The organism is Acinetobacter sp. WC-141 (assembly GCF_000313935.1).
In the GTDB taxonomy this organism is placed as follows: Bacteria; Pseudomonadota; Gammaproteobacteria; order Pseudomonadales; family Moraxellaceae; genus Acinetobacter.
The window spans coordinates 1-57671 of record NZ_AMSS01000016.1 but is presented as its reverse complement, the minus strand read 5'-3'; the positions used below and the strand labels follow the sequence as shown (position 1 = coordinate 57671).

The window sequence follows — 57671 nt, the reverse complement described above, 5'->3', positions numbered from 1 at the left end:
TGGGTGGTTATGCACATCCGTATCCATAATGACCTAGAGGAATATTTATTTTTTGAGCATCCTGCTCTTTTTCTATACTGAATATTTGGATCCAAAAAATCAACTAAAATTATAAACGGATTATTAAAAACCCTATAAATACATAAATTATATAAGTATAAAATTATTAAAAACATAAAATTAGAATGCTTTAATATTTTTATGGATCCACAATAAAAAATCTATTATGATCGATTCCAGAGCATTTTTTAGCCAAGAAAGCTCAGTTTATTTCTAGGAAATGCAAGATGCATTTATAAAACTTCAAAGGATTGTTGTTATGAAATTCAAAAAAGTAAGCCAGCTTACATTGGGACTTTTTTTTGCCAGTCAATTGCTTTACACAACGCAAGCAGCACCTCCAAAAAACCAACAACCACCTAATATCATGATTATTCTGGCCGATGATCTTGGATTTTCAGACATTAGCGCTTATGGCGGCGAAATTAAAACCCCTCATATTGACAGCTTGTTAAAACAAGGAAAAATGCTTTTTAATTTTCATGCTTCATCCATGTGTTCACCGACTCGTGCACAGCTTATGACAGGTGCAGATAACCACTTGGTCGGTTTAGGGGCTATGTATGAAACTTCAAAACGGCAAGAACAATTGGTTGGCGCCGATAGTCCGCGTGCACTACTCAAAATTGATGGCTATTCAGGTCATTTAACGCAAAATGCTTACACACTCGCAGAGATTTTAAAGACTAAAGATTATTACACCTTCATGGTCGGTAAATGGCACTTAGGCTATGCTCCCGAACAAAACCCTAAAGCCCGTGGTTTCGATCAATCTTTTGCTCTACTCGATGGCTTCGATCTACACTTTAAAGACCAGCCTAAAAACTATCCGCGCAACACCCAATACACGGAAAATGGTCAAAAGACCACTTTGCCTGATAATTACTACTCAACCGACTTTTTTACACAAAAAGCCTTTGAGTACTTAGACAAAAATAAAGCGCAAAAACCATTTTTTGCCTACCTCGCCTATACTGCTCCCCACTGGCCGCTACAAGCACCTGCTCATTATAGAGACTTATACAAAGGTAAATACGATCAAGGCTACGATGCAATTCGTAAACAACGCTTTGAAAGACAAAAGCAATTAGGATTAATTCCTGCAAATGCAGAATACCCAGTCGAGCGTGGTAACCAAGCTTTAGGCACCAAAAGCTGGAATGAACTCACCCCACAAGAGCGCAAATATGAAGCGCGTAAAATGGAAGTTTATGCGGGCATGGTTACCCAGTTAGACGACCGCGTGGGTGATGTCATTCAATATCTTAAAAAGCATCATTTATATGACAACACTTTGATAGTGTTTATGTCAGATAACGGCGCTGAAGGTGGCGATCATAATTTCCCAATGGGTGATGCCGACAATCGCTATGAAAATATAGGTAAAGCCAGCTCATATGTTTACATGGGACCACGCTGGGCCGAAGTGAGCAGCACACCATTTACCCACTGGAAGTCAGCTGCTTCAGAAGGCGGTGTGCGAGTTCCGTTTATTGTTAAGTCACCTGTTCAGATTTCTAAACAACGTGGAATTAATAATAACTTTGCGACAGTCAGAGATATATTCCCCACTGTGATGGAGCTAGCTGGCATTCAAAATAATCAGGTTTATCCAACTTCAAGCACCAAAATTAAACCATCTGGTTTTAGTCTGATCCCTGCTTTTAAGGATAATACTGCCCGTATTCGCCCTGTTAATTATTATGACTTTAAAGAGTTACATGGCAGCCGCTACGCCAAAACTGACGAATGGAAACTTGTTGAAAACTCACCTTCTAAATTTAAAAGCCATGGCTGGGAACTCTACAATTTAAAAACAGATTTTAATGAGCAACATAATTTTTACGCAGAACATCCTGAGATCGTCAAAGTCTTAAATGATAAATATTTAAGATATGCCGATGAAAATGGTGTCGTGGATTTTGAGCAATACAACAAAAAGTAGAGAAAACCAGATGAAACAGATCATGATGCTTTCATCGTTCCTCTTACTTTGTGCATGCCAAAAAACCACGCCTCAACTAAAACAGGCCACCTTACCCGATTTAGGCAGTAAAGCTAAATGTACTTCTTATTCGGGCCTTCCTTCGGGTTGGCCTAAAAATAAAGAAGCGGGCATGGTCAAACTTCCTCAAGGAAAAATTGTTTTAGGTACCACACAAGGTTATGAAGATGAACGTCCATTAAACTTACAGGCAACTTCAGTTCCCGCTTTTTTAATTGACGCAACTGAGGTCACCAATGCTCAATTTCAAGAGTTTGTTAAACAAACGGGTTATGTCACCGATGCAGAAAAGCAAGGTGGCGCGGCTATGTTTGTACAGCCAAATCATCCAGTTGAAGAGCTACAATGGTGGAAATTTGAAAAAGGCGCCAATTGGAAACACCCATGGGGTCCAAACAACCCTAAACAACCCGCGCCTCATGAGCCTGTTCGCATGGTGACATGGAATGATGCCTACGCTTATGCAAACTGGCTGGGTCATGACTTACCGACCGAACTTGAGTGGGAATATGCAGCCAAAGGTTTTCAGCAAAACTCCGATATTGGCCCTACTCACGAAGGCCATATTGTAGCCAACTTCTGGCAAGGTGAATTTCCTTATAAGAACATAAAGGAAGATGGTTTTAAGGATGTTGCCCCTGTTGGTTGTTTTAGTAAAAACCCCTTTGGGCTATATGACTTGATTGGCAATGTATGGGAATGGACGCAAACACCCTATACAGGACCACGAGATCACCATATGGGAGATCCATCGAAATATCGGCAAAGTCACGAACAGATTTTGCAATACACGATTAAAGGTGGGTCTTATTTATGCGCAACCAACTATTGCGCGCGTTATCGTGCTGCCGCGAGGCATCCACAAGAACTCGACCTTGCCACCAGCCATGCCGGATTTAGAACAGTAAAACGCTTTTAAACGGATTTAAAAATGAAGCATATTTTTATTTATGGGATTTTCTTCTCAGGGACAACCCTTGCCTGCTGTTTAGCTCACAGTGCAGTAGATGTTAATTTTCAAAATACACTCACACTAAAAACATTTAACTTCGACAGACAATATGAAAATGATACGAGTCCCGATACCCATAGCTTGAGTCAAGGCTTGATCTATCGTGGTGACTGGACAACCAAACTTAATGATGTTCAGCTACACCTCAATCCAAGCATTCAATATGCATATCGCCTAAGTAACGATCAACACACCAATGATATGGTCATACCCTTTGACCCTGACACAAAAAAACAAGCGCAAGACCAAGTTAAATATGGCTTAGGTGCTGGAATTGAATATCAAAACTTTCGGATAAATATAGGGGAAATTATTCCCGACTCACCACTTACCCCACAAGTCGATACACATCAATTACGAGTGAACTATAAAGGCTTGGAACTAAAATATAAGACGCCACAACAAAATTTCGAGCTGGGTTTGATTAACCGTTATTCGCCAAAAAATGAGGAGGACTATCACAAACTTGCCATCTCAAAACATGAATCTGATGGGCTTTACTTTTTCCAGTGGGATGGAAAAGCGCCTCAATATAATTGGAAATTTTACAATGGTTACTTAACCGACCTCATCAATCAAAGTTACTTTGCTTTTGATTATCAATGGACAAAGCAGCACACCACAAAATTACGTGTGTTTCGCCATGATGATGTCGGCAAATCAAAACTTGGAGAATATGACAATACATCCGTAGGCGCTATGCATTTCATTAAACATGGCAACTTTACAACCGGAATTGGCTATCAAGAAAATTTTGGCAAAGATGGCATCCCAAAACTCGACAATATGCCCATCCCGCATATGGTGAACTGGACCTTAGGCGCGTTTACCAAAGCAGATGAAAAATCTTATCATTTCGTTGCTTCATATGACTTTAAAGATTACATCAAGGGTCTAAAAATCACCTATAAATATATTTATGGCGATTCATTTCAGACCATGAATCAAAATGATTTTGAGCAAGAAAGTGACGTGTTGATTCAATACGACCTAAATGCCTGGGTTAAAAATCTTAAGTTTCTTTTCTTAAATATTAACTACGACACCAAACATGGCAAAAGTCTGGATGAACAACGCTTGATGCTTCACTACACGGTTAATTTCTAAATCTTTACACTCCCATAATGGCTTAACCATAGCCATTATGGATCCAAATTAAGATGAATAAAAATTTAGCCTCTAAAATTTAAAGTAAATACAAAAGTCTTTAATAGCAATTAAAAATATACAAAATAATCGATTCCAAAGAACAATATTTTTAAAAAAATATACTGCTTATCAATTGACCAATATTTTTATTTATTATAAATTGGATCCAATAAGTGATAAGGAGTCGTCACAATGTTTATTAAAAATGCTTGGTATGTTGCCTGCCGCCCAGAAGAAATCCAAGACAAACCATTAGGTCGTACGATCTGCGGTGAAAAAATTGTTTTTTACCGTGGCAAAGAAAACCAAGTTGCAGCCGTTGAAGATTTTTGTCCCCATCGTGGTGCCCCACTTTCACTTGGCTATGTCGAAGATGGAAATCTTGTATGTGGTTATCATGGCCTAGTGATGGGTTGTGACGGAAAAACTGTTTCAATGCCAGCTCAGCGTGTAAACGGTTTCCCTTGCAACAAAGCATATGCAGTTGTTGAAAAGTTCGGTTTTATTTGGATATGGCCAGGTGAAAAAGCTTTAGCAGATGAAGCAAAACTTCCAACTTTAGAGTGGGCAGATCATCCTGAATGGAGCTATGGCGGAGGTCTATTTCACATTCACTGTGATTATCGCCTGATGGTCGATAACCTTATGGATTTAACCCACGAGACCTATGTTCACTCAAGCAGTATTGGACAAAAAGAGATTGATGAATCATTGCCAGTGACGAAAGTAGATGGTGACCACGTCATTACTGAGCGTTACATGGAAAATGTGATCGCACCTCCATTTTGGCAAATGGCCCTGCGCGGTAATCATTTGGCAGATGATGTACCAGTTGACCGTTGGCAACGTTGTCATTTTTTTGCCCCAAGCAATGTGCATATTGAAGTCGGTGTAGCACATGCTGGACACGGCGGTTATAACGCGCCAAATGACAAAAAAGTTTCTTCAATTGTTGTAGACTTTATTACACCGGAAACTGAAACCTCACATTGGTATTTCTGGGGAATGGCACGTAATTTCCAACCGGACAATGCTGAACTCACTGACCAAATTCGTGAAGGCCAAGGCAAAATCTTTACTGAAGATTTAGAAATGCTTGAGCAACAGCAGCAAAACATTTTGAATAATCCACATCGCAAGTTACTGATGCTCAACATCGATGCAGGCGGTGTACAGTCACGCAAGGTAATTGACCGACTACTTGCCGAAGAAAATAAAACGCCTCCTGAAACATCCGCACAGAAGTTTCCAAACATTCGGATTATTTAAAGGAGCATGAACATGGACGTTATTATTCAAAAAATTCACCAGCTCACCCCGACCATTCGTGCCTTTGAACTGATTGCAGCAAATGGTACAGAGCTACCGAATTTTGAAGCAGGTGCCCATATTGATGTGCATCTTAAAAACGGTCTAACCCGTCAATATTCAATTTCAAACTGTTGTAGTGAAAAACATCGTTATGTAATTGGAGTTTTACATGATGCCAATTCACGTGGTGGGTCACGTTGTATTCACACTGAATATCGTGAGGGCGACCATTTAAAAATTGGTGAACCACGTAATTTATTTGAGATTCACCCTCAAACTAAACAAGCTGTTTTATTTGCCGGTGGTATTGGCATTACCCCCATTTTGTCGATGGCATATCGGCTTAAGGCGTCCAATATTCCTTTTGAATTACATTACTTTGTTCGTAGCCATGAAATGATTGCCTTCTATGGCAATTTAACCGAGCACTTTGGTGACCAAGTCCATTTTCACATTCAAGATCAACCACACACCGAATGTAATATGGCAGAGGTTTTAAGCCAAGCGTCACCTGATAAACACCTCTATGTGTGTGGGCCTACAGGATTTATGCAATTTGTCATGCGCTCAGCCGAGCAAGCGAATTGGCATAGCGAGCAACTACATCAAGAGCATTTCGTTGCGCAAAAGGCAGAAGCTTCTAGCAATGAAGCGTTTACTATTGAAGTTAAAGGTACGGGGCGACGAATTGAAGTATTACCAGATCAAACTGCAACTGAAGCATTAATTGCAAATGGCTTTGATATTCCTGTTTCATGTGAGCAAGGTATTTGCGGCACGTGTATTACCCGCGTTGTTGAAGGCACCCCAGATCATCGCGATATGTTTATGACTGAAGATGAACATGCGCTGAACGATCAGTTTACGCCCTGCTGTTCTCGTGCAAAAACCAAAAATCTTGTGATTGAGCTTTAATAGTTAAGTTCCTTTATTCAAAAATAAAGGAACTTATTCCATTTAAGCGTTTAAAACACTTTTTAGGGTTTCACCTAAAATTACAACACTACTGTGCTCACGCATTAAGGTTTCAGCTCGCCCTGCCTGTCGATGTACCAACGCATCAAAAATTGAACAATGCTGTAAATGTGCATAGTGCAAACGGCGATATTCCGACAAAGCTTGCTTCTCATCATAGGTAATGGCTTGGGCTGAAGCCATCGGCAATTGATTGTTTTTTGCTAAAGCTTGTATGAGCGCAACATTTTGCGCGCCCTCAATAATCGTGTCATGAAAAATGACGTTAAAATGGTGATAACGTTCCAGTTCAACATCACCAAACTCGTCTTTTTCATTAAAGAGTTTTTCAGTTTCTTGAATGCAATGTTGGAGGGTCTTTTTCTGCTCTTCGCTTAAACCTTGTTCTGCCAAAGTTTTCGCAGCCAATCCTTCAAGCACACCTCGCACTTCAAGCGCATCATGAACCAGTTGTTCTGAAATTTCACGAACAGTATATCCGCGAGTTGGGTTTTTAAGGAGAAGACCTTCTTGTTCAAGCAACCGAAATGCAATACGAACAGGCTGTCTAGAAACTCCAAGTAACTCGGCAGTGGGAATCTCGGCAATTCTCGCACCGCCCTCAAATTCCCCTGAAATAATCATTTTTCTTAATTTAAGTAAAACTTGTTGTCCTGAAGACATTTGCTGCCACACATCACCAAAAACGTCACTTCGATGCTAGCAAGTTCATTTGCAAAATGAAATAAATTTTCTGTGTGAATCAGTGCTTAAGCATTTCTATAGACTTTAAACGATTAGATTGCAAACTACATTCGATCAAAGGCCTTTAAGATTATTCACCATAATATCGAGATTATTACGAATTAAATAAGCCAAATTGATATCAATGCCTTCAAGCATTTTCTCTTCAACTTTGGATACAACTTCATTGCATTTATTGAGTTTTTCAACACCACTTTCGGTGAGTGTAATTAAAATACGGCGGCCATGGGTTGGGTCAGGTTTCTTTTCAATCCAGCCATTAACCAGTAAATCTTGCAAAATTTTATTGGCAGATTGTGGCTTTATGAAAGAGCGTTCAGCAAGCTTGGCATTAGATACGTTACTTTTTGAAGCTAAAACAGAAAGTGCCGTAAATTGCGGCAAGGTAATTTCAAGCTCTTTTAAATGTTCTGTTAAATGTTTACTAATAATTCGGTCAACACGAGCAATCATGTAACTTAACTTAGGCTCATCTTCTATTTTTTTCTGAACTAAATTTGAACGTACCATAACCTTTCATTCATCATAAGAAAATCTGTAGTGAAAGTATGAGGCTTACCCCCATACTTTCGTTAAAACTTAGCGAGCACCTGAGCTTTGTACTAAATGTACAGGCTGTTTAGGTTTTTTGACAAGAAGTAATGCAGAGATCGCTGCAATTAAGATCACTGGAATGCTTGAACCAATCACAATGGTCGAGCTTTGTCCAAGTGAAAGTAAAAAACCAGCCATTAAAGGTCCTGCAAAAGAACCTATACGCCCAATTGCAACCGCCGCACCTACTCCGGTTCCACGCATTTCAGTCGGATAATACATTGCGGCTAAACCGTACAATGCCGATTGTCCACCCACAATGAATAAACCACAGCCGACTGCCGAAAGTGCCAGTAAAGCTACAGTTGGAGAAATTGCCAAGCAGCAAAGTGAGAATAAAATACCTAGATAAATCAGCTTAATCACAAAACTCATGCGTATTTTATCAAGTAATACCCCCATTAAGATTGAACCTAAAATTCCACCAACGTTGTAGCCCATCTGCACATAGTTTGCCTGAAGTTTCGATAAGCCTTGCGCCCCCATAAGTAGCGGCAACCAGTTCAACAAGAAATACAGCACCACTAAGGTACAGAAAAAACTCACCCAAAGCTGAATGGTCGACATGCGGCGCTCTTTGGCAAATAGAACTTCAAAGAATGGTGTGGTTTTTTGTGCCTGAACTTTACGTTGCAGATAATCATTTGACTCAGGTAAAAAGCGCATGATGAGTGGAATTAATAAAATAGGCGCAATACCACCAATATAGAAAATATGACGCCACTCTGCATCGCCTGCCAACGACATGGCAACCACAGAAGTCAGCAAGCCACCGAAAGGAATGCCGCTATACATGACACTTACCGCTTTACCCTTGTGCTGGTCAGGTACAGCTTCAGAGGCAAGAGTAATCATCATCGGGAGTGCCCCGCCCATTCCCAAACCCGTACAAAAACGAATGAGCAATAGCAAACTAAAGTTGGCAGCATAGGCCGTTAGCAAAGACATAATTCCAAAAAGCAGAATACTAAAAATCAGAATTTTCTTACGCCCAATAATATCTGCAAATCTGCCACCTAATATTGCACCCGGTAGTGTTCCTAAAATTGCAGCACTAAATGCCCATGCCATCTGGCCATTGTCCAACATAAACTCAGCCCGCATTCGTGGAGCGGCTACCCCCATTGATTGAAGATCAAAACCTTCAAAAATTGCGATTGCAAAACAAAGTAGTAACGTAATCTTTGCCCTTGCAGACTGTCCTAATATCTTTTCCATTGTGTTGTCCTTTATTGACTAGTCGTTCCATTTAGCCCTTTGTGTATTGTTGTTTAAACACACCAAAAATATCAGTTAAACTTACTAAAAAATCAACATATTTTTATGTTAAATTGTTTATTAAATTAATTTTTATTTAAATTACATATATTTATAAAATAATTATTAAATTTTAGAAAAAAGACTTGAATGTAAGTTTAACTGATATTAAATTAAATCCCAGAACATCACAAAATCATTCAAGGAGTATGAAGATGACTTATGAAAATCGCTGGGAAACCGTAGATGTTAAAGTTGAAGATGGAATTGCCTGGGTTACACTAAACCGCCCAGAAAAGAAAAATGCCATGAGCCCTACACTCAATCGTGAAATGATTGATGTACTTGAAGCCATAGAACTTGATCAAGATGCACGTGTTTTAGTACTAACTGGTGCGGGTGACTCTTGGACAGCTGGCATGGACTTGAAAGAATATTTCCGCGAAGTCGACACTCAACCTGAAATTTATCAAGAACGTATTCGCCGTGACTCATGTCGTTGGCAGTGGCAACTTCTTCGTATGTATTCAAAACCAACCATTGCAATGGTTAACGGCTGGTGTTTCGGAGGCGGTTTCTCACCATTAGTGGCGTGTGATCTTGCGATTGCAGCAGATGAAGCAACTTTCGGTTTATCTGAAATTAACTGGGGTATCCCACCTGGTAACCTTGTAAGTAAAGCAATGGCCGATACTGTGGGCCACCGTGCAGCTTTGTACTACATCATGACGGGTAAAACCTTTAGTGGTAAAGAAGCCGAAACTATGGGACTGGTAAATAAAAGCGTACCACTTGAACAGCTAAAAGCAGAAGTGACTGAGCTTGCAAATTGCCTACTTGAGAAAAACCCTGTAGTGCTTCGTACTGCTAAAAATGGCTTTAAACGTTGTCGTGAACTGACATGGGATCAAAACGAAGACTATTTATATGCCAAGTTAGATCAATGTATCCATCGTGATACAGAAAATGGTCGCCAAGAAGGTTTGAAACAATTTTTAGATGAAAAATCAATTAAACCGGGTTTACAGAGCTATAAACGTACTGGTTAACTTTTGATTCTTTAATGGCAATGTAAGGACACAACCCATGCAAAATGTACAGTTACTTATTCACGGTCAATCTGTTGATGCATCAAATCAGGCAACTTTTGAGCGTATTAGCCCCATTGATGGATCTGTGGCAAGCAAAGCTGCTGCTGCAACCTTGGAAGATGTTGATCGCGCAATCGAATCGGCGCAACAAGCTTTTAAAGTATGGTCGAAGCTCTCGCCTACCGAACGCCGTCTACGTTTGTTAAAAGCAGCCGATTTAATGGACCAAAAGACCGAGCAATTCATTGAAACTGGAATGCAAGAAACAGGTTCAACTGCCACATGGTATGGGTTTAACGTTCACCTTGCTGCAAACATGTTACGTGAAGCAGCGGCAATGACCACCCAAATTGACGGAAGCCTGATTCCGTCAGATGTACCCGGTAATCTTGCGATGGGTGTACGTGTTCCTTGCGGTGTTATTGTTGGGATTGCACCTTGGAACGCTCCTGTCATTTTGGCAACACGTGCGCTTGCCATGCCATTGGCTTGTGGCAACACGGTGGTGTTAAAAGCATCTGAAGCCTGCCCTGCAACGCATCGTCTCATTGGTGAAGTGTTACACGAAGCGGGTCTTGGCGAAGGTGTGGTGAATGTGATTACCCATGCCGCCGAAGATGCGCCACAAATTGTTGAACGTTTAGTGTCTCATCCAGCTGTAAAACGTATTAATTTTACAGGCTCAACCAAAGTCGGAAAAATTATTGCTGAAACTGCTGCTCAATATTTAAAACCTGTTTTACTCGAATTGGGTGGTAAAGCCCCTGTTGTGGTTTTAAATGAAGCAGACATTAATGAAGCCGTAAATGCAGTCGCTTTTGGAGCGTTCTTTAATCAGGGGCAAATCTGTATGTCGACCGAACGTGTTTTGGTTCAAGACAAAATTGCCGACCAGTTTATTGAAAAACTGATTGAGAAAACACGTTCCATTCAGGCGGGTAATCCGACTTCAAAAGACAATACTCTCGGCGTTTTAGAAAGTCGCCGCGCTGCAAACCGTATTCAGCATTTGCTTGAAGATGCCCAAAACAAAGGTGCCGACTTACCTTTAGGCATTCATATTGAAGACACCACCATGCAACCAACACTGGTGCTCAATATTAAACCTGACATGCTGCTTTACCGCGAAGAATCATTTGGACCTGTCTGCACGGTTCAACGTTTTTCAACCATTGAAGAAGGTGTAGCACTGGCAAATGACAGCGAGTTCGGTCTTTCTTCGGCAGTGTTTAGCCAAAATATTTCGCAGGCATTGGAAGTGGCTAAACAGATTGATTCGGGTATTTGTCACATTAACGGTGCAACCGTGCATGACGAAGCTCAAATGCCATTTGGTGGAACAAAATCGAGTGGTTACGGACGATTTGGTAGTAAAGCCTCTATTGGTGAATTTACCGAACTGCGTTGGATCACCATTCAAACTCAATCGCGTCATTACCCGATTTAGTCGGCTAATGCAGACAACGACATACTAAATAAAAATTGCATGATGCAAAAAGATAAAGCGCAGTGATGCGCTTTCCATGGAGTGAAAGAAATGCAAATGAATGCCACTCAATCACAAGACCGCGAACGGTTCGTAAAATTAGGGCAACATGATATTCATTATCACCATAAAGATGACACGCTCTATATCAGCCCAAAAGAGCAATTAAAACCGTATCCACAAAAACTTACAGATCGGTTAATTCATTTTGCACAGACCAAACCTGACCATATTTTTGCAGCCAAACGCAATGCTCAAGGTGAGTGGGTCAAACTGAGTTATGCAGAAGTTTTACAACGCGCATGGCATATTGCTCAGGCTTTACATGAACGTAACCTAAGCCAAGAAAGACCACTCATCATTTTAAGTGGTAATGATCTCGAACATTTAACACTCTCTATGGGTGCTATGCTGGCGGGTGTGCCTTTCTCAGCTATTTCCCCTGCCTACTCTCTTATTTCTCAAGACTTTGGCAAACTCAAACATGTGTTTGAAGTGCTCACACCCGGTATGGTCTATGCCAGCGATGGTCAGGCCTTTTCCAAAGGGATTCAGGCATGTATTACATCAGACATTGAAGTGGTGACCAACAAAGGCCTTGTGGGCAATCAGATCTGCACATCTTTTCAGTCGCTGTTAGATACGCCTGTTTCAAATGTTCAAGAGTTTTACCAAACCCTTGATGAAAACCAAATTGCCAAATTCTTGTTTACATCAGGTTCAACCAAATTGCCTAAAGCGGTACCGACCACACATTTAATGTTGTGTGTTAATCAGCAAATGCTGTTGCAGACTTTCCCTGAGTTTGAAGAAACGCCACCCGTCCTACTCGATTGGCTGTCTTGGCACCACACGTTTGGAGGCAGTCACAATGTCGGCATTGCGCTCTATAACGGCGGTACGATTTACATTGATGATGGCAAACCAGTTGCAGGAAAATTTGACGAAACCATTCGTAATCTCAAAGAAATTTCTCCAACAGTTTATTTAAATGTACCAAAAGGTTGGGAAGAACTCACCGAAGCTTTAGAACAAGATGAAGAGTTAAGAGACCGCTTTTTTGACAAAGTAAAAATTTTATTCTTTGCAGGCGCAGCGCTTTCAGAAGCTGGCTGGAACAGACTCGATAAAATTGCTCAGCAACATTGCGGAGAAAAAATTCGCATTATGAGCGGATTAGGCATGACTGAAACTGCCCCATCTTGCGCTTTTACCACTGGCCCACGCGTGATGGCTGGCTTTATTGGCTACCCTGCACCGGGGTGTGAAATCAAACTGGTTCCATGTGGCGACAAACTTGAATTTTGTGTTCGTGGCAAACATGTCATGAAAGGTTATTGGCGTTTAAAAGCAGACCAGCAAAGCACTGTTTTTGACGATGAAGGCTTTTTCCATACGGGTGATGCTGTTCGTTTAGTCGATGTGAATGATCCGACCAAAGGCCTCATGTACGATGGACGCATTGCCGAAGACTTTAAACTCAATACAGGCACTTTCGTCAATGTTGGCACGCTACGCAACAAAGTGCTCATTCAAGGTAATTTACTCATCCAAGATGTCTGTATTACAGGTTCAAACCTGAATGCCGTAGGCTTTCTGATTTTTCCAAAAATGGATGCTTGTGCTCAATATGCAGGTCTTAAACTTGGTGAGCATTCGTCAGTAGAAATATTACAGCACCCTAAAGTTCAGCAATGGTTCCGCCAATTTTTAACGACTTTTAATAAAGATGCGACTGGCAGTTCAAATACAGTTTCCATGCTTTATTTAATGACTGAACCACCTCAACTCGATGCAGGCGAAGTGACCGATAAAGGCAACCTCAATCAAAGCAATATCACTAAGCGTCGTGCTGCCTTAATTGATGAACTTTATCAAAAGCAGGCCGAAAACCCGCTGATTATTCGAGTACCCACCTTAAAGCAATAAGCAATTGAATTAAAAAAGGAAGCTCAAACTTCGGTTTGGGCCTTAGCCTCACTTTTGCCTAAAAAAAGGTTCAACATGCCACACGATACAGAATTTGAACTATTTCGGGACAGTTACCGCAGGTTCTTAAAAGAACAGGTCGCTCCGTATTACGAACAGTGGGAACACGATGGCCTGATCCCACGTGAGCTATGGCTTCGTCTTGGGGAAAATGGCTTTTTGTGCGTAGATGTGCCCGAAGAATATGGCGGCTATGGCGCTCCTGTTCATTATTCCCTCATGCTGGTTCAAGAAACTGCTCAAGCTGGCTTTGCATCTTTGGCGGTTGCCATTGGCGGGCAAAATGAGCTGGTTTCTCCTTACCTGCAAAATATCGGGTCCGAAGAACAAAAACGCTATTGGTTACCAAAAATGGTCACAGGTGAAGTCGTCACTGCAATTGCCATGACCGAAGCCAATGCTGGTTCAGACTTACAGGCCATACGCACTCAAGCCGTTTTAGAAAATGACCACTATCGTGTGAATGGTTCAAAAACGTTTATCTCAAATGGTTTGCATGCCGACCTGATCGTTTTGGTAGCGAAAACTGACCCGCAAGCCAAAGCAAAAGGTATTTCAATTTTTTTAGTGGATGCAGCTTTAGACGGCGTTAAAAAAGGACGTTCCTTACAAAAAATTGGGCTACACGCCCAAGATACAGCTGAACTATTTTTTGATGATGTTTGTGTTCCGGCAACTCAGCGTTTAGGTGAAGAAGGTCAAGGCTTTGCTTATTTAATGCAAGAGTTACCTCGCGAACGTTTAAGTATTTCTATGATGGCTTTGGGGTCAATTTTAGGAGCCATCGAAATCACCAAAGACTATGTGATGGAGCGTAAAGCTTTCGGGCAACCTTTAAGCCAAATGCAAAACACGCGCTTTGTGCTCGCAAATGCACAAATCAAAGCAAAAGCTGCCCAAGCTTTTGTAGACCAATGTGCAGCACTGTATCAACAACACCAATTAAGTGTGACTCAGGTTGCCGCATTGAAATGCTTTATTACCGATGTTCAATGTGAAGTGATTGATCAGTTACTTCAGCTTTTTGGTGGCTACGGTTACATGCAGGAATACCCGATTTCACGCTTTTTTGTGGATGCGCGGGTACAAAAAATTTATGGGGGAACCAATGAAATTATGAAAGAAATCGTTGCCCGAGAACTGCTCGGAAAATAATTCGATTTAAAAACCAGACAAGGCAGATACAACAACTATGCCTTGTTGAAAACAAGAAATGATATTTCAGGAAGAAATGCTATGTCGAAATTATGGATGTACTCTACCCTTATGCTCTCAGGATCAGTCTGCGCGGGCAGTTTTATTGACAACAGTTCAGTAGAACTCACCACACGAAATTTCTATTTTGACCGCGACTACCAAGAGCAATCCGCTTACCCTGCCGCCAAGGACTGGACACAAGGGTTTATTCTCAAAGCCAATTCAGGTTATACCGAAGGGACTGTCGGTTTTGGGCTGGATATACTTGCAACGGCGGGTTTTAAACTCGATGCCGACGCAGAGCATGGCGGTACAGGAAACTTACCTAGAGACACCCGTACCAATGAACCTGCTGACTCTTATGGCGAAATTGGGGTCACAGCAAAGGCGAAAATGAGTCAGACCGAGCTACGTATTGGTACGCTAATGCCGATGAACCCAGTTTTAGTGGCTTCACCTGCTCGCTTGTTACCTCAAACTTATCGAGGAATTTCACTGACCAGTAAAGATATTAAAGATTTTGATTTACAGGCAGCCTATCTCGATAAAGTGAATCATCGTGATTCGACCAACTATGAAAAAATTAAAATTTCAGGCGTAAATGGGCGATTTAAAGGTGCCGAAACTGACGGGCTCTATTATTTAGGTGGAAACTATCAGCTTGATCCAGCAATCAAGCTCACAGCGTTCTATATGGATGTTGATGATCTTTATAACCAAACCATGGTCGGTGCCTTACATCAACACAAAATTAATGACACTACTAATCTTAGCTCGCAATTACGCTACTACCGCAGCCGAGATGACGGGCAAGCAAAAGCAGGTTTAGTCGATAATGATCTTTATCATGCGCATTTCGAACTCAAACATCAAAACCATAAGTTTATTTTTGGAACCTTCCAACATCACGGCGATACCGCCTTTCCGTATTTGACTGGAGGTGAAACCGGACTTCTCATTGATACATGGCCGGGTGAGTTTTTAAATCCAAAAGAGAAAGCCTACAGCTTCCGCTATGAATATGACTTTAAAGATTATGTTCCGGGTTTACGTTTCATGACTCGTTACACCACAGGTCACAATATTTATGCACCCAACTTAGGTGGAACCAATCTAAAAGAACGCGAAACAGACTTTGATTTAGGCTACACCGTTCAAAGTGGCTGGTTAAAAAATTTAGGGCTCCGCGCGCGCTATGCAATCTATGACAACAACATGCTCTCCACTGCCAACATCAAACCTGTAAACGAAACCCGTATCAACATCGATTACACATGGAAATTTAAATAATTCAAAACAAGAGGTTCTGCTGCGCATAGAACCTCTTTTTATTTCGGGACATTCATCATGAAGAAAGTTGTAACGCTACTCTACGGATTTAGTTTCATTGCCCTGACTCATGCCGAAACGCAATATAGTCCGCCACCTATTCAGCTTGAGCCTTTAGCAAAATTTAGTGTGGATCTGAATGCGCCTGTTTGGGAATTAGGCACCACCAGTGATGCAGGTAAACGCCGAATTATTCCCATTACAGGTGGAACATTTGAAGGAAAATCGCTTAAAGGCCGCATTTTAAATAATGGTGCAGATTGGCAAATTGTCGACAGTAAAGGACTGGCAATTATTGATACGCGATATTTGTTAGAAACCGATGATGGTGCGCTCATTTATCTTCAAACCAAAGGTTACCGACATGGCTCGGCAGAAACGCTAAAACAGCTCGCCCAAGGCAAAGATGTCGACCCGAAAAACTACTATTTCAAAATTACCATGCAGTTTGAAACCAGTTCACCTAAATATGCGTGGCTCAATCAAACCGTTGCGGTAGGTAGTGCAATGCGTTTGGGTAAAGCGGTTATTTATGATGCCTATACCCTGCAATAATAATTTTTATAAAACTTACAAAAGGATGGACCCTTCATTATGGATCAAAAAACTTTAGAACACTTACCGCCAATTCATCACCATTTAGGCGGTCACAATATTCATTGGAATGAAAAAAACACTGAACTCACCATCTACTACACGGCGCTAGAAAGTTTTACCAACCCGCGCGATACGGTTGAAGGCGGCATGATTTGCGCGATGCTCGACGATGTGATGGGGCTTTTTGCGTTTCTGGCAAATGACCGTAAACCAGCAACCACCATTAATTTAACCATGGACTTTTTAAGGCCCTGTGCTGTGGGCGAAGTCATTACAAAATGCCGATTTATTAAACAAGGTAAAACCGTACTGAATCTTGAAAGTGAAGCTTGGCAAAACAACAAAATGGTTGCACGTAGTACAGCTAATTTTCTGGTTTTAGATTAAATCCACCAACCTTCATAAAATAAGGATATTTATAAATGAATGAAAACAAAAAGCGTCTTTGGACACAATCAACCGTATTGCTTGCGATTGCGGCAGTACTGACTGGTTGTGGTAATGACAATGACAGTACAACCTCATTACCTCAAACACCTCCACAACTTACTTCTGCGGTTGGTGCAAAATTAACTGGAAGCTGTTCAGATCTGACCGGATTTCAATATAACAATACTGTGATTAGCTCATCCACGCTTCAAGAGGCGGGTACATTGACTGTAGCCAACAAGCCAATTGGTGCACATTGTTTAGTTAAAGGCTATATGGACCAACGTGTAAGCCCTGTTGATGGACAAACCTATCAAATTGGTTTTGAAATGCGCTTACCCGTTAACTGGAATGGCCGTTTTCTCTATCAAGGCAATGGTGGAACCGATGGTAACCTAGTGCCTGCAACAGGACAGGTTGGCAGTGGTGGTCCGCTCACCAATGCCCTACATGACGGTTTTGCTGTCATTTCTTCCGATGCAGGACATAACGCTTCACAAAACCCCATGTTTGGTTTAGACCCTCAAGCCAGAGTTGACTATGGATATGGCGCTATTACCAAACTCACGCCTATGGCAAAAAATTTGATTAAAACGGCTTATGGTAAATTGCCTGACCGCTCCTATGCCGGTGGTACATCTAATGGTGGTCGCCACGCCATGATTGCAGCAACTCGTTTGGGCGACCAATATGATGGAATTTTAGCAAGCACACCGGGTTTCCATTTGCCTCGAGCAGCCGCAGCACAACTTTATACAGCACAACAGCTTCGTCGTGTCGCAACAGATGAAAATGACTTAAGTACCGCCCTTACCCTTCCAGAACGTAAAGTATTAGCAAAAGCGATTTTAGATCGATGTGATGCCTTAGATGGTGTTGCAGATGGACTCGTTCAAGATGTTGAGGCTTGCCGTACTGCTTTTAATATTCACCAACATGTACCTGTTTGCTCAAGTACAAGAGATGGCACCTGCCTAAGTACCGAACAAATTGATGTGCTAGCCAACATTTACCGTGGTCCTGTAAATTCTGTCGGACAAGCACTCTATGCAACCCAGCCTTTCGACCCAGGTTTAGTAGGCAGTAACTGGGCAAGCTGGAAATTCGAATCTTCGGTTGGAACAGCACGCGACCCAGTTGCAGTCGGCATTCTTTTTCAGGTTCCGCCAGATCCAACTGTAGTTCAAAACTCTAGACAATTTGCCTTTAACTATAATTTTGATACTGATTATCCAAAACTATCGGCGGCCAACGAGCTGTACACCGAAAGCGCAATGTCTTTTATGTTGCCGCCCGATGAACTTAATCTGGATAAACTGCGCAACCACGGTGGAAAAATGATTGTGGTACAAGGCACAGCTGACGGTGTTTTCTCTGTGGATGACACCCAAAATTGGTATGATCAACTACTCCAACACTATAAAAATGATGCAAAAGGTACAGCGCCTGAATTTGCACGTTTCTTTAGAGTTCCGGGCATGAACCATACCCGTGATGGCATTGCGACCGACCAGTTTGATGCATTGACTGCTTTAGTTAACTGGGTGGAATATGGGCAAGCACCTGACAAAATCATTGCGACTGCACGCGGCGCAGGTAACCCAAGTGGTCAAGTGAATACTGAACTTCCGCAAGACTGGACGCCAGACCGTACCCGCCCACTTTGTCCTTACCCACTAATTGCCCGCTACAATGGTCAAGGTGATAGCGAAAAAGCTAAAAACTTTAGCTGTAAATAACAACCCTATCAAATTAAAAGAGAGCTTATAGAAGCTCTCTTTTAATCTCACCCAACTTAATCTTAGCTCAAGCTTTATTGCTTAAACTTTTTAATACTTTTAGACAGATGAGCACGCATCATTTGTCGAGCCAATAAACCATCTTGATCAACAATCGCGTTATAAATATTGACATGATCATGATGAACCGCTTTTAAATATTCTTCACGGTTTTCTGGACTTTGCTCAATAGATTTAAGTCGTGCACGCGGAATAATCTTTTCGCCAAGGTACTTTAAAAAATCAACGAAATATTGGTTTTCAGAAGCTTCGGCAATGGCAATATGAAAATCATAATCCGCTTTTACCGTACCATCATTTGCATCTGATGAAATATGACGTTCAAAGTCTTCAAGCGCAGCTTTCATTTTATCGATGTGGATTTGCTTACGACGCTCTGATGCTAAAAAGACAGCTTCCGATTCAAGGCTAATTCGAAGCTCAAGTAAAGAAACAATATCGTTAATGGTTTCTAGACTGGCATTAGACAGTAAAAAATTCTGCTCAATGGTCTGCTCTTTTACAAAAGTACCAATCCCGTGACGAGTTTCAACAAAGCCCAGAGAACGCAATTCAGTAATTGCTTCACGAATAACAGAGCGGCTAACTTCAAAGGTTTCAATTAATTCTAATTCTGTTGGAATTTTCTCTCCAACCTGAAAATCTCCAGACTGAATTTTCTCGATCAGTTGTTCTACAATAATCTGGCTTAGTTTTTTTGTTGATCTAGGTTTAATTGCACTAGACATAATCTGAAGAACTCATGAGATGTTGAAAAAATTAGGAAATTCATTTTACTATAAACTTAGACGATAGTCATATTCGGTTTTTATACCTCTAAGTTATTAAAAATAAAATATTTTATCTCGCTTATCAAACCCTCACACATATTTAAAAAGTAAGCAACTTGTGCTTCTGTTGATATTTAATAATACGTTGAATAAGTTAAAAAATATGCAGCTCAATAGCATTGATTGAGCTGCACAATTTTTAAATTTTGGCCTGAGTTAATTGCCCATTGACCAGACGAGTAATCTGTAATGGATTACTATCTTTTAATGCATCGGGTAATAAAACTTGTGGTGTATTTTGGAAACATACCGGACGCAAGAAACGCTCAATCGCTCCCGTACCTACCGAAGTTCCGCGTGCATCACTCGTTGCAGGGAAAGGACCACCATGCACCATTGCATCAGACACTTCAACTCCTGTCGGGAAACCATTAAACAATACACGGCCAGCTTTACCAGTTAGCAAATGAAGAAGTTCGCCTGCTTCGGACAACTCATTTTCATCACCAATAATGGTTGCCGTAAGCTGTCCACCTAAAGCCTCGATCCCTTTTAACAGAGTCGCTTCATCCTCTACGCCAATCACAATCGACATTGGTCCGAAAACTTCATGTTGTAGTTTTGGGTTGCCAGACAATAAAACCGATTGATCTGCTTTAAATAGATGTGCTTTTGCTTGAGAAACTAGCTCGGCCTCTTGACCTGTCGCAATAACTTCAAAACCAGCTTCACTGTTTAGAGCATCAATACCTTGACGGTAACTTTTTAAAGTTCCTTCATTCAGCATGACCTGAGGCACAGCTTTTTGCGTGCTTTCAGCTAAAGCTGCTACGAAACTGTCAAATTCAGGTCCTTCTACACCTAAAATTAACCCCGGTTTTGTACAGAACTGACCACATCCCATATTAAATGAGGCAACCGTATCCTGAGCAATTTGTTCACCACGAGAACTCAGCGCTTGAGATAAAACCACTACAGGGTTCACACTCGACATTTCAGCAAAGAATGGAATTGGCTGAGGACGGCTCTGCGCAAGGTTATAAAGTGCCATTCCGCCTTCAAGAGAACCCGTAAAACCAGCTGCCTGAATCAGTGGATGTTCTACTAAGTTTGCGCCAATACGGCCGCCAAAAATCATATTGAATGTGCCTTTAGGCATATCGCAAACTTCGATTGCTTGTTCAATGGCTTCTGCAACAAGCTCAGCAGTTGCCATATGGCCAGAGTGTGCTTTAAAGACAACCGGACACCCTGCTGCTAAAGCAGCTACGGTATCACCGCCTGCTGTTGAAAATGCAAGTGGGAAATTACTCGCGCCAAACACAGCAACCGGTCCTACCCCAACTTTATATTGACGCAAATCGACACGCGGCAAAGGCTTACGCTCTGGTAATGCCACATCAATGCGAGCGCCATAAAAATCGCCACGACGTAAAAGTTCAGCAAACAGTCGAAGCTGACCAGTAACACGGCCTGTCTCTCCTTGAAGACGAGCAAGTGGTAAGCCTGTTTCAAGTGAAGCGACTTCTTGCAGGTTCGCACCTAATGCTTCAATTTGGCGAGCAATCTCTTCAAGAAAAGAGGCACGTTGCTCTTGAGAAGTTTGGCTATAAACTAAAAAAGCGTTATGAGCAGCTTGAGCAGCTTGATCCACTTCTTCAAGGGTCGCCTGACTAAATACATAACCTGTTGGTTGATAGTCTTTTGCAGCTATACTTTCTAGAGCTGGCGCATTTGCAGCAACGCGTTGGCCATTAATAAACTGCCGACCGTTATTTTTACTCATTTTAAAGCTCCAATACCTAAACAGTTAGAATTATTGCGGACCAAGTGTCGCAATGAGCGCAGCCAAATCTTCATAGTCTGCTTGAGTTAAATCACTTAATGGCGGACGCACGGGACCGGCATCATGCCCAACAATTTTGGCACCAGCTTTAATCATGCTTACCGCATAACCTGATTTACGGTCACGAATTTTTATCAATGGCAAGAAGAAATCTTTAATCAAACGATTGGTTGTTTCAAAGTCATCACTGCGAAGCGCGTTATAAAACTCCATTGCAGTCTTTGGAATAAAGTTAAATACAGCTGATGAATAAACCGGACAACCTAAGGCTTTATATGGGGCTGCAAAAACTTCTGCTGTTGGCAAACCACCTAAATACGACAAACGATCACCCATAGTCTGAGTCACTGCCGTCATCATATCGATTTGACCAGAGCTGTCTTTAAAGCCAATTAAGTTGGGGCACATCTCAGCTAACTTTTGGATTGAATCGAGATTTAATCTTGATACGCTACGGTTATAAAAAATTACGCCAAAGTCCACTGAGTTACATACTTGCTTAACGTGTTCAATTAAACCTTCTTGGCTTGCTTCAGTTAAGTAATGCGGCATTAACAAAATACCGTGTGCACCTAAGCGCTCTGCTTCTTTTGCCTGTTCAATCGCCTGACGTGTCGGACCACCTGCCCCAGCAATAATCGGTACACTGCCTTTACATGTATCAACCGCTGTTTTAATCACGTCAGAGTATTCACTTCCAGTTAACGAGAAAAACTCGCCTGTACCACCCGCAGCAAATAATGCACTTGCACCATAAGGTGCTAACCATTCAAGACGTTTCGCATAAGAAGATTTATTAAAGTCCCCATTTTGATCAAAGTCGGTCACTGGAAAAGAAAGAAGACCATCAGAAACAATGTTTTTTAACTCAAGAGCATCCATTAGAAAATATCCATACATGTTTATGTTGTCAGACATCTTACATCATAATTTTTATTTTGATCAATATATTTTTCTTCTGAGAATCTAAAATTTTTAAAAAGATAAAAGCTCATTACCAAAAATCATTTAACCTATTGTTTTATAAAATATAGTTAAAAATTCTTAATTTTACAGCTAATCGTTAAACATAAAAAAAAGCTGCCCATAGGGACAGCAAAGCATTAAGACAATTCAAAAAGTGAATTTTTCAAAAATAACGATAAAATATTAACGCACCAAACACGGCTTTTTATTATTAAACGACCAGTTTGGTATTAAAAATTGCATCGCATCGGCATCATTACGAGCTCCTAAACCTTTTAATTTATACAGTTCATGCGCTTGGTTAATTCGGTCCCAGTCCAGTTCGACACCAAGCCCCGGTGCTGTTGGCACCTGAATTTTACCGTCTTTAATTTCAAGCGGCGCTTTGGTTAGCTGATCTGTACCTTCTTGCCAAATCCAGTGTGTATCAATTGCCGTAACCTTACCTACCGCGGCAGCAGCAACATGGGTAAACATAGCAAGTGAAATATCAAAGTGATTATTAGAATGCGAACCCCACGTTAAGTTATACATATTGCAGAGCTGCGACACTCGAACCGAACCTTCCAATGTCCAAAAGTGTGGATCAGCCAAAGGAATATCAACGGCTTGCAATTGAATACTATGTGACATTTCTCGCCAGTCGGTCGCAATCATATTGGTCGCAGTGGGTAAGCCTGTTGCACGTTTAAACTCGGCCATAATTTCACGGCTTGAATAACCTTGTTCTGCACCGCATGGGTCTTCTGCATAGGCCAACACCCCTTTAAGATGTTTGCCTAAAGCAATTGCTTCATCTAAAAACCATGCACCGTTTGGATCGAGTGTCACACGCGCTTCTGGAAAACGGCGCGCGATTGCTGTAACCGCTTCAGCTTCTTGTTCACCCTGTAATACGCCACCTTTTAACTTAAAGTCTTTAAATCCATAACGATCATAAGAAGCTTCTGCTAAGCGCTGTACTGCCTCGGGTGTTAACGCTTTTTCATGACGGACTTTATACCAGTCATGGTTATGCTGAGGTGTAGTTGCATAGTCTAATGAAGTCTGTTTTCGGTCACCGATAAAGAATAAATATCCTAAAACTTCAACTTCACTACGTTGCTGGCCTTCACCAAGCAAACTTGCGACATTCACATTTAAATGCTTACCAAGCAAATCAAGTAATGCTGACTCATAGGCTGTTACAACATGAATTGTGGTACGTAAATCAAAGGTTTGATTGCCTCGGCCACCACTGTCACGATCAGCAAAAGTTTGCTGAATTTTTTTAAGTAAATTTTTATATTCACCAATCGGCTGTCCTTCTACCAAGGCTTTAGCATCATTTAATGTCGCTAAAATTTTTTCTCCGCCCGGAATTTCACCTACACCAATATTTCCAGAGTTATCTTCGATAATGAGTATATTACGAGTGAAATAAGGTCCATGAGCACCACTCAAATTGAGCAGCATGCTGTCATGTCCAGCAACAGGAATTGCTCGAATTGATTTAACGATAGGTGTAGAGGTCGCCATTAAAATACTCCTTGGCATATTGATGCTATTTTTTCATCACCAAAACTTATAAGACATCAGACAACTTGTCAATATAAACCCGCATAAAAATTATTTTTCGGCCCCACTTGCCAAAATAATATTTTTAATCATATGATGTCATACATCTAAAGACGCGGTTTTAGAACTAGGACTATAGAGTAGATACAAAATTCCGTTTTCTCATCTATTCTATCGATGAATTTGACATGACGTCACCTATTTCACGGATATGCAAATAGGTCGATTATTAAAAGAGTTTGTATATGGATAATTTGCAAACAAATATCGCTGTAGTGACTCAGCAAAGAGCCAAACATACGAAAACTCGCTACTACATTCTTGCGATGATTTTTTTGGTGACGGCGTTTAATTACGGTGATCGTGCAACCCTCTCAATGGCTGCAACGCCAATGTCTCATGAGCTAGGTATCGACTCAGTTACCATGGGATATATTTTCTCGGCCTTTGCATGGGCCTATGTTATTGGTCAAATTCCAGGTGGTTGGCTACTCGATAAGTTTGGTGCTCGCCGTGTGTATTTCTGGAGCTTGTTTTTATGGTCATTGTTCACTGTCTTAATTGGCTTTACCAATATTTTAGGTGACACAGCAACCATCATTACTTCACTCTTTGTACTCAGATTTTTAGTTGGTTTATCTGAGTCGCCTGCTTTTCCGGGTAACAGTAAAATTGCTGCTGCATGGTTTCCGACCAAAGAACGTGGAACAGCGGCTGCCATTTTTAACTCATCTTCCTATTTTTCCACTGTACTTTTCGCTCCTCTCATGGGCTGGCTTGTCGCGACTGTACATTGGCAATCTATTTTCTGGGTTATGGGTGGTTTAGGAATTCTACTTTCATTTATCTGGCTCAAGGTCATTTATAGCCCGACCAATCACCCAACAGTAAACCCCGAAGAAGTAAAATATATTGCTTCAGAAGGTGCTTTACTCGACATGGGTGAAAACAGCCAAAATGCTAAAAAAGAGAAAATCACATGGGGTAAAGTTAAGCAACTTCTTGCTTCCCGTATGATGCTCGGTATTTTTATTGGACAATATTGTGTAAATACACTGACCTATTTTTTCTTAACTTGGTTTCCTGTTTATCTTGTAAAAGAAAGACATCTCAGCATTTTAGAAGCAGGTTTCGCGGCAGTTGCACCTGCACTCTGTGGCTTTGTAGGTGGAATTTTAGGTGGCTTAATTTCAGATAAGTTAATTCGAATGAATTACAGCTTAAGCTTTTCAAGAAAGCTACCTATCGTAGTCGGATTCTTGGTTTCAACCTCAATCATTATGTGTAATTACGTCGATTCTCAAGCAGCAATCGTATTCTTTATGTCTTTATCTTTCTTCGGGAAAGGCATCGGCTCTTTAGGTTGGGCAGTCATGTCTGATGTTGCACCGAAAGAAATGGTGGGTTTATCAGGAGGAATGATGAATGCGTTTGGTAATACGGCAGGAATCGTGACCCCAATTGTGATCGGCTATATCTTAGCAAGTACTGGTTCTTTCAACTTTGCATTGACTTATGTTGGTGTGCATGCGATTGCAGCAGTGATTTGCTATACCGCTATTGTCGGCAAAATCCAGCGCTTCGAGTTAAAACCTACCTCTTAAAACTTTAAGTCATAACGCTTAACTAACTTAAGCGTTATGACCTCTCTTCAAATGTATACAAGGAACGATCATGCTGAAGCCTCTCCTCATAAAAATTAGTCCTCTTGATAATGTAGCCATTGTAGTGAATGACGGCGGTTTACCACCTTCTACACCTATTGAAGAATATCAACTCATCTTGGTTGATCATGTGCCACAGGGACATAAAGTTTTATTAGAGCCATTAAAGCAAGGTGAAGCAATTGTTCGTTATGGGGAAATTATTGGTTATGCCAATAAAGATTTACCCGCGGGTTCATGGGTAAATGAAGCTGTTACCCAAATGCCTGAGGCACCTGAGCTAGATGATCTTGAGTTAGCAACTCGCCCTGATCCAAAGCTCCCTACGCTTAGCGGATATACATTTAAAGGTTATAAAAACAAAGATGGCAGTGTCGGCACAAAGAATATTTTAGGTATTACGACCAGTGTTAACTGTGTCGAAGGTATTGTCGATTATGTCGTTAAAATTATTGAACGTGATTTACTTCCTAAATATCCAAATGTAGATGGTGTGGTCGGATTAAACCATTTATACGGTTGTGGTGTGGCAATCGATGCACCTGCTGCAATTGTTCCTATTCGTACCATACATAATCTTGCACTCAACCCTAATTTTGGTGGAGAAATTATGGTTGTGAGTCTGGGCTGCGAAAAAATGCAACCCGAACGACTTTTAAATATTCCTAAAGAAAACAAATATATTCCCCTAGCAAACGAAGATATTATTCAGTTGCAAGATGAGCGCCACAACGGTTTTGAAAGTATGGTCAACCATATTTTATCCGTGGCAGAACAACACCTTGAAAAGCTTAATCAACGTACTCGAGAAGAAGTTCCAGCTTCTAATTTAGTTGTAGGCATGCAATGTGGGGGGAGTGATGCATTTTCTGGAGTTACCTCTAACCCTGCCGTTGGTTTCGCAGCTGACCTGATTGTGCAATGTGGCGGTACAGTCATGTTCTCTGAAGTTACGGAAGTCCGTGATGGTATTCACCTACTTACGCCACGTGCAGCAAATGAACAAGTTGCCAAAGATCTAATTCGGGAAATGAAATGGTATGACGACTATTTAGCAGCAGGCCAAGTAGACCGAAGTGCCAATACCACACCGGGTAATAAAAAAGGTGGACTGAATAACATTGTAGAAAAAGCGATGGGATCAATTGCCAAATCGGGCCGCTCACCGATTGTAGAAGTTCTCGCACCGGGCCAAAGACCGACAAAAAAAGGATTAATTTTTGCGGCTACACCATCAAGTGACTTTATCTGTGGTACGCAGCAAATGGCATCTGGTATTACCGTTCAAGTCTTTACCACAGGTCGCGGTACACCTTACGGGTTGGCAGCAGTGCCAGTTATTAAAATGGCAAGCCGAAACAATATTGCAAACCGTTGGTATGACCTGATTGATATTAGTGCTGGCGATATTGCTATTGGAAAGAAAACTATTGAAGAAGTGGGCTGGGAACTTTTTGAACTGATTTTACAAGTGGCTAGCGGTGAAAAACAAACATGGTCAGACCGTTGGGGTATTCATAACTCACTCGCTGTATTTAACCCTGCACCCGTGACCTAATAAAGTTTAAAAGATGAGGCATATCACCTCATCTTTTTCACATTTCCCATATTAATTACGACACATTTCACCAAAACTTAACATCGCTGCTAAAATAACATCGAAAATTAAGAACTCTATTTCTCTATGCAAAATCAGACTGCTCCAAACCTCCCCTCAACTCAACTTGGAAAAGCACTGCTTTGTCTTATGACATCGGCATTATTATTTTCCATTATGGGAGTGTGCATTCGTTTTGCTTCAGAAACGGTAGACAATGCGACCGTCGTGTTTTTTAGAAATGCAGTGGGTTTATTTATTTTTATTCCGATGCTCTTTAAACAAGGGCTAGATTTTGTTAAAACCGATAAACTTTGGATGCACACGTGGCGAAGCTTAGTGGGACTTGCCGCAATGTATGGTTTTTTCTATGCTATTGCGAACTTAAAACTATCAAATGCCATGGTTTTTAGTTATTCATCCCCTATCTTTATTCCACTGATTGCATGGCTTTTCTTAAAAGAAAAAATTACCAAATCGATGATTTTTGCTGCTGTGATCGGACTCATTGGGGTTTTATTTGTTGCTAAACCCGACCAAGGTTTATTTAACGCACTATCTTTTATTGGCTTGGGTGCATGCTTTTTATCCGCAATGGCTTTTGTGACCGTAAGAGCTTTAACCAGTACAGAGCCGCCTGAACGTATTGTTTTTTACTTCTGTATTTTTGGTAGTTTGATTTCCTCTATTCCAATGTTCTGGCATTGGCGTATTTTCACTTGGCATGAATTAGCACTGCTCATTGCTGCGGGACTTTTAGCTAATATTAGCCAACTGTTTATGTCTTATGCCTACAGCTTAGCGCCAGCAGGCCAAATTGGTCCCATGAATTACATTGCTATTATTTTTGCAGGGATATGGGGATTTGTTTTTTGGCATGAATTACCGGATCTATTCAGCATTATTGGCATATTTATTATTTTATTTGCAATTTTGCTCTGTAATCCATTTTTGCAGAAAAAGTTGCTCTCTCGATTTAAGTAGCAGTCAAAGCTAATTCTAATTTAGGTACTGTATTCGATACTCATTTGGTGAAATGCCTGTCCAGTGACGATAGGCTTTTCTAAAATTAGAGGTATCTGAAAAGCCAATTCTTTCGGCAATTTCATCTACGGTTAAAGTCGTTTCTCGCAAGTATTCATCGGCAAGACGGCGCCGAGTTTCATCTAACAACTCTTGATAAGTCAAATTAAACCCTGCCAAGCGTCGATGTAAGGTACGCTTTGATATATGTAGCCGTTCAGCCATTTCTTGAGCTGATGGAAAAAGTCCTGTTCCATCTAATAATATTAAACGAATTGTTTTCACCAACTCAGGTTCCTCAAGTTCTGCTGTACCTAGCATCCGTTCACAAAACGACTTACACATGTCCGCAGTAATCGGGTTGGCATTTGGGCAAGGTACATCGAGCCATTTTAAATCAAAGTGCCATTGCATCACCCCAGCATTAAACTGAACAGGACAATGAAAGACTTTTTCATATTCTTCTGCATAGTCAGGCGCTGGATAGGGCAATAAAAGCTTCTTGGCTTGAAATGGTCCTTCAAGCACCCGTTCAATTAAGGTTTGCATGGAACTAAACCAAAACTCGCATACCAAAGGCAAAAGCTTGCCAAGTGCAATAATGTCCTGCCCTTCAAAAACCGCAGCGTCATCTCGAATATAAAAAGACTTCTTTAAAATAGGCCCTGCAAGCTTAATGTGTCGAATGCCAAGCTCTACCGCTTGTCTAAAATTACGCGAAGAATATAGTGCGTAGCCGTATACCCCAAAATCTGACAGTCGCTGCTTTTGTCCTGCGCGCAGACCGATGAGAGGGTCATGAGATAGCTTTTGAATATTTTGAAATAGCTGAATTTTTTGGACTTGGGAAATATATAAAGAGGATTGATTCATCGTATCTGGCGAAATATTTGTGCCAGATAAAACATCTGATATTGAATGGCCTTGCGAACCCATTTCATCAAATAAACTGGTTAATCCCAGCAAATATGTATTGGCACCTAAAGATGTATTATCATAATTTCCTTCGATAGCCACATTTGTATTTTTATAAATATTTTTAGGCATTTAATTCATACCATCCCTAGAGTGACGTGCATAATGGCACTAAACTACCTCTTGTTGTCTCAATTTAACATCGACCATACGACGCTTCAAGCATAAAGTATGATAAGCAAAAGTATGGAAGGAACAATAATGGAAAGCTCCACTTTAAAAGAATATAGCGGCTCTGCCACTGAACATATGGAACTTATTTTTTCCAAACAACGTGCCAATTTTGAGGCAGATCCTTACCCAAGTCTTGAAGCACGCCGCACAAAACTGCATCAACTCAAAAAACAAATTATCCGTTATCAAGATGCTTTGGCTGCTGCGATTAATGCTGACTTTAGTTCAAGATCACTTGATGAATCTAAACTATTAGATTTGCTTGGCTCTGTGTTAGAGGCTGATCATGCAATTCATCATTTACGCCGCTGGATGCGCCCAAGTAAACGCCGTACCGAGCTTTTATTTTTATCAAACCGTTTAAGTGTGCAATATCAACCTAAAGGCGTGGTTGGTGTGATTGTTCCTTGGAACTTCCCCGTTTATTTAGCGCTTGGCCCACTCATTGCCGCATTAGCTGCAGGCAACCGAGTCATGGTTAAACTCCCTGAAATTACACCGAATACTAATGCAATGCTGCGACGCATGCTTGCCGAAGTCTTTAATGAAGATGAAGTAGCGGTTTTTGGTGAAGAAATTACAGATCCGGCAAGATTTACCTCTTTACCATTTAACCATATTGTATTTACTGGCTCTCCAGCTATTGGCAAAGTCGTCATGCGAGCTGCTGCTGCAAACTTAACACCTGTTACTCTCGAATTAGGCGGAAAATCACCAGCAATTGTAAGCCGTAACTACCCGCTTGCCGATGCTGCAAAACGTATTACACATGGTAAAGCAACAAACAGTGGTCAAATCTGTGTAGCACCTGACTATGCGTTGGTTCCAAAAGAAAGTATTGATGAATTTGTGGATGCTGCGAAATCAAGCTTTATAAAAATGTTTGGTCAAGACATTGAAAATAATGAGAATTATACATCTATTGTCAATGATCGTCATTTAAAACGCATTCAAGATATTTTGACCGATGCACAAGAAAAAGGTGCACGTATTATTCCTTGCGACACGTATAGCTTCGACCAACAAGGCCGTAGAATGCCTGTACAGATTGTGCTGAACTGCACACCAGACATGCGTATTATGAAAGAAGAACTCTTTGGCCCTATTTTACCTGTAGTGGCATATGATTCTTTAGATGATGCAATTACCTATGTGAAATCGGACGAACGACCTTTAGCGCTTTATTGCTTTACACATAGTTCCGTAGAACGTGATCGTATTTTACGTGAAACTCATTCGGGTGGCGTGACCATTAATGACTGGGGCTGGCATGTAGTTAACCATGATGCTCCTTTTGGTGGTATCGGCAACTCAGGTATGGGGTCATATCATGGTGAAGAAGGCTTCCGTGAACTTTCACATGCAAAAACTGTGTTTATACGTCATCGGTTCTTCCCAACTCAGCTTTTCCACCCTCCTTATGGAACATTCCTACAAAAACTAGCGATTCGCTTTTTCTTGAAAAAAGGCGATCCCAATATTAAATAAAGATTATGAAAAAAGCCTCGTAATGAGGCTTTTTTATTTATTTAAATCAATAAGTTGTTTTTTAAGAAAATAATAAAAAATTTAGGCTATAAACTGTTGATTAAATGATGTATTCCATAAACTAATATTATTTACCATTGAAAATGCAGTGTTATCAAATACGATTTGATCATCAACTTCATCAAACTGATATTTTTGAGTCAAAATATTTTTAACATTTTGAGAATTTTCACTATCACTATTCGCATTGGTAATTATCAATAATTTATCAACATCAATATCAGACTTTTGCACATCTTCAATTGTTAAAAGATTAAATTGATAGTCAACGTCAGAGCTTTCTTCTAATACCAAAGAGTCTGTCAGCACTTGCGTATTGTTCCCTTCAAGCTGTCCAACTAATGATTGGTTATCTGACAACTCATCAAATAAATAACCGTACTCTTCGTAGTTAGAATTGTCAGCTAAACCACTCAACAAATCTGTTAATGATTCATCCTGATTACTGCCTATTGAAGCGGAATTCTGTAAATCTTGGATAGTCCATACAGTTTGATCTGCAAAAGTAATTGTTTTAAAAGCTGAAAACTCTGTAAATACGCCTCTAATTTCCAAGAGATCGTCAGTATTGTTAAGACTAATAAAGACATCCTGATATGAAATTTCAACCGAAACATCGCTTGGCAATACATCCATTAAAATATGTGTTTCTATTTGAGGTGAATTTTCATCTAAATAAGGGGTATTAATCGAATCATAACCATAGCCACGGTTAAAAACATAAGTATTGATTCCATCTCCACCATTTAACTCGTCATCACCTATACCGCCATCTAAATAATCATTGCCCATAGAACCATAGAGATAATCATCGCCAGCAAAACCATAGATTTTGTTATCACGAACATCTATACCAACTAGATAATCATCATTTTCAGTACCTAACAGAGGCTGGGCCAAAATATCGGTAATAGTCCAGACGTTTTGATCTGCAAAGGTTATTGTTTTAAACGCTGAGTTTTCTACAAATGCATCACGAATCTCTAATGTATCCCCACTATCTTTAATTGTAATTCGGATGCTTTGATCAAAGAGCTCAACGCTAACGTCATCAGGCAATACACCTAATTGAATATGGGTTTCTGTAGATGCCGATTCAGGTGTCAAATAAGATGCCATAATGCTGTCATTTGCATAACCGCGGTCAAAATAATAAGTATTGATTCCATCACCACCATTTAACTCGTCATCACCAGCACCACCATCTAGATAGTCATTACCAATCGCACCATAGAGATTATCATTTCCTGCAAAACCATAAATCGTGTTATCACGCGCATCTATACCTATCAGGTAATCATCATTTTCAGTACCTAACAAGGGCTGGGCTAAAATATCGGTAATGGTCCAGACGGTTTGATCTACAAAGGTTATCGTTTTGAATGTTGAACTCTCTGAAATTGCATTTTCTATTTTTAATTGATCCTCAGTTCCACTGATTTTTAAAATAATGTCGCTTGAAGCAACCTCAACCACTATATCCTGCGGCAAGGCATCTAAAACAATATGAGTTTCTGTCAAAGGCGAGTTTTCCGATAAATAGCTTGCCTGAATAGTATCTTGCCCACTATTAGAACTAAAAAAATATATATTTACACCCTCACCACCTACAAATATGTCTGTCCCAATATTACTGATCAGTAAATCATCTCCATCACTTCCTACATAGAAACTATCATTTACAGATGAAATATGAACTTGCAAAGTTTGACCTAGAATTTGATCAATCAAATCTGGTGTAGAGACATTCAAAGCAAGTTCTTTCAAGCTATTTTGTACATCCTTAAACAATTGTGGACCACGGCTTAAAACATCATAGAGTTCAGCCACCTCAATTAGACTAGATTGTTTGATATAACTATAAAGTTGAGTGACATCGAGTTCGTTTGATTCTGTTATTTGAATATTTTCAAAAAATTCAGGTACTTTTTGTTGTAGATAGAGTTGATCATAGATTTTCTGTAGCAAGAGTCTCCATGCTTCCTCTAAAGCAAATGCCTGATTATTTCCTACCGCTAAAGTCCACTCAGGATCATCTGCAAATGAATGGTATTGACGTCCCATTATTTTTTCTAAAGCCAATAAATGTCGATCATCCCAATACATTCCTCTTTCATGACTCGGTAAATCTGCCACACCCGTCCATTGATAAATAATATCAGTCACGAGTTGCTGCCTAATCAGCAAAGAATCTGTCTGAGCAAATTGTTCAACTAATTGTTGTAATATTCCATTTGTATCTTTTGCCATAGCCTGATGTAAGCTATCAACGTTACCAAATTGGTGAATATCAGGTAATACCGCAATTGAAGGATCAATCTCAACTATTTGGGCCTGATTTATCTGGGAATGTAAGGTATCTACTTGAAACCATACATCATCTATTTTTCCAGCAGTTCCATCTGCCCAGACAAACTGCCCCTGCTGTTTATGATAATTACCATTGACATCAACTTGCTTAGCCAAGATATAAGCTAAATCAATTTGTTGGATACCTATTGTTTGTAAACCAGTCAGTTCACCCTGATCTACATGTGCGTTTTGATTGATGTCTTGCCAAACTTGTAACTGCTGATAAATTTCATCTTTTGCATCAATCACTCCATCATTATTTAGGTCATATTCTGCTAAAGCCTTAAATCCATTCTTTGCCAATTGGCCACTATTCAAGCTAGTCTGATTTCCAAATAATTCATTGCCTATTTCAATATCCGCATTATTGTTTTTATCTAAAACTAGCAAACCATCTTGCGAACTGACCCAACCTGTTTTTTCTTTAAATCCACTACCATCATGGTCAAAATAAATATTTTCACTCAATGCACGTGTTCCAACCACGCCATCTTTATTTAAATCGAGTATTAATGGGCTAGTTACATGCTCTGCCTGTTCATATAATCCCATAACATCATTCAAATCAAACTGATCTAAAAACTCCCCAACTATTGAATGTAAACTAGACTTAATGTCGCTTAAAACTTTATTAACACCCTCTTTGATAAGCTCATAGACCGTGTCACCACCCACAATCGAACCGACTATTCCACCCACAATCGCTAAAGCTAAAGTCACAGGTGCAGATACTGCTGTAAATGCTGCTACCCCCCCTACCAATAACGCACTACCAATTGATCCTGCAATCCACTCTGCCGTGGTATGACCGACCCAATCATCTATAATTTGTTGTTTTTGTTCTGGGGTTTCAGCAGCTTGGGCTTTTTCAGTCACAGTAAATAACCCAATCGTTAAACTTGCTAAACCTGCCCCTTTTGCCAAGTTCGAAAGATGTGTACTTTCAAATATAGATACGTTCTGAGCCAATTGCTGGGTAACTAACTCCACCCGCTCTAATTGAGTCTTCCCTCTATTCAAAAACTCTATTTGGGATGGGTTTAATAGACTGGTACTCGGTGTATCTCCAAGTAATGTCGAATGAATTATTGATGTATCTGCATGAGGGGTAACTGAAGCCCCCTTCGTATAGTCAGAAAGATTATTTGGCCCCTCTATAAATCGGCTAACCTCATAGGTCACCTTACCATTTGCATTGCTAATTTCATCAATGAGCGAAGTATAGATGAGTGATTTTGCCTGTACTGCCGCACGTGCATTATCTATTGCCTCCGCATGCGTGAGTCCACTGGCAATATCAGCATCGTATATTGTTTTCAGTACCTCACGTGGTATCCCATCAATGGTTTTTACATTTGGGTTTTCAAGTAAAGCTGGTAGCTCCACACGGGCAAAAACTTTATCTTCGGTACCAAATGGCGTAAGGGTACGAACATCACCAGAAGAAGCTTTTGCAAGGGCTTCTGAAGCATCATCCCACAATGCACGACTTTTAACCCCATCAATCGTGGTTTCATCGTTCATAATGTCCGTATATTTTGCAATCTTATTTTTTTCAGCAATTTCTTTTAAATAACCTATCACTTCATCTGAGTGCATTAATTCTGAAAGCTTGGTATTACCCATAATAGTTAAAGGGTTACTAGTATCCTTCGAAATTGCTTTTGCTGCTATATATAGAGGATCTGTTGGGTTGTTCCCTGCATAAAACAAAGTTGTTTTATTTGCTAAATCTTGAGTAACATCAGGCACAAGATTAAGAAATGCCTGCCGTAAGTCTTGAATAGTAACTTGCCCATTTGTCTGCTCAATAGCAGCAAGTTGATTAATAATATTTTGGGTTTCTAACGATCTTGCCATGTCTCTATTTTCTTCTTTTAATTATTAATTTCTTAAGCCCTTGAGCATATCTACACCAAAGTTATAATAAAGCTGTGTGGTAATTTTCCACTCTTTTCTTTGTTGATATATATAAAATGCTTCAGCAATAATACTGTGTACTTCTTGAGGAACCTGATCTTCTGAATAAATATGGATAATATCTGGATTATCTAAAGATTTAATACTCAGTGAAGATATATAAAATTCTCTATTAGCTTTACACTCCTCAACTTTTGCAACTGAAAACTCAAATGACGTAAATAATATCACTTGTGTTGGGGTCACAATTGCCTCTACTGCTGGCCAATGAAAGGGGGTTACAGGGTTATTTTCATAACCGTCAAAATAATACGGTCCCTCTTTTTCTAATATGATTTTTTCAGCAGGTGACAAATAACCACTTCCTACAAAAAATGATAAATAATAAATACTTCGCTCTTCATCAACTAGCAATGTAGATTCCTGTTTAATTGGTAAATCTAGATCAAGCTCTTCCAATAAAGGCTCAACCGATCCAGCAAGCTGTTCTAGTTGCTCGCCCCAAATTTTCTTTCTCTCAAAAGTCATAAATTTACTCTTTTACATATCGTTGTTCATTTAACCCATACAATCTATATTCATTAATTGTATGGGTTAAATCACTGCTATATTTAAAAACATTCTTTTAAAATATTTTAAAAACCTTTTTATCAAATAAATAAAAAATAACAGTCAGTTCAATTCTCACAGTTTCACTATAAGAATTGATACTAATCATCTCATATTTATTTTAGTACTAAGTATTTTTCTCTAAAGGTACGACCTGAAAAATAGAAGTTAGTGGTGTGTTATTGCTCAAAATTTACAAGATAATTTTCAATAAAATTTAAACATAAATATATTTTTAATTGAAGTAACTTGACTTAGTATACAATAAAATTTAATTTTACTCACCAGTTACCACTTATTATATTATTTTTTAAATAAACTTAATAATATTCAACTCAGACCACCAAACAATTTCAACTTACTTCAAATAAAAATCTTTAAATACTTTTTTATATAGTATTTTCAAATCAGAGGTTAGATATTATAATCTAAAACATATTTTTTATGAAATAACCACTTAAAAAATAATTTATACATTATGCCTGATTGTAAATCTAAGGAAATTGCCAGTGTATGTAAAACCTTAGATGAATATCAGAATCGAATGATAACAACAGTTATTGTATATCCATCACGACATAGCCTTAATCGTATATTGGCATTTCAATCTATTGTCTCCCTTGAGCAAAAAAAGAAATTTGATAACGTCATTTGGGATACATCTGTGCAGAAATATGAGTCACAGGATGGGGAAAATGAAAGGGTGGAAAAAGGGGTGCGTAACTATAGGCTAAAATTTTCTACAAAATCAATTACTCAAATACAGAGTCAAAATAAAGTATTTGGTATTCAAGGTAACCCACCTCAGGGAGCGACAAAATGAAAAAAATAATACTTCTTATAGCTTCATCCATTTCATTGACCACTTGTGGTAATGATGATGTTGCGAATGGTATGCAATATGAGTTTCCTGAATGTGGTAACAGTCAACTGAATGGAAAAAATATTAAAAAAGTCTGTGCTACACAAGACTCTATAGCAAAAAAGGTTTCAAAGGACTATACACCTAAATTTTTACAAATTTTAGTTGGCGCTGGACATACCAGTAGCTACTCAGGAGGGCGTTCAGGTTTAATTTTAGACTTCGAAAATCAGGAACTTGATTTACAAGGACATGTTTGGGATTTTTCTAAACAAGGCTTTCCTGTTGTTGAACTTAGAGGCCATGATACGACTATTCAGAATGGTATTTTATTAAATACTTATTTATCTTTAGGAGGTAATTATATTTCTCCAAATTTTTCAACAAATACACAAATAAATAATTATGCAGAAAAATATGGATTTTTATATGCTAAAGAATATAGTTCGGGGACATACCAAGGAAATATTGAAAATTTTTACTTTAAAAACATGAAAAATTATTCTGATACTTTAGAGTTAAGCTCATGGGGAGGAGGAATACTTTCCTCTCAATTCATTATAGAAAAAAAATATATATTTCAGGCTCTAAAGCAACTATAATTCAAAATAAAATAATTTCTAAAACTAAACTAGGTGTAAATACTACACTTTCAAAAGATAAAGCTGGAAGTAATAAAAGTAGTTTTACTTTAACTAAAACTAATTCATCTAAACTCATCGATAAATCACAACAAATATTTCCCGATGCAAATAATGATACTACTGCCATTCCAAATGCTTTATACATAAAATTCTCCCCTGGCACAGTTATTGATGGAAATACTTTTACCCTTACTCAAAAAAATGATCAAGCCTACGCCATTGTATTAGACCACTCCCCTCGTGTTCGGATCACGAATAACACTTTCAATGGTTTTAAAGTTCCAATTCTAATGGATCAATGGAGTTCTATTGTCGATGACAAAGGTAAGGAAATTAAACCAGAACAATTCACTGGTTATGGAAATATTATCAATCCAAATAAATTTGCAGGTCATGTGACGATGAATCGTAAAGGTGAGATTGTAGAAAAATGATTCTGTTGGGTATGAGTTTTATTTGATTTGGTAAGGAAATTATTCACATTAGCAAATCCTCTGCTCACTCAATTCGATGAGTAGAGATAATAAAAAAGCCTTGTAATGAGGCTTTTTTATTGGGTTTTTAAATAATAAGATTTCTAATAAAATCACTAAAATTTATTTAAATATAATCAACCTTTTGAGCTTTTAAGATATCAAGCTGCAACATCTTTTTCTTTTTATATTTATAGGCAATAAACAAACCAATAAACCATACTGGTGAAAACTCTAAGGCAATCAGTGTGTCATGATCTAATGCTAAAATTACTATAGTAAAAACTAAAAATAGCATCGTCATCCATGCCATAAATAAACCACCCGGCATTTTATATTTTGACTGAATATGTAATTCTGGGCTTTTCTTACGATAATAAATATATGAAAGCACAATCAGCATGAATGTAAAAATACATAAAATTGAAGTAAGCGCTGAAATAATCGTAAACGCTGTCATAACATTTGGAACAATAAACAAAATGGATGTTCCAAGCGTTACACACGCCATTGAAAATACGAGGCCTCTAATCGGAACTTTTCTTTTCGATAGTTTACTAAAGCTTTTAGGCGCATCATTGTCTAAAGCTAGGCCATATAACATACGGCTGGTCGCAAAGATTCCACTATTTGCAGAAGATAAAGCTGAAGTCGCAACAACAAAGTTGATTAAACCTGCCGCAATTGGTAACCCGACCAAAGTAAACATTTCTACAAATGGACTTTTTTCTGGTGAAACCTTAGCCCAAGATGTAACGGCAATAATACAAACCAATGCGCCCACATAGAATAATAAAATACGTAAAGGAATCGAGTTAATGGCTTTTGGAAGTGAGGTGTGCGGGTCTTTTGTTTCAGCAGCAGTTGTCCCGACAAGCTCAATACCCACAAATGCAAATATGGCAATTTGAAAGCCAGCCAAGAAACCAGTTACCCCATATGGGAACATTGACTCTGTTTCAAACAAATGGGTCATTGAGGCCTTAACCCCATTTGGAGAAGTAAATCCGGTACCAATTAAATAAATACCAGCCAGAATAAATAGAATAATTGCAGTAATTTTGATGAGGGAAAACCAAAACTCAAGCTCACCAAATAGCCGAACAGCTACAAAATTGAGTATGGTTAAAATTGCTAAGGAAGTAAATGCAGGAATCCAGACGGGTAAATCGGGATACCAAAACTGCATGTACCCTCCGATCACAATTACGTCTGCAATCGCAGTAATAATCCAGTTACACCAATAGGACCAACCCAGAAAAAAACCTGCCCACGGGCCAAGATAAGCCGTTGCAAAATCGGCGAATGTTTTAAAATTAGTATTCGCCAGCAGCAACTCACCCATTGCTCGCATTACGAAGAAAAAGAAAAAACCAATAATTAAATAGGTTAAAACAATTGAAGTACCTGAAATGCTTAATGTTTTTCCAGAACCCATAAATAATCCAGTACCAATTGCACCGCCAATCGCAATCATCTGAATATGACGATTGGTTAATGAGCGCTGCAATTTCTCTTCTTCTTGCTCAGTCATATGTTGACTACCAAGAAGATCTCCTTCCAGGAACTGCTTTCCGTTATTCTTACTCATGTAATATTTACTCCAATTTATAGCAACCGTCGTAAATGCTTTAATAATAAATAAATTATATGATTATTAATTTAGTCCATTAAATCATGTTAATAATATTATTAAATCACTTAAAACCTTATAAATTCCTTTTTAAAAGCTATTACCTACAACCATAAAAATCCATCATAAATCCTTTCCTTCATTATTATATTAGCCCATCGTCTATTAATATAATTTCAGCACACAATTAAAATATATAAATAAATTAAATATTTTAATTATCTGTCTTTCATATAATAGAAACAGGCTAATTAATTCCAGCTCAGCGAGCAAGATTGTGTTTATCCATATACAAATCTTGCGCTAGCGATAATATAGTATTCCTTCTTAAATTTGGTGAAATGTATAGTAATTTTCGCTTAATTAACAGCCATTCGAGAATGTTCAGTGGCTTTGAGTTTATTGACCAATTCTGGGCTCGCAACCTGTTTAACTTGAACACTTAGCACACGAACTAAAAAGCCATTTTCGACATTCAATTGTTTTGCCTGTTCTTTTGTTAACTGCAATATGTTCTGATGAGGCTGGCTATACACAAGAATGGCGCGATAATTTTCATAATCATCATTCGCCACAATGTAAGCTTCATCACCTACAGCGATATTTTCAGATTGTTCAATTTGTACCGTTACAGAATGGCTCTCTTTAATTGCCCGTAAATTTTCGATATCCGCTTGCAGTGTCGCACCCCCATCAAAAATGTCGACATAGCCTTTATAGCGTAGCCCCTCTTCAAGCAAGAGGTTGTAGGCTGGTCGAGTATTCGGGTGCACAATACCAATCGCGGCTTTAGCATCGTCAGGTAACATATCGACATAGAGGGGATGTCTTGGCATTAGTTCAGCAATAAAAGCCTTTTGCCCGACTCCACTCAAATAATCAGCTTTGGTAAATTCGATATTAAAAAACTTATGACCTACCGCATTCCAAAAAGGTGATTGTCCATTGGCATCAGAGTAACCACGCATTTCGGCAACAATGGTTTCTTCAAAATATTGACGGAATGCTGAGAGAAATAAGAAACGGACTTTCGATAAAAATTTGCCATTTTTATTTAAGCGATAGTCTGGGTCTAAAAATAAAGTACAAAGCTCACTACAGTTGGTATGGTCATTACTCAAATACAAAGTAGGTAAAGCGTTATAAACACTTAAAGGTTCTGACGCATGAACTTGGGTTCCTACATGGAAGTTATACCAAGGCTCTTTTAAACCAAGTGCAACTTCAATTCCGCAAACACCGACAACTTTGTTGAGTTCAGTATCTTCTAAAACAAATAAATAGACCTGATCTGCTTTTGATAATTCGCCTGCAACAGTTTTACACGCCCGCTCAATACGAGCGGCAAGTTTTTCCATATTGGGCTGCAAAGATGTCAAACCAAAACCTGCTTTTTGCGCCAACAGGTAAAGATCATTAACATCTTTAGGTTCGATGTAACGAATAATCATCATGCTGCTTGTTCATCCTTTTGAATTTCCACAAAGCGAGCAAGCGCACGTTCGAACCGTTGCAGACCTTCATCAATATCGGCAAATGGAATAATCAAAGACGGAGTAAAACGTATAACGTTTGGACCAGCAATCAAACTCAATAAACCTTCTTCGCCCGCAAGATTATTAATGTCTTTTGCTTTACCAGCGAATTCATCTTTTAAGGCACAACCAATCAATAAGCCTTCACCGCGAATCGTTTTAAAGACTTCATATTTTTCATTTAATTTATTTAAAGCGTTTTTATAGTAGTCATGACGCTCTTTAACGCCTTTAAGCACTTCAGGTGTATTAATAAACTCAAATACTGCACCAGCAACTGCACTTGCCAATGGATTACCACCATAAGTCGTACCATGTGTACCCACTGAAAAATGTGGAGCAAACTTATCAGTTGTTAACATTGCGCCTACTGGGAAACCACCACCTAGTGCTTTTGCAGTCGTTAACACATCTGGAATAACACCAGAGTTCATGTAGGCATACAGTGCACCTGTACGACCAACACCCGTTTGCACTTCATCAAAAATCAGTAAGGCACCAAACTCATCACACAGTGCGCGCAAACCTTTTAAAAATTCGAGGTCAGCAGGAATAACGCCGCCTTCACCTTGGATCGGCTCAACAATAACAGCACATGTTTGCTCATTAATCACTGCTTTTGCAGCTTCTAAATCGTTAAAAGCAACGTGGTTAATGCCATTTGGAAGTGGCGCAAAGTCTTGTGAATATTTAGGTTGACCACCCGCTGAAACAGTAAATAAAGTACGGCCATGGAAAGCATTATTAAATGCCACAATGCCACTTTTGCCAGCAACACCACTGTCTAGACCAACTTTACGAGCCAGTTTTAAAGCTGCTTCGTTCGCTTCAGCACCTGAGTTACAGAAGAAAACCTTATCTGCAAATGTATTTTCGGTGAGTTGTTTTGCAAGGCGTAGAACGGGTTCATTTGTATATCCATTGCCTACATGCCAAAGTTTTGTTGCTTGTTGTGTTAAAGCATTTACTGCCACTGGATGCGCATGACCTAATGCGTTTACTGCAATCCCGCCTGCAAAATCGATATATTCTTTATTTTCTTGATCCCAAATACGTGAACCTTCCCCACGTACCGGAATGAAATTTGCCGGTGCAAAAACTGGAACCATCCACTCGTTAAAGTCATTACGAGAAACTGCAAAATTATTCATCTTATCTAGTCCATTAAATTGAATTATTAGGCTTAACTGATGACCCTATTATTCAAAATCAAATTGATTCACAAAATTTGTAATTCAGTCAAAAATGAATTATTTTTTACCAATCTGATAATTGACAATTACAATATGGATAACATTGATCAAATTATTTTAGGTTTACTTAAAGATAACGCACGGATGTCTGTTACCGAGTTAGCCGAAAAAGTTCACGTTTCACGCGCAACGGTTAAAAAGAGAATCGAGTATTTGGAGTCTTCGGGCATCATTACCGGATATACGGTAAGGTTTAAGCCCAATGCAGAACGCAACGTTATTCGTGCATGGATGAGCATTATGGTCGAAGGCACTAAAGCACAATCCGTGATTAAAGAATTACGCCTAGAAAGTGCCGTGGAATGTTTGCATAAAACCAATGGCAAATGGGACATTTTAGTTGAACTACGCTCTGACACCTTAGAAAACTTCGATAAAGTTTTAGAGAGAATCAGAAATATTTCTGGTATTTATAACAGTGAAACCAGCATTCTACTTGCAAGTCATAAGACCTAATCATCCGTTTTAACTTCAAATCATAAAAAACAAAAAATTGATGAGCTAAGCAGGTTTAGCTCATCAAGCTGCTTTTGATTAGTAAAATTCTGCTCTTGGCTTTCCTCAAATCTACTGAACTACGACGTCAATCAACCTTGCCTAAAAATCTTCAATAAATTTTTTATTTTTTTTAAATAATCAAATCAAAAACTTAAAATCTAATTTGATTTAAATTCCGACTTTTTTCACTGACTCCCCTCATCAAAGCATTTGACAGAAAATTTAAAACATAATACATATAGTATTATATGTTATATGTTAAAACCTAAGGACAAGGTATAAAAAATGGCTAAAACTCAACTACAACACTTTATTAACGGCGAATATGTTGCTAGCAAAGGAAATGATTATTTCGACTTGGTCAGCCCGGTGACTGGGGAAGTTTATGCACAATCACCGAATGCAACCGAGGCTGAAGTTGATGCAGCTTATGCTGCTGCAAAAGAAGCTTTTAAAATTTGGGGACGCAGTACACCTTCGACTCGTCAAAAAGCTTTACTTCAATTGGCAGATGCCATTGAAACAAATGCAGAGCGTTTAATTGAGGCTCAAAGTCGTAATACAGGTCAGTTAAAACACTTAATTGCATCTGAAGAAGTGGGTGCATCGGCAGATCAGGTCCGTTTCTTTGCAGGCGCTGCCCGCTTACTCAATGGCACAGCTTCAGGTGAGTATTTAGAAGGTTTAACCTCTTCTATTCGCCGTGAACCTGTCGGCGTAGTTGGTCAAGTTACACCTTGGAACTATCCACTCATGATGGCGGTTTGGAAAATTGCTCCTGCTTTGGCCGCAGGTAACACAGTGGTACTAAAACCAAGTGATACCACGCCTGAAAGTACGCTTTTACTTGCTGAAATTGCTGCACCATTTTTCCCTAAAGGTGCATTTAACGTGGTGTTAGGACAAGCTCAGGTGGGTTCAAAAGTTGTATCACATAAGACCCCTGCACTCGTTTCTATTACCGGTTCGGTTCGTGCCGGATTACAAGTTGCAGCTTCTGCCGCAGCAAATCTAGCAAAAGCTCATCTTGAACTTGGTGGTAAAGCACCTGTGGTGGTTTTTGAAGATGCCGATATTGATAAAGCAGTTGAAATGATTGCATTAACGGGCTATTTCAACGCAGGCCAAGACTGTACTGCGGCCACACGTGTGATTGTGTCTGAAGCAATTCATGATGAGTTTTTAGCTAAACTCGTTGAAGCTGCAAAGAATACTCGTTTTGGCGAACCCGATGATCAAGATGCGCTTTATGGTCCACTTAACAATGCCAATCAATTAAAGAATGTTAAAGCCTTTATCGACAACTTACCGGCTCATGCCAAAGTTGAAACGGGTGGAAAACAAGCAGATCGCCCGGGCTTCTATTTTGAACCAACCGTTATTAGTGGCTTAAAACAACACGATGAAGCAATCCAGAATGAAATTTTTGGACCGGTCATCACTGTTCAAAAATTTATCGATGAAAATGATGCAATTGAAAAAGCCAACGATATTGAATATGGCTTGGCATCAAGTATTTGGACAAAAGACCATGCGCGCGCAACTCGCCTGTCTCGTGAACTCGATTTCGGTACAGTTTGGATTAATACCCATATTCCACTCACCGCAGAAATGCCGCACGGCGGTTTCAAAAAATCAGGTTATGGTAAAGATTTATCAGGCTACGGTTTTGAAGAATATACGCGCGTTAAGCATGTGATGAGTTCAAATGAACAATAAAAATGGACTTTGAAAGGAGATCAAAATGAATAAACAAGAAATGAAAGACTTGGTGACTAAAGCCCATCACGAGCTATTTAATTTGCACGACACCACTGCTTTGGACCGTTATTTTTCTGAAGACTTTATTGAGCACTCACCTTTGGTTGCAAATGGTCTTTCCGGACTTCGCCAACTGGTAGAAGACTGCCCGGACATGCAGCATGAAGCTGTACGTGTACTTGCAGATGGCGACTTGGTTGCAATTCATGGCCGCTTTCAGGGATTAGATGAAAACCCTTTGGTTGGTTTTGATATTTACCGAGTCAAAGATGGCAAAATTGTGGAACACTGGGATGGTCTGGTGGCAGAAGCCGCTCCAAATGTAAGTGGTAGAACACAATTAGATGGCCCAACTGAAATCGTAACTCACCATGACCCAGAGAAAAATCGTGAGATTGTGACCTCGTTCTTTAAGAAGTCATTAATTGATGGCAATTATGAAGCATTTAAAGAATACACCCACGATGATCAATTCATTCAACATAGCCCAGATATTGGCGATGGCGTTAAGGCAGTGATTGATTTTTTGAACAATATCCGTAATGAAGGACAAGGTTTGGTATACTCCAAAACTCATCGCTCCATTGCTGATGGTCAATTTGTATTGACACATTCTGAAGGAAATATTGCTGGTAATCGACATGCCTATTTTGAACTATGGCGTGTAGATAATGGCAAGATTGTTGAACTTTGGGATGCAATACCAGCCGTGCCTGAAGATGAACAGGCAGTCCATCAATATGGCGTGTTTTAATCATTTATCCGTTTCATTAAGCTAAGTCACTGACTTAGCTTTTAGAGAATTCGCCATGTCAGCATATACGATAATTTTTGCACCTATCGCTCAGGCAACTCGATCGGAACAAGTTGTAGAACGCTTAGAAAATGCAATTATCTCTGGATTGCTTAAAAGTAATGAACAACTTCCTAACGAGGCGGATTTAGCTCGCTTAATGGGAGTGTCACCCATTACCGTTCGTGAAGCGTTAAATACTTTACGCGTAAAGGGTCTGATTGATACACGACGCGGGCGAAACGGCGGAAGTTTTGTTTGTGAGTTACCACCTGATTTGCTCTTAAACAAACATCCGCTACGTCAAGCTTCCAATGAATATCTAGCTGATCTAGGCGAGTTTCATAGTGCAATTTTAAGTCATGGCGCCTATTTAGCCGCACAAAGAACCACTGAATATGAACTGAATAAAATCAAAGAGCTTATTGAGCAGTTTGAACAGGCCGTTGAAGCAGACACACGTGCTCAACTTGATTTACGTTGCTTGCTGACACTCACCTCGTTTGCCCAATCAGCTCGCTTGGCAAATCAAGAGTTAACTATACAAGCCGAGTGGGCACCGCTCATTGCTGTGCTTTACCAAGATGATCAATTTCATCAATCGGTCGTCGCTCAATACCACCAACTTTTATCATCTTTTGTTCAAGGCAATGAAGATGATGCTGTTATTCAAGCACGAAAAATCATTTCGATGCTAACAGACCAAATGCTTCGATATAAGTTATCTATCGAATAAAAACAATAAAGTAGAGCGCTTATAAAGTATCAAGTGAGAAATACGGAATTTTAGGAGTTATAGGAATGACCCAACATTTAGATATAGAAGAGCTTCAAAATTTGTTAAAGACGGTGGTTGAAGAAACGACAGCCATTACAGAAAAGCTGGCGACCAAAGCGAGCAAAATTCTCTCTAAGCATGAACCTGAAAAGACTAAAGATATTAAGCTTTCAGGTTCAGAGCGTGCAGCATTGCAAAAAGAAATTAAAAAGGCGCTACAGGAAAGCCATTACAGTCAAGGTATCGGCTTTGCAAGTTATAGCCCTGCAACGCAAGAAGAACAAGATTATTGGACACTCGAATGGTGGTATAAAAAAGAAGATCAGTTGCAGCAAGCAAAACTTGAAAACTATCAAAATGCTCAGCGGTTTTTAGATTTTCGTTCTTTTGAGTGGTTCCATAAACCTGCTCAAAATAAAAGTCCGTGCATCCATGGGCCTTATGTCGACTATATTTGTAATGGTGCATACACCATCACCCTTGCCCATCCAGTCATGATTCGCGATCAATTTATTGGTGTAATTGCCACCGACATCTTAGTTTCTGCACTCGAAAAACTACTCATGCCGAAGCTTAAAAACATCAAACAAAAAGCAATCGTCATCAACGATTCTTCCCGAGTCATTACTTCAAATGACGTCACGATCAGGACAGGCACATTATTTAGAGGACAAAGCACCCAGCAGGTTCTCTCACGACCGTGTCAATCTTTTCAACTGGTCGTGATCTAGAGTGAAATCAAAGATATAAATATTTGACCTTACTTTAGGGCATCACCAAGGCACAACAGCCACCCACTTTTGTACAAACTTTCTTCAAATAGACCTATTTACTCAGGTCTAGGGGAAGTTTTGGCTCAAAAATAGCATCGCTTTTCCGGATGAAAAGCAAAACAACGAAATTTGAGGTTGAAATGACATGGAAAATAAAACGTCTTCCTTAAAAAAACTGTCTCTTTGGCAAGTCACCATTATTGGTATTGCCTACATGACACCCATGACGGTATTTGATACTTTCGGTATTGTCTCTGGAATTACCAATGGTCATGTGCCACTTGCATATTTACTCGCACTTGGCGCCATGTTACTCACCGCTTGGAGCTATGCAAGATTCAGTAAAACTTCGGAAAAATCAGGTTCAGCATATAGTTATACGGCCGAAAGTTTAGGCCCTAAAAGTGGTTTTTTTGTCGGCTGGTGTTCTCTACTCGACTATCTATTATTACCACTCATTAATGTTTTGCTTGCCGCAATTTATCTCACCGCCCTTATTCCAAGTCTGCCTTACTGGTTCTGGGTAATTGTTTCGGCGAGTCTAGTCACTTTAGTGAATTGTTTCCGCATTCGGTTACTTGCCAATCTGAGTCTGTTGTTTGTATTTGCACCCATCATACTCATGGTCATTTTTGTGTATTTAGTCATTCAGGGTATTGGTTCTACGCAAGGCTATGAACATGTGCTTACGTTGGCTCCACTCTGGCATGAGCAGCAATCTATCTTGCCTCTTGTAGCAGGTGCCTCAGTTTTGTGCTTTTCGTTTTTAGGTTTTGATGCGGTTACTACGCTTTCAAATGAAACCAAACAACCCACCAAAAATATTCCCCGAGCAGTCATGTTAACGACACTTGCTGGTGGGTTTATTTTCTTTACTGCGGCTTGGTTTATTCAGCTTTATTTCCCTAATAATCTTCGCTTTCATCACCCTTCAGAAGCGCTTCCTGAAATTGTGCTCTATGTGGGCGGTGCTTTTTTCCAGTCCATATTCTTATGCGGACAAATTATGAACACAGTCGCCTCTGGTCTTGCTTCTCATGCCAGTGCTTCGCGTTTACTGTATATAATGGGTACCGATAATATTTTTCCTAAAAAGTATTTTGGGACAATTCACATCTCCTTAGGTACACCATTTTTCTCAGTTTTATTTGTTGGTCTTATTTCGATGTCTGCGGTTTTTCTAGATTTAGCACAAGTTGTAAGCCTGATCAGCTTTGGTGCACTAGTTGCTTTTACAGCCGTAAATTTCTCAGTTTTTATGAAGTTTTATATTAAAGATAAACAGCGCTCAGGGTTTAAAAACAAATTTTTAAATCTATTTTTACCGCTTATCTCAGTCATTAGCATTATTTGCCTCTGGCTTAACCTTGATTCATCTTCGCTTACTTTCGGATGTTTCTGGTTATCGTTAGGCATTCTTTTATTTATCTATAAAACGATTAAAAAACAAAGTATTGCGATTAGTAATGCTTATTAATTTTACAGGAACTTTGTTATGAAAATTATTTCTAAACCTCAACTTTTAAAAGACGTGCAATATAAACCAAGTAATTCTCTACAAGTGGGCAAAGAGTGGAGCTGGTTAAATCCCAAATATGCAAAATTTGACTCAACTACAGTTAACGGTACATCGGTAGATAACCCAGCGAACTATTATGAAAGCTCGCTTTCTGATTGGCATACATTTGACAGTTTACAAGCTGATATTGAATGCGATGTGGTGGTTATTGGCGGTGGCTTATTAGGTTCATCAAGTGCATTACATTTAGCTGAACAAGGCGTAGATACTGTTTTACTAGAAAAAAACCGTATTGGTAGCGCAGCTTCGGGCAGAAATGGTGGACAGCTCACTCCAGGTTTAGCGCGCTGGGAAGCTCAAGAAATGGCCGATCGACTCAGCTATGAAGATGCCAAAAAACTCTGGCATTTTACCTCTACAGAAGCAATGCAACTGATTGATGACATCTCAGAAAAATACCAACTCAACTTTGACCGAAAACATGGTCACATTACTGCCGCTGTTCATGAAGGACATTTGGTTGGTTTAACACAAGGCGCCGATGCACGAAAATATTTAGGTGAAGACCATACGCGCATTGTAGGTAAACACGAACTCATGGACTATATTAAGTCTGATTATTATACGGGTGGTTTAATTGATGATTTGGGTGGACAAATCCATCCTTTAGCTTTGAACCGTGGCTTAATTTATGGGTTTTGCCAAAATGGCGGCTCTGTTTATGAACAAACAGAAGTCATTTCGATAGAAGAAAAAGCAGATGGTATTTATGTTCAAACAGCAAATGCCGTAGTCAAAGCTAAAAAATCTGTGGTTTTGGCGGTACATCATGCCTCGTTTAAACTCTTATCAGAGCAAAACAATACCACTATCCCTTTCTATACTTATGTTGCGACGACTGCCCCGCTAGAGCTTGATACAAAAGAGCTTCTGCCATTTGGGCATCCAGTCTATGACACGCAGTTCCAGATTGATTACTATCGTCCCGTGTTTAATAACCGTTTACTGTTTGGTGGCCAAGGTACAGGAACATGCTGGGGACCAGAGAAAACTTTAAATTATTTAGAGCACCGAATTCATACCGTGTTTCCGCAAATTAAAAATCTAGAGATGGATTTTGTGTGGAGTGGAACGACTGATTTAACCGTAAATGGTGCAGTTGATAGCCGTAAGTTTGGCAATAAATTCCCGATTTATGCTGTTCACGGCTGGAGTGGTCACGGCGTTGCACAGACGGTACGCATTGGTAAAGCGATTGCGAGTGACTTTGTTGGGCAATCTAACGACTTTGAAATGTTATCTAAAATTGACCATCAAAATATTATTTTTGGCCGTACCCTTGCACCCGTTGTTATTCCACTCGCTAAAAGTATGTATGGCATTGGTGCAATGCTGAACCCTGGAAAAATGGTGTCTTTCTAATTTATAAAACAAACAATTTTCAAAAAGGGATTCGTATAGCTTTGTGCGAATCCCTTTTATTTAGCTGAGTAAAATCCTTTTCAAACTAGGTTATCCCTAGCCAATCTATTACAATAGCGCCAGCTTTTTTATTCAGCGCATATATTTTGAGCAACTCATCTTCCCAATTAAAACGCGGACTTAAAAATCGCCATATCCAGTTAATCGCTATGGGTGGCGCTGTCGGGACAGGTTTATTTTTAGGCTCTGCACAAGTCATCCAGTCTGCTGGTCCTTCTATTATTTTAGGTTATGCCATTGTCGGTTTGGTCGCATTTTTAATTATGCGCCAAATGGGTGAAATGATCGTAGAAGAACCTGTGGTCGGTTCCTTTAGTTACTTTGCACAAAAATATTGGGGAAAGTTCCCAGGTTTTTTATCAGGCTGGAACTATTGGGTAGTCTATATTCTGGTCGCCATGACCGAGCTGACAGCAGTTGCTAAATATGTGCATTATTGGTGGCCACACATTCCTGCTTGGATATCAGCCTTATTTTTCTTTGTTTTAGTCACATGTTTGAACTTAGGCAACGTTAAATTTTATGGTGAATCTGAGTTTTGGTTAGCCATCATTAAAGTTGCTGCTGTCATTGCCATGATTGTGTTTGGCTTATATTTATTGCTTACCGCAGGTAGCGATTCTATCGCTAGCTTCTCAAACTTATGGCAGCATGGCGGATTTTTCCCGCATGGGTTCTCTGGCTTGTTTTATATGCTCGCCTTCTTAATGTTTGCTTTTGGCGGTATTGAACTGATTGGGATGACTGCTGCTGAAGCGGAAAATCCAGAAAAAAGTATTCCACAAGCCATTAACCAAGTCATCTTTCGAATCTTGGTTTTCTATGTGGCTTCGCTTGCTATCATCATGTCGCTTATTCCTTGGAATCAATTGGACCTCGGTGGTTTAGATAAAAGTCCATTTGTGATGATTTTTAGCCAGCTCGGCATTGGTTGGGCAGCACATTTGCTTAACTTTATTATTTTGACCGCTGCACTGTCGGTTTATAACAGCGGCATGTATGCAAACAGCCGTATGTTGTATGGACTCGCTATACAAGGTCATGCACCCAAAATTTTTACAAAGGTGAGCAAACAAGGGGTTCCAAAAGCTGCTGTTATCTTCTCTTCTATTCTGATTTTTGGTTGTGTATTACTGAACTATTTCATCCCCGAAGACGCTTTAAGCTATCTCATGTACATGGCTGTGGCAGCTTTGGTTTTAAACTGGGCAATCATTAGTTTTACCCATTTAAAGTTTAAACGTGCCATGAAACTTGAAGGCAAAGTTGTTAAATTCCCTGCACTATTTTCACCTTTGAGTAACTATATTGTTTTGATTTTTATTGGCATGATTTTATATATCATGTGGACTCAAGGCTTTGAAAAATCCGTAATTTTAATTCCGATCTGGATTACTTTCATGTTTGGATTATATAAATTTTTGAGTTGGAAAAAATCAATCTAATCTTTAAAGAAGGCTTATTCAAACAGGATAAGCCTTTCATCATTTAACAGCCTGCACAATCTCATCAGCTTCAGCAAATCTGCTCTACAAAACATTCTCATTCTATTCATTATTATTGAATGGCTCTCTGCTAGATACACGGGTATGTAACCCTAAGTTATTCTAAAATTTAGTTTTTAATGGGATAATTATTAAAGTACAAGTGTTTACATGATCTATAAATATTTGTGTCAATGTTCAGCTAAAATCGAAGCAGACCAGTTTATGGTTGCAATCACCGATCAGGCAAAGCACTTAGTGATAAGTATTGTTTTACCCACTCTCTGATTTAAGCCCAATCAACTGTGTCACTCAATGATGAAAGACAGGAAATTTTATGGAAAAAGCTCTGCAATGTCCTAAGTGTGGTTCTACAGAAGTTGAAGCACGTGACCATGACAAATTACTTAGAACAACTGGCGGTGTTTTACTCACAGCTGCTGGCACAACGGCAGGCACTGTAGGTGGTGCAGCCACTGGTGCTACTGTTGGAGCAGCTATTGGTACTGTTGCTGGCCCATTAGGTGTGATTGTTGGTGGAACTGTAGGAACTTTTATCGGTGCTATTAGTGCAGGTATTACTGGCGGTGTGGTCGGTAATATTTTTGGTAAAAAAGCAGGCGTAATGATCGACAAAAACATTTTTCAAGATTATCGCTGTCTAAAGTGTAAATACCGCTTTAAGCAAAAGAAGTAATATTTATCTAAGTTAAGCTCAGATTTAATTTATTTAAAAAGTAAGGAAAGTAAGCAGTTTTGATTACTTTCCTCCCCTTTTCTTTCTTATTAATCTCGCCTCAAAGTAATTAAAAAATAATCTAATAACTTTTCTCTTTCATCTGGCTTGTTTGGATCTAAAAGCTGAACCATTGCCCCATCAATCACAAACAAAAACATGTGCGCATCTTGTTTTGAAGCATTGGCGTTTGTTGTTAAAAGCAGTTTATAGATTTCATTAATCAGCCAGTTTCGATAATCAACGACCACCTGATACGCCTTTGGATGTGCCTTCGAAATCTCAAAAATAGCTTTGAAAGGCAAATGATAGAGTCCGTCTAAATCGGCATGTAAAAAGTAAATCTTACGCAGTTTTTCAAGCAGCATTAATTCTTTTTGAACATGAATAATTGAAAGCACTTCTTGTTTCAGGCCATCTTTTTGAAAGGTTAAGCTCATTTGAATTAGCCTTTCTTTTGAATGAAAGTAATTATAAAATGTGGCTTTAGGGATTTTTGCCGACTCAATAATTCGGTCGATTCCAACGTTGTGAAAGCCGAATTTATTAAAAAGATAGCGGGAAGTGTGCAGCACACCTAAAGCACGAAATGGCAGATCTGAATGTGGCATAGTTTTACCGTTATAAAATAAATTCTTGTTGTATATAAATGAGATAAAAATGCCTTTACTCTTTTTTAAGCAAATAAAAGGCATAGCAAAGCCTAAAAAGACTGTGCTTGGCACATCTCAAGTTTTATTGTTGATTAAGTTTTTTGATCGTAACGATTTAAAGCCTGATCAGCCTCATGGCGATCAAACTCGTTAAAAACTAAGTTGTGTTGTTATAGCGTTTGGCAAAGGTTGCCAAGAAATGATGAATGTGCAAAAACCAACTCCTTTTTATTGGGAGTTCTGCCAAAACATTAAAATTATGGTGGCAGAACGAAAGAGGGTTCGCAGACTGGAAACAAAGGAACCAGCACACCCGAAGGTGTCCCCCTTCCGCCCTACCGTAGAGAAAAAGGGGGCGAACGAGTTCCCGACACACAAAACAAGAGTTTTGCATATCGACTTTGTTTTCACGGTCTGCGACGACCGACTGGCAATGTGGCCAGCAGGCAAAGAATAGTGCCCAACCCTTTTACAGTCAAGCACACAAAACGACATTTGCTTTAAAATAGATCATTAAAAAGTAAGGATAAATAATGAGTGAGTTATTATTAAATTAGGGTTTATAACGGGATTAAAATTTATATAGATATATTAGATTCAACAGGTAAGATTAGAATATAAAAAATGGTAAATGATAAAATGGAAATATCTTTATTAGATGTACAAAAAGTATTCAAGGAAAGGTATATTCTATTAATGCTAAGTAAAGTGAATAGCATGAAATGAATGATTCAGAAAAATTTTAGTTCAAATTAGATTTACTACTAAATTTAAAACCTAAAAATGCAATAAAATATCAATCTCACTTCAAACCTAAAAAGCATGCCTCACACGGTAAGCTTTTTACTCGGAACAACTCAATAAGAATATAATGGTAAACAGTGTTGTTTGCTTTTCATTCTATTCCTTTCAATTTATAAAAAATATATAATGTTCTCAATAGCTTTCTAATTATCTATTACATTCAATCAAGATCATTTAGTTTCAATAAAGAGAATAAAATGCAAGAACAAGCTTTACCCTCATCTCCTCAAGATTTGAATGAGGATCAATATATTACGTCCCCACCAATTTCTCAATCAGGAATTTATCATTTTAAGTTTCATGGTAAAGCCTCAGAATATTTTGGAATCTGGATCGTTAATATTCTTTTGACTATTATTACTTTAAGCTTATATGCACCTTGGGCTAAAGTTCGTCGCTTACGCTATTTCTATGGTAATACAGAATTTTTTGAACGCCGCTTTGATTTTACAGGGATTCCAACCAAGATTTTGATTGGACGCTTAATTGCATTAGGAATTTACGCAGTATTTGCAATTTCATCACAGTATTCAATGATTGCGACGGTGGTTGGACTATTTGCACTATATACAGCAATACCTTGGCTAATTCGCGCTACTTTGCGTTTTACGGCAAGAAATAGTAAGTTTGGTAACGCTCGTTTTTATTTTGGTGGAACGATAAAAGAATCTTATAAAGTCTTTCTTTTAAGTATATTGGTATATATTTTCACATTAGGAATCTTTACACCTGTAGCTATTTGGCTATATAAAAAATATTATCTAAACAACTTATATGCTGGACAATTAAATTTTAAATTAAACGCGAAATGGTCTGCATATATGGCTGCAGTTTATATACCAGTTTTTATCGCGATTGGTATAATTGCTATTTTTTCAATCATTTACTTTGCTCTTGCAGGAACAATTGCTGGGTTCTCACCGAACGTTGTAGTCTTCGGAATAGTTATGGTATATGCATTTATTGGATTATTTATTTATCCATTAATTGCTGCACGTCTTTTTATTACGACATGGAACAATACTACAGTTGGAAACAGTCAATTTAAAACAGACTGTAATCAATGGCGTTTTGCATGGATTGTAGCTTCAAACTGGATTGTAAAAATCTTATCCATAGGCTTAATGTCTGCTTGGGCTGCAGTTCGTATTCACAAATATCAGATTGAATCGATGAGTTTAATTTTATTAGATGATCCAGATCAAATGATGAATCTCGCTCAGCAAGAACAAAGTGCTTTAGCTGAAGAAATCAGTGATATTTTTGATATCGATATCTCTCTATAATAATCTGAGTTTAATAATTTATGTCCCAAGCAGTAGATATCATTTTCTATGATGGCATAGTGTCTAAACCTCACCGTGCTCAGATTTCAGCTCAATCTAAATCTGAAGTTCTCATTCGGTATGGTGAGCAATTAGAACAACAGCGTCATTATCAATATACTGATATGAAATTGATTGGTGCGTTGGGACAGTTACACCCAGTGATTGAGTTATCTGATGATGCACGGATTGAATTTCATAGTGCATTACCAGAATGGTTTAATTACACAACTAAAAAGGTTCAACATTCGATCTGGAAATTTGAACGCTCTCCGAGTCTTATTCTTTTTAGTGTAATTTTTGTGGTTACTTTTGCGATCAGTCTAGTGAAATGGGGTGTTCCAGCCACATCCCATTATCTTGCTTTTCAATTACCTGAAAATACTTTAAAGAAACTAGGTGATGAAGCCGAGAATTATGTATTAAATAATTGGACTGCACCCAGTCAATTAGCACGAACTCAAAAAGACCAAATTAATAAGCAATATTTGAATACTATTGCTGAAAACAGACCAGCCAAATTAGTCTTCCGTAAAGGCGATCATTTAGGGGCAAATGCTGTAGCGCTACCTAATAATACGATTATCGTCACAGATGAACTGATCAAAATGGCACATACTAATCAGGAAATCTTAGGCGTATTAGCCCATGAACAAGGCCATTTGGTTTATCGCCATAGTTTGCAACAAGGGTTAACTAGTTTAGGCCTAAGTATATTATACATTGCAATGACAGGAGATAATTCAGACTTATTTACGTCATTACCTGCTGCTATGATTGGTGCAAATTACTCACGTAAATTTGAGTCCGAAGCCGATCTATATGCTTTACAGCTGATGGATAGGAAGCATATAGAAGTCTCGCACTTCGCAAATTTCTTACAACGTTTAAGCGATACAACAGAAGAAGGTATCGATAAAAAAACTCAGTCCAACTCACCAACTTCTCAAGAAGAATCTTCAGCTAATAAACTATCTACAGCTGTGCTTGATACTTTATCCTCTCATCCAGCAACTGAAGAGCGTATTCGAATGGTTCATGATTTTGAGAAAAAACAACATGCTAAAGATTAAATAGTAGAAAGTGAGGATTCATTCCCAAGACAATATGAAATATAAAGTTAAGCTGAAATCTCAATCTGCTTAACTCAATCCAAATTTCCATATGAGTTGCCAAGAACTAAAACTTTTTAAAGGCACTCAAAATAATTTATAGGCTCACAGAGTCTATCTAGAAAATTTATGGTCTTTAGGAAGTGGAGCATCACAAGGTTGATCCGTCTTTACATTGACCATTTTCACAGGCCCATCGTTGTAGATGGTTACCTTACAGCCTTTTACGACATATTCCTGTTGAATGCCACCGTACATTTCATCCTCAGAAACAGCAGATGCAACATCACATGCCTCGTCAACACGGCACATATCCTCTTGCCCACCTACAGCTTCTGCTCCAGCAGCTTCCATTACATCGACAGCACTCTCCTGTACTTCAGCATCTACAGTCTGTATTTTTGCTGCATATGTATTTGAAAGATTCATCATAAGAAAAATTGCAAGAAAGAACTTACTACTAGGGTAATCCCCCCTAAAAATAAAAGGATCTAAAAGTAGAATTTTCTCTTAAGATACGAGCAGGAGATTCTGCATGAAAACATCTAAATTTACTGACAGTCAGATCATGTCCATCTTGAAACAGGCAGAATCTGGCACACCTGTAGCGACCCTTTGCCGTGAACACGGCATGAGTAATGCTACCTTTTATAAATGGCGTGCCAAATATGGTGGTATGGATACATCATTAATGGCTCGACTGAAAGAGCTAGAAGCCGAAAATACCAGACTTAAAAAGATGTATGCGGAAGAGCGATTAAAGGCCGAAATCATCCAGGAAGCGATGGCAAAAAAGTGGTAAAGCCATCTTGCCGGCGTAAGATGGCACAACAGGCAGTTGCCCAGCATGCCATTAGTATTCGTTTGGCTTGTAAAGCATTTGGCATTAGTGAAACCTGCTACCGCTATCAAGCCAAACTCAGCGATGACAATGCACTCATTGCTGAACAGCTCATTGAACTCACTGAGGAAAATTCCGATTGGGGCTTTGGTTTGTGCTTCTCGTATTTACGGCATGTTGAGAGTTGCTGCTGGAATCACAAGCGGGTTTACCGCATTTACTGTGAGTTGGCACTGAATCTGCGTATTAAACCGAGAAGAAGACTAAAACGGCATGCGCCTGAACCATTGAAAGAACCAATCCGAGAAAATCAGGTTTGGTCATTAGATTTTATGCATGATCAGCTTTCCGATGGTCGCAAGTTTCGATTATTGAATGTGATTGATGATTACCGCCGCGAAGGCCTAGCCATTGAAGCAGGGTTCTCATTGCCCACAATCAGGGTTATTCGTACGTTGAATCAATTGCTGGAGTGGAGAGAAAAACCGTTAGTGATCCGATGCGATAATGGTCCCGAATTTATCAGTCACGAATTTGTGCGCTGGGCTACTGAGCACGGTATTCGTATTGAATATATTCAACCGGGTAAGCCACAGCAGAATGCGTATATTGAACGCTATAATCGGACCATACGTTATAGTTGGCTGAGCAAGCATTTATTTGATACTTTGGATGAAGTACAAGATT

47 protein-coding genes are annotated in these 57671 nt (G+C 39.2%); 32 read left to right on the top strand and 15 right to left on the bottom strand.

Annotation, left to right across the window (positions count from 1 at the left end; genetic code table 11):
• Positions 1–319 precede the first annotated feature (319 nt).
• The 5 genes from ACINWC141_RS02955 (at position 320) to ACINWC141_RS02935 (ending at position 6452) form a co-directional block, all read left to right on the top strand.
• Positions 320–2005 carry an arylsulfatase gene (locus ACINWC141_RS02955; protein WP_009387767.1) on the top strand — a complete coding sequence of 562 codons (1686 nt, stop codon included), beginning with the start codon at positions 320–322 and terminating at the stop codon, positions 2003–2005.
• A 25-nt stretch (positions 2006–2030) separates the two neighbouring features.
• Positions 2031–2984 carry a formylglycine-generating enzyme family protein gene (locus tag ACINWC141_RS02950; protein ID WP_081399996.1) on the top strand — a complete coding sequence of 318 codons (954 nt, stop codon included), beginning with the start codon at positions 2031–2033 and terminating at the stop codon, positions 2982–2984.
• A gap of 12 nt (positions 2985–2996) precedes the next feature.
• Positions 2997–4184: an OprD family outer membrane porin gene (locus tag ACINWC141_RS02945; RefSeq protein WP_009387847.1), complete on the top strand. Its 1188-nt coding sequence runs from the start codon at positions 2997–2999 to the stop codon at positions 4182–4184.
• Between the two features lie 234 nt (positions 4185–4418).
• Entirely contained in the window at positions 4419–5495 is a 1077-nt protein-coding gene (locus tag ACINWC141_RS02940) for an aromatic ring-hydroxylating dioxygenase subunit alpha (RefSeq protein WP_009387845.1), read from the top strand.
• A 12-nt stretch (positions 5496–5507) separates the two neighbouring features.
• Complete coding sequence (locus tag ACINWC141_RS02935) at positions 5508–6452, top strand: PDR/VanB family oxidoreductase (RefSeq protein WP_009387841.1); 945 nt, start codon at positions 5508–5510, stop codon at positions 6450–6452.
• Between the two features lie 42 nt (positions 6453–6494).
• Here ACINWC141_RS02935 and ACINWC141_RS02930 read toward each other — a convergent pair whose 3' ends face one another.
• The 3 genes from ACINWC141_RS02930 to mhpT form a co-directional block, all read right to left on the bottom strand.
• Positions 6495–7187, bottom strand: a complete 693-nt coding sequence (locus tag ACINWC141_RS02930; protein WP_009387793.1) for a GntR family transcriptional regulator — start codon at positions 7185–7187, stop codon at positions 6495–6497.
• Between the two features lie 123 nt (positions 7188–7310).
• Positions 7311–7766 carry a MarR family winged helix-turn-helix transcriptional regulator gene (locus ACINWC141_RS02925; RefSeq protein WP_009387743.1) on the bottom strand — a complete coding sequence of 152 codons (456 nt, stop codon included), beginning with the start codon at positions 7764–7766 and terminating at the stop codon, positions 7311–7313.
• Between the two features lie 69 nt (positions 7767–7835).
• On the bottom strand, positions 7836–9068 hold the full coding sequence (gene mhpT, locus ACINWC141_RS02920; protein ID WP_009387729.1) for a 3-(3-hydroxy-phenyl)propionate transporter MhpT: 1233 nt from the start codon (positions 9066–9068) through the stop codon (positions 7836–7838).
• A gap of 248 nt (positions 9069–9316) precedes the next feature.
• Here mhpT and ACINWC141_RS02915 point away from each other — a divergent pair, with 248 nt between their 5' ends.
• From ACINWC141_RS02915 to ACINWC141_RS02880, 8 genes are all read left to right on the top strand, one after another.
• The gene (locus tag ACINWC141_RS02915; RefSeq protein ID WP_171061955.1) at positions 9317–10156 is read left to right on the top strand and encodes a p-hydroxycinnamoyl CoA hydratase/lyase; all 840 of its coding nucleotides are present in this window, start codon (positions 9317–9319) and stop codon (positions 10154–10156) included.
• 37 nt (positions 10157–10193) lie between these two features.
• Positions 10194–11645, top strand: a complete 1452-nt coding sequence (locus ACINWC141_RS02910) for an aldehyde dehydrogenase (protein WP_009387727.1) — start codon at positions 10194–10196, stop codon at positions 11643–11645.
• Between the two features lie 81 nt (positions 11646–11726).
• Positions 11727–13613 (top strand): feruloyl-CoA synthase, encoded by a 1887-nt coding sequence (locus ACINWC141_RS02905; protein WP_171061954.1) that lies wholly within the window; start codon positions 11727–11729, stop codon positions 13611–13613.
• Positions 13614–13688: 75 nt separating this feature from the next.
• A complete protein-coding gene (locus tag ACINWC141_RS02900) occupies positions 13689–14828 on the top strand; it encodes an acyl-CoA dehydrogenase family protein (RefSeq protein ID WP_009387770.1) in 1140 nt (379 codons plus the stop codon).
• An 81-nt stretch (positions 14829–14909) separates the two neighbouring features.
• On the top strand, positions 14910–16160 hold the full coding sequence (locus ACINWC141_RS02895; protein WP_034677456.1) for an OprD family porin: 1251 nt from the start codon (positions 14910–14912) through the stop codon (positions 16158–16160).
• A 57-nt stretch (positions 16161–16217) separates the two neighbouring features.
• A complete protein-coding gene (locus ACINWC141_RS02890) occupies positions 16218–16754 on the top strand; it encodes a DUF3237 domain-containing protein (RefSeq protein WP_009387796.1) in 537 nt (178 codons plus the stop codon).
• A 39-nt stretch (positions 16755–16793) separates the two neighbouring features.
• Positions 16794–17183 carry a PaaI family thioesterase gene (locus ACINWC141_RS02885; protein WP_009387785.1) on the top strand — a complete coding sequence of 130 codons (390 nt, stop codon included), beginning with the start codon at positions 16794–16796 and terminating at the stop codon, positions 17181–17183.
• Positions 17184–17218: 35 nt separating this feature from the next.
• A complete protein-coding gene (locus ACINWC141_RS02880) occupies positions 17219–18964 on the top strand; it encodes a tannase/feruloyl esterase family alpha/beta hydrolase (RefSeq protein ID WP_009387840.1) in 1746 nt (581 codons plus the stop codon).
• A 74-nt stretch (positions 18965–19038) separates the two neighbouring features.
• Here the strand turns inward: ACINWC141_RS02880 and ACINWC141_RS02875 are convergent, their stop codons facing one another.
• The 4 genes from ACINWC141_RS02875 to gudD all read right to left on the bottom strand — a co-directional run bounded on the left by ACINWC141_RS02875 (position 19039) and on the right by gudD (position 24124).
• Positions 19039–19752, bottom strand: coding sequence for a FadR/GntR family transcriptional regulator (locus ACINWC141_RS02875; protein ID WP_009387748.1), 714 nt, complete (start codon positions 19750–19752; stop codon positions 19039–19041).
• Between the two features lie 241 nt (positions 19753–19993).
• Positions 19994–21580 (bottom strand): aldehyde dehydrogenase (NADP(+)), encoded by a 1587-nt coding sequence (locus ACINWC141_RS02870; RefSeq protein ID WP_009387737.1) that lies wholly within the window; start codon positions 21578–21580, stop codon positions 19994–19996.
• A gap of 30 nt (positions 21581–21610) precedes the next feature.
• Complete coding sequence (gene kdgD, locus ACINWC141_RS02865) at positions 21611–22522, bottom strand: 5-dehydro-4-deoxyglucarate dehydratase (protein WP_009387806.1); 912 nt, start codon at positions 22520–22522, stop codon at positions 21611–21613.
• A gap of 267 nt (positions 22523–22789) precedes the next feature.
• Positions 22790–24124 carry a glucarate dehydratase gene (gene gudD / locus ACINWC141_RS02860; RefSeq protein WP_009387747.1) on the bottom strand — a complete coding sequence of 445 codons (1335 nt, stop codon included), beginning with the start codon at positions 24122–24124 and terminating at the stop codon, positions 22790–22792.
• A 284-nt stretch (positions 24125–24408) separates the two neighbouring features.
• Here gudD and ACINWC141_RS02855 point away from each other — a divergent pair, with 284 nt between their 5' ends.
• From ACINWC141_RS02855 to ACINWC141_RS02845, 3 genes are all read left to right on the top strand, one after another.
• The gene (locus ACINWC141_RS02855; protein WP_009387745.1) at positions 24409–25767 is read left to right on the top strand and encodes an MFS transporter; all 1359 of its coding nucleotides are present in this window, start codon (positions 24409–24411) and stop codon (positions 25765–25767) included.
• A 70-nt stretch (positions 25768–25837) separates the two neighbouring features.
• Positions 25838–27385, top strand: coding sequence for a galactarate dehydratase (garD, locus tag ACINWC141_RS02850; protein WP_009387760.1), 1548 nt, complete (start codon positions 25838–25840; stop codon positions 27383–27385).
• A gap of 126 nt (positions 27386–27511) precedes the next feature.
• Positions 27512–28408 carry a DMT family transporter gene (locus ACINWC141_RS02845; RefSeq protein WP_009387728.1) on the top strand — a complete coding sequence of 299 codons (897 nt, stop codon included), beginning with the start codon at positions 27512–27514 and terminating at the stop codon, positions 28406–28408.
• Between the two features lie 15 nt (positions 28409–28423).
• Here ACINWC141_RS02845 and ACINWC141_RS02840 read toward each other — a convergent pair whose 3' ends face one another.
• The gene (locus ACINWC141_RS02840; RefSeq protein WP_009387829.1) at positions 28424–29494 is read right to left on the bottom strand and encodes an AraC family transcriptional regulator; all 1071 of its coding nucleotides are present in this window, start codon (positions 29492–29494) and stop codon (positions 28424–28426) included.
• A 129-nt stretch (positions 29495–29623) separates the two neighbouring features.
• On the opposite strand from ACINWC141_RS02840, the gene ACINWC141_RS02835 reads away from it, so the two are divergent.
• A complete protein-coding gene (locus ACINWC141_RS02835) occupies positions 29624–31084 on the top strand; it encodes a coniferyl aldehyde dehydrogenase (RefSeq protein WP_009387794.1) in 1461 nt (486 codons plus the stop codon).
• 81 nt (positions 31085–31165) lie between these two features.
• Here the strand turns inward: ACINWC141_RS02835 and ACINWC141_RS02825 are convergent, their stop codons facing one another.
• Together ACINWC141_RS02825 and ACINWC141_RS02820 are read right to left on the bottom strand one after the other, a co-directional pair.
• Positions 31166–35356 (bottom strand): calcium-binding protein, encoded by a 4191-nt coding sequence (locus ACINWC141_RS02825; protein WP_009387844.1) that lies wholly within the window; start codon positions 35354–35356, stop codon positions 31166–31168.
• Between the two features lie 24 nt (positions 35357–35380).
• Complete coding sequence (locus ACINWC141_RS02820; protein ID WP_009387817.1) at positions 35381–35944, bottom strand: hypothetical protein; 564 nt, start codon at positions 35942–35944, stop codon at positions 35381–35383.
• A 559-nt stretch (positions 35945–36503) separates the two neighbouring features.
• Between ACINWC141_RS02820 and ACINWC141_RS02815 the strand changes: the two genes are divergently transcribed.
• Genes ACINWC141_RS02815 through ACINWC141_RS19995 form a run of 3 tightly spaced genes read left to right on the top strand, consistent with a single transcriptional unit; the run spans position 36504 to position 37965 of the window.
• Positions 36504–36848 (top strand): hypothetical protein, encoded by a 345-nt coding sequence (locus tag ACINWC141_RS02815; protein WP_034677453.1) that lies wholly within the window; start codon positions 36504–36506, stop codon positions 36846–36848.
• Positions 36845–37489, top strand: a complete 645-nt coding sequence (locus ACINWC141_RS02810) for a hypothetical protein (RefSeq protein ID WP_009387792.1) — start codon at positions 36845–36847, stop codon at positions 37487–37489. Before ACINWC141_RS02815 ends, ACINWC141_RS02810 begins: the two co-directional genes overlap by 4 nt.
• Entirely contained in the window at positions 37414–37965 is a 552-nt protein-coding gene (locus tag ACINWC141_RS19995; RefSeq protein WP_155757875.1) for a hypothetical protein, read from the top strand. Before ACINWC141_RS02810 ends, ACINWC141_RS19995 begins: the two co-directional genes overlap by 76 nt.
• A gap of 166 nt (positions 37966–38131) precedes the next feature.
• Here ACINWC141_RS19995 and ACINWC141_RS02800 read toward each other — a convergent pair whose 3' ends face one another.
• The 3 genes from ACINWC141_RS02800 to ACINWC141_RS02790 form a co-directional block, all read right to left on the bottom strand.
• Positions 38132–39595, bottom strand: coding sequence for an amino acid permease (locus ACINWC141_RS02800; protein WP_034677450.1), 1464 nt, complete (start codon positions 39593–39595; stop codon positions 38132–38134).
• Between the two features lie 401 nt (positions 39596–39996).
• On the bottom strand, positions 39997–41091 hold the full coding sequence (gene astA, locus ACINWC141_RS02795) for an arginine N-succinyltransferase (protein WP_009387795.1): 1095 nt from the start codon (positions 41089–41091) through the stop codon (positions 39997–39999).
• On the bottom strand, positions 41088–42323 hold the full coding sequence (locus ACINWC141_RS02790) for an aspartate aminotransferase family protein (protein ID WP_009387723.1): 1236 nt from the start codon (positions 42321–42323) through the stop codon (positions 41088–41090). The genes astA and ACINWC141_RS02790 overlap by 4 nt, the downstream gene beginning before the upstream one ends.
• A 135-nt stretch (positions 42324–42458) precedes the next feature.
• On the opposite strand from ACINWC141_RS02790, the gene ACINWC141_RS02785 reads away from it, so the two are divergent.
• From ACINWC141_RS02785 to ACINWC141_RS02745, 9 genes are all read left to right on the top strand, one after another.
• On the top strand, positions 42459–42881 hold the full coding sequence (locus ACINWC141_RS02785; RefSeq protein ID WP_002120489.1) for an Lrp/AsnC family transcriptional regulator: 423 nt from the start codon (positions 42459–42461) through the stop codon (positions 42879–42881).
• Positions 42882–43208: 327 nt separating this feature from the next.
• Positions 43209–44642 carry a gamma-aminobutyraldehyde dehydrogenase gene (locus tag ACINWC141_RS02780; RefSeq protein ID WP_009387732.1) on the top strand — a complete coding sequence of 478 codons (1434 nt, stop codon included), beginning with the start codon at positions 43209–43211 and terminating at the stop codon, positions 44640–44642.
• 25 nt (positions 44643–44667) lie between these two features.
• Positions 44668–45438 carry a nuclear transport factor 2 family protein gene (locus tag ACINWC141_RS02775; protein ID WP_009387750.1) on the top strand — a complete coding sequence of 257 codons (771 nt, stop codon included), beginning with the start codon at positions 44668–44670 and terminating at the stop codon, positions 45436–45438.
• A 55-nt stretch (positions 45439–45493) separates the two neighbouring features.
• Positions 45494–46213 carry a FadR/GntR family transcriptional regulator gene (locus tag ACINWC141_RS02770; protein ID WP_009387742.1) on the top strand — a complete coding sequence of 240 codons (720 nt, stop codon included), beginning with the start codon at positions 45494–45496 and terminating at the stop codon, positions 46211–46213.
• Between the two features lie 65 nt (positions 46214–46278).
• A complete protein-coding gene (locus ACINWC141_RS02765) occupies positions 46279–46986 on the top strand; it encodes a cache domain-containing protein (RefSeq protein ID WP_009387741.1) in 708 nt (235 codons plus the stop codon).
• A 187-nt stretch (positions 46987–47173) separates the two neighbouring features.
• On the top strand, positions 47174–48505 hold the full coding sequence (locus ACINWC141_RS02760; protein WP_009387752.1) for an APC family permease: 1332 nt from the start codon (positions 47174–47176) through the stop codon (positions 48503–48505).
• An 18-nt stretch (positions 48506–48523) separates the two neighbouring features.
• On the top strand, positions 48524–49969 hold the full coding sequence (locus ACINWC141_RS02755; RefSeq protein WP_009387759.1) for an NAD(P)/FAD-dependent oxidoreductase: 1446 nt from the start codon (positions 48524–48526) through the stop codon (positions 49967–49969).
• A 146-nt stretch (positions 49970–50115) separates the two neighbouring features.
• Positions 50116–51474: an amino acid permease gene (locus ACINWC141_RS02750; protein WP_081399994.1), complete on the top strand. Its 1359-nt coding sequence runs from the start codon at positions 50116–50118 to the stop codon at positions 51472–51474.
• A 376-nt stretch (positions 51475–51850) separates the two neighbouring features.
• On the top strand, positions 51851–52210 hold the full coding sequence (locus tag ACINWC141_RS02745) for a hypothetical protein (RefSeq protein WP_009387832.1): 360 nt from the start codon (positions 51851–51853) through the stop codon (positions 52208–52210).
• Positions 52211–52299: 89 nt separating this feature from the next.
• Here ACINWC141_RS02745 and ACINWC141_RS02740 read toward each other — a convergent pair whose 3' ends face one another.
• Positions 52300–52860: a TetR/AcrR family transcriptional regulator gene (locus ACINWC141_RS02740; protein ID WP_034677447.1), complete on the bottom strand. Its 561-nt coding sequence runs from the start codon at positions 52858–52860 to the stop codon at positions 52300–52302.
• A gap of 1043 nt (positions 52861–53903) precedes the next feature.
• Here ACINWC141_RS02740 and ACINWC141_RS02730 point away from each other — a divergent pair.
• Both ACINWC141_RS02730 and ACINWC141_RS02725 read left to right on the top strand, forming a co-directional pair.
• Positions 53904–54992, top strand: coding sequence for a YjgN family protein (locus ACINWC141_RS02730; RefSeq protein ID WP_009387740.1), 1089 nt, complete (start codon positions 53904–53906; stop codon positions 54990–54992).
• A 20-nt stretch (positions 54993–55012) separates the two neighbouring features.
• Positions 55013–56104 (top strand): M48 family metallopeptidase, encoded by a 1092-nt coding sequence (locus tag ACINWC141_RS02725; RefSeq protein ID WP_009387776.1) that lies wholly within the window; start codon positions 55013–55015, stop codon positions 56102–56104.
• A 153-nt stretch (positions 56105–56257) separates the two neighbouring features.
• Here ACINWC141_RS02725 and ACINWC141_RS02720 read toward each other — a convergent pair whose 3' ends face one another.
• A complete protein-coding gene (locus ACINWC141_RS02720; protein ID WP_009387722.1) occupies positions 56258–56575 on the bottom strand; it encodes a hypothetical protein in 318 nt (105 codons plus the stop codon).
• Positions 56576–56678: 103 nt separating this feature from the next.
• Between ACINWC141_RS02720 and ACINWC141_RS02710 the strand changes: the two genes are divergently transcribed.
• Positions 56679–57671 (top strand): IS3 family transposase gene (locus ACINWC141_RS02710; RefSeq protein WP_155757871.1). Its coding sequence is split into 2 segments (ribosomal slippage), with 994 coding nucleotides annotated over them: positions 56679–56931 and positions 56931–57671; the frame shifts between segments, so codons are not numbered across the junction. This gene is flagged as partial in the annotation.

Bases quoted from the DNA above. Each gene is read 5' to 3' on its own strand.
- ACINWC141_RS02955 (WP_009387767.1), top strand. From the start codon at position 320: ATGAAATTCAAAAAAGTAAGCCAGCTTACATTGGGACTTTTTTTTGCC.
- ACINWC141_RS02950 (WP_081399996.1), top strand. From the start codon at position 2,031: ATGCTTTCATCGTTCCTCTTACTTTGTGCATGCCAAAAAACCACGCCT.
- ACINWC141_RS02945 (WP_009387847.1), top strand. From the start codon at position 2,997: ATGAAGCATATTTTTATTTATGGGATTTTCTTCTCAGGGACAACCCTT.
- ACINWC141_RS02940 (WP_009387845.1), top strand. From the start codon at position 4,419: ATGTTTATTAAAAATGCTTGGTATGTTGCCTGCCGCCCAGAAGAAATC.
- ACINWC141_RS02935 (WP_009387841.1), top strand. From the start codon at position 5,508: ATGGACGTTATTATTCAAAAAATTCACCAGCTCACCCCGACCATTCGT.
- ACINWC141_RS02925 (WP_009387743.1), bottom strand. From the start codon at position 7,766: ATGGTACGTTCAAATTTAGTTCAGAAAAAAATAGAAGATGAGCCTAAG.
- mhpT (WP_009387729.1), bottom strand. From the start codon at position 9,068: ATGGAAAAGATATTAGGACAGTCTGCAAGGGCAAAGATTACGTTACTA.
- ACINWC141_RS02915 (WP_171061955.1), top strand. From the start codon at position 9,317: ATGAAGATGACTTATGAAAATCGCTGGGAAACCGTAGATGTTAAAGTT.
- ACINWC141_RS02910 (WP_009387727.1), top strand. From the start codon at position 10,194: ATGCAAAATGTACAGTTACTTATTCACGGTCAATCTGTTGATGCATCA.
- ACINWC141_RS02900 (WP_009387770.1), top strand. From the start codon at position 13,689: ATGCCACACGATACAGAATTTGAACTATTTCGGGACAGTTACCGCAGG.
- ACINWC141_RS02895 (WP_034677456.1), top strand. From the start codon at position 14,910: ATGTCGAAATTATGGATGTACTCTACCCTTATGCTCTCAGGATCAGTC.
- ACINWC141_RS02890 (WP_009387796.1), top strand. From the start codon at position 16,218: ATGAAGAAAGTTGTAACGCTACTCTACGGATTTAGTTTCATTGCCCTG.
- ACINWC141_RS02885 (WP_009387785.1), top strand. From the start codon at position 16,794: ATGGATCAAAAAACTTTAGAACACTTACCGCCAATTCATCACCATTTA.
- ACINWC141_RS02880 (WP_009387840.1), top strand. From the start codon at position 17,219: ATGAATGAAAACAAAAAGCGTCTTTGGACACAATCAACCGTATTGCTT.
- ACINWC141_RS02875 (WP_009387748.1), bottom strand. From the start codon at position 19,752: ATGTCTAGTGCAATTAAACCTAGATCAACAAAAAAACTAAGCCAGATT.
- ACINWC141_RS02870 (WP_009387737.1), bottom strand. From the start codon at position 21,580: ATGAGTAAAAATAACGGTCGGCAGTTTATTAATGGCCAACGCGTTGCT.
- kdgD (WP_009387806.1), bottom strand. From the start codon at position 22,522: ATGGATGCTCTTGAGTTAAAAAACATTGTTTCTGATGGTCTTCTTTCT.
- gudD (WP_009387747.1), bottom strand. From the start codon at position 24,124: ATGGCGACCTCTACACCTATCGTTAAATCAATTCGAGCAATTCCTGTT.
- ACINWC141_RS02855 (WP_009387745.1), top strand. From the start codon at position 24,409: ATGGATAATTTGCAAACAAATATCGCTGTAGTGACTCAGCAAAGAGCC.
- garD (WP_009387760.1), top strand. From the start codon at position 25,838: ATGCTGAAGCCTCTCCTCATAAAAATTAGTCCTCTTGATAATGTAGCC.
- ACINWC141_RS02845 (WP_009387728.1), top strand. From the start codon at position 27,512: ATGCAAAATCAGACTGCTCCAAACCTCCCCTCAACTCAACTTGGAAAA.
- ACINWC141_RS02840 (WP_009387829.1), bottom strand. From the start codon at position 29,494: ATGCCTAAAAATATTTATAAAAATACAAATGTGGCTATCGAAGGAAAT.
- ACINWC141_RS02835 (WP_009387794.1), top strand. From the start codon at position 29,624: ATGGAAAGCTCCACTTTAAAAGAATATAGCGGCTCTGCCACTGAACAT.
- ACINWC141_RS02825 (WP_009387844.1), bottom strand. From the start codon at position 35,356: ATGGCAAGATCGTTAGAAACCCAAAATATTATTAATCAACTTGCTGCT.
- ACINWC141_RS02820 (WP_009387817.1), bottom strand. From the start codon at position 35,944: ATGACTTTTGAGAGAAAGAAAATTTGGGGCGAGCAACTAGAACAGCTT.
- ACINWC141_RS02815 (WP_034677453.1), top strand. From the start codon at position 36,504: ATGCCTGATTGTAAATCTAAGGAAATTGCCAGTGTATGTAAAACCTTA.
- ACINWC141_RS02810 (WP_009387792.1), top strand. From the start codon at position 36,845: ATGAAAAAAATAATACTTCTTATAGCTTCATCCATTTCATTGACCACT.
- ACINWC141_RS19995 (WP_155757875.1), top strand. From the start codon at position 37,414: ATGGGGAGGAGGAATACTTTCCTCTCAATTCATTATAGAAAAAAAATA.
- ACINWC141_RS02800 (WP_034677450.1), bottom strand. From the start codon at position 39,595: ATGAGTAAGAATAACGGAAAGCAGTTCCTGGAAGGAGATCTTCTTGGT.
- astA (WP_009387795.1), bottom strand. From the start codon at position 41,091: ATGATGATTATTCGTTACATCGAACCTAAAGATGTTAATGATCTTTAC.
- ACINWC141_RS02790 (WP_009387723.1), bottom strand. From the start codon at position 42,323: ATGAATAATTTTGCAGTTTCTCGTAATGACTTTAACGAGTGGATGGTT.
- ACINWC141_RS02785 (WP_002120489.1), top strand. From the start codon at position 42,459: ATGGATAACATTGATCAAATTATTTTAGGTTTACTTAAAGATAACGCA.
- ACINWC141_RS02780 (WP_009387732.1), top strand. From the start codon at position 43,209: ATGGCTAAAACTCAACTACAACACTTTATTAACGGCGAATATGTTGCT.
- ACINWC141_RS02775 (WP_009387750.1), top strand. From the start codon at position 44,668: ATGAATAAACAAGAAATGAAAGACTTGGTGACTAAAGCCCATCACGAG.
- ACINWC141_RS02770 (WP_009387742.1), top strand. From the start codon at position 45,494: ATGTCAGCATATACGATAATTTTTGCACCTATCGCTCAGGCAACTCGA.
- ACINWC141_RS02765 (WP_009387741.1), top strand. From the start codon at position 46,279: ATGACCCAACATTTAGATATAGAAGAGCTTCAAAATTTGTTAAAGACG.
- ACINWC141_RS02760 (WP_009387752.1), top strand. From the start codon at position 47,174: ATGGAAAATAAAACGTCTTCCTTAAAAAAACTGTCTCTTTGGCAAGTC.
- ACINWC141_RS02755 (WP_009387759.1), top strand. From the start codon at position 48,524: ATGAAAATTATTTCTAAACCTCAACTTTTAAAAGACGTGCAATATAAA.
- ACINWC141_RS02745 (WP_009387832.1), top strand. From the start codon at position 51,851: ATGGAAAAAGCTCTGCAATGTCCTAAGTGTGGTTCTACAGAAGTTGAA.
- ACINWC141_RS02740 (WP_034677447.1), bottom strand. From the start codon at position 52,860: ATGCCACATTCAGATCTGCCATTTCGTGCTTTAGGTGTGCTGCACACT.
- ACINWC141_RS02730 (WP_009387740.1), top strand. From the start codon at position 53,904: ATGCAAGAACAAGCTTTACCCTCATCTCCTCAAGATTTGAATGAGGAT.
- ACINWC141_RS02725 (WP_009387776.1), top strand. From the start codon at position 55,013: ATGTCCCAAGCAGTAGATATCATTTTCTATGATGGCATAGTGTCTAAA.
- ACINWC141_RS02720 (WP_009387722.1), bottom strand. From the start codon at position 56,575: ATGATGAATCTTTCAAATACATATGCAGCAAAAATACAGACTGTAGAT.